The 55898-nt window shown below is 66.9% G+C and carries 54 protein-coding genes (1 of these 54 running past the window's edge); 30 read left to right on the top strand and 24 right to left on the bottom strand.

The features are described from left to right. Positions 1 to 374 precede the first annotated feature (374 nt). The 7 genes from ASC89_RS04145 (at position 375) to ASC89_RS04175 (ending at position 9629) form a co-directional block, all read left to right on the top strand. On the top strand, positions 375 to 1394 hold the full coding sequence (locus ASC89_RS04145) for a LacI family DNA-binding transcriptional regulator (protein WP_055994973.1): 1020 nt from the start codon (positions 375 to 377) through the stop codon (positions 1392 to 1394). A 105-nt stretch (positions 1395 to 1499) separates the two neighbouring features. Next, positions 1500 to 2747 (top strand): sugar ABC transporter substrate-binding protein, encoded by a 1248-nt coding sequence (locus ASC89_RS04150; RefSeq protein ID WP_055995204.1) that lies wholly within the window; start codon positions 1500 to 1502, stop codon positions 2745 to 2747. 106 nt (positions 2748 to 2853) lie between these two features. Beyond that, positions 2854 to 3786, top strand: a complete 933-nt coding sequence (locus ASC89_RS04155; protein WP_055994976.1) for a carbohydrate ABC transporter permease — start codon at positions 2854 to 2856, stop codon at positions 3784 to 3786. A 3-nt stretch (positions 3787 to 3789) separates the two neighbouring features. Then, positions 3790 to 4653, top strand: coding sequence for a carbohydrate ABC transporter permease (locus ASC89_RS04160; RefSeq protein WP_055994979.1), 864 nt, complete (start codon positions 3790 to 3792; stop codon positions 4651 to 4653). A gap of 14 nt (positions 4654 to 4667) precedes the next feature. Then, positions 4668 to 6632 (top strand): glycoside hydrolase family 127 protein, encoded by a 1965-nt coding sequence (locus ASC89_RS04165; protein ID WP_055994982.1) that lies wholly within the window; start codon positions 4668 to 4670, stop codon positions 6630 to 6632. Continuing rightward, entirely contained in the window at positions 6629 to 7717 is a 1089-nt protein-coding gene (locus tag ASC89_RS04170) for an ABC transporter ATP-binding protein (RefSeq protein ID WP_055994985.1), read from the top strand. The genes ASC89_RS04165 and ASC89_RS04170 overlap by 4 nt, the downstream gene beginning before the upstream one ends. A gap of 22 nt (positions 7718 to 7739) precedes the next feature. Next, positions 7740 to 9629: a beta-L-arabinofuranosidase domain-containing protein gene (locus ASC89_RS04175; protein ID WP_055994988.1), complete on the top strand. Its 1890-nt coding sequence runs from the start codon at positions 7740 to 7742 to the stop codon at positions 9627 to 9629. Positions 9630 to 9670: 41 nt separating this feature from the next. Here the strand turns inward: ASC89_RS04175 and ASC89_RS04180 are convergent, their stop codons facing one another. Together ASC89_RS04180 and ASC89_RS04185 are read right to left on the bottom strand one after the other, a co-directional pair. Further along, positions 9671 to 10723: a LacI family DNA-binding transcriptional regulator gene (locus ASC89_RS04180; RefSeq protein ID WP_055877436.1), complete on the bottom strand. Its 1053-nt coding sequence runs from the start codon at positions 10721 to 10723 to the stop codon at positions 9671 to 9673. Positions 10724 to 10865: 142 nt separating this feature from the next. Beyond that, on the bottom strand, positions 10866 to 12509 hold the full coding sequence (locus tag ASC89_RS04185) for a GMC oxidoreductase (protein WP_055877439.1): 1644 nt from the start codon (positions 12507 to 12509) through the stop codon (positions 10866 to 10868). Positions 12510 to 12977: 468 nt separating this feature from the next. Here ASC89_RS04185 and ASC89_RS04190 point away from each other — a divergent pair, with 468 nt between their 5' ends. From ASC89_RS04190 to ASC89_RS04210, 5 genes are all read left to right on the top strand, one after another. After that, the gene (locus ASC89_RS04190; protein ID WP_082533170.1) at positions 12978 to 14249 is read left to right on the top strand and encodes an extracellular solute-binding protein; all 1272 of its coding nucleotides are present in this window, start codon (positions 12978 to 12980) and stop codon (positions 14247 to 14249) included. A gap of 211 nt (positions 14250 to 14460) precedes the next feature. After that, a complete protein-coding gene (locus ASC89_RS04195; protein WP_055995206.1) occupies positions 14461 to 15348 on the top strand; it encodes a carbohydrate ABC transporter permease in 888 nt (295 codons plus the stop codon). Next, positions 15345 to 16175 carry a carbohydrate ABC transporter permease gene (locus ASC89_RS04200; RefSeq protein WP_055877446.1) on the top strand — a complete coding sequence of 277 codons (831 nt, stop codon included), beginning with the start codon at positions 15345 to 15347 and terminating at the stop codon, positions 16173 to 16175. Before ASC89_RS04195 ends, ASC89_RS04200 begins: the two co-directional genes overlap by 4 nt. Before the next feature lie 48 nt (positions 16176 to 16223). Next, positions 16224 to 17147 carry a sugar phosphate isomerase/epimerase gene (locus tag ASC89_RS04205; RefSeq protein ID WP_055994994.1) on the top strand — a complete coding sequence of 308 codons (924 nt, stop codon included), beginning with the start codon at positions 16224 to 16226 and terminating at the stop codon, positions 17145 to 17147. After that, a complete protein-coding gene (locus tag ASC89_RS04210; protein WP_055994997.1) occupies positions 17144 to 17938 on the top strand; it encodes a TIM barrel protein in 795 nt (264 codons plus the stop codon). The genes ASC89_RS04205 and ASC89_RS04210 overlap by 4 nt, the downstream gene beginning before the upstream one ends. 66 nt (positions 17939 to 18004) lie before the next feature. On the opposite strand, the gene ASC89_RS04215 is transcribed toward ASC89_RS04210, so the two are convergent. From ASC89_RS04215 to ASC89_RS04240, 6 genes are all read right to left on the bottom strand, one after another. Then, positions 18005 to 18709, bottom strand: coding sequence for a FadR/GntR family transcriptional regulator (locus ASC89_RS04215; protein WP_055884383.1), 705 nt, complete (start codon positions 18707 to 18709; stop codon positions 18005 to 18007). After that, positions 18706 to 19740, bottom strand: a complete 1035-nt coding sequence (locus tag ASC89_RS04220; protein WP_055995000.1) for a four-carbon acid sugar kinase family protein — start codon at positions 19738 to 19740, stop codon at positions 18706 to 18708. The genes ASC89_RS04215 and ASC89_RS04220 overlap by 4 nt, the downstream gene beginning before the upstream one ends. Continuing rightward, positions 19733 to 21352, bottom strand: a complete 1620-nt coding sequence (locus tag ASC89_RS04225) for an ABC transporter ATP-binding protein (RefSeq protein ID WP_055995003.1) — start codon at positions 21350 to 21352, stop codon at positions 19733 to 19735. The genes ASC89_RS04220 and ASC89_RS04225 overlap by 8 nt, the downstream gene beginning before the upstream one ends. Further along, positions 21345 to 22307 carry an ABC transporter permease gene (locus tag ASC89_RS04230; protein WP_055884373.1) on the bottom strand — a complete coding sequence of 321 codons (963 nt, stop codon included), beginning with the start codon at positions 22305 to 22307 and terminating at the stop codon, positions 21345 to 21347. Before ASC89_RS04230 ends, ASC89_RS04225 begins: the two co-directional genes overlap by 8 nt. Before the next feature lie 4 nt (positions 22308 to 22311). After that, positions 22312 to 23226 carry an ABC transporter permease gene (locus tag ASC89_RS04235; protein ID WP_055884370.1) on the bottom strand — a complete coding sequence of 305 codons (915 nt, stop codon included), beginning with the start codon at positions 23224 to 23226 and terminating at the stop codon, positions 22312 to 22314. Positions 23227 to 23303: 77 nt separating this feature from the next. Continuing rightward, on the bottom strand, positions 23304 to 24776 hold the full coding sequence (locus tag ASC89_RS04240; RefSeq protein ID WP_156384505.1) for an ABC transporter substrate-binding protein: 1473 nt from the start codon (positions 24774 to 24776) through the stop codon (positions 23304 to 23306). Between the two features lie 355 nt (positions 24777 to 25131). On the opposite strand from ASC89_RS04240, the gene ASC89_RS04245 reads away from it, so the two are divergent. Genes ASC89_RS04245 through ASC89_RS04265 form a run of 5 tightly spaced genes read left to right on the top strand, consistent with a single transcriptional unit; the run spans position 25132 to position 30235 of the window. Beyond that, positions 25132 to 26304 (top strand): exo-alpha-sialidase, encoded by a 1173-nt coding sequence (locus ASC89_RS04245; protein ID WP_055995006.1) that lies wholly within the window; start codon positions 25132 to 25134, stop codon positions 26302 to 26304. Next, entirely contained in the window at positions 26301 to 27251 is a 951-nt protein-coding gene (pdxA, locus tag ASC89_RS04250; protein WP_055884365.1) for a 4-hydroxythreonine-4-phosphate dehydrogenase PdxA, read from the top strand. The genes ASC89_RS04245 and pdxA overlap by 4 nt, the downstream gene beginning before the upstream one ends. Continuing rightward, a complete protein-coding gene (locus ASC89_RS04255; protein WP_055995009.1) occupies positions 27248 to 28177 on the top strand; it encodes a dihydrodipicolinate synthase family protein in 930 nt (309 codons plus the stop codon). The genes pdxA and ASC89_RS04255 overlap by 4 nt, the downstream gene beginning before the upstream one ends. After that, on the top strand, positions 28170 to 29306 hold the full coding sequence (locus tag ASC89_RS04260; RefSeq protein WP_055884357.1) for an iron-containing alcohol dehydrogenase: 1137 nt from the start codon (positions 28170 to 28172) through the stop codon (positions 29304 to 29306). The genes ASC89_RS04255 and ASC89_RS04260 overlap by 8 nt, the downstream gene beginning before the upstream one ends. Before the next feature lie 29 nt (positions 29307 to 29335). Continuing rightward, complete coding sequence (locus ASC89_RS04265; protein WP_055884354.1) at positions 29336 to 30235, top strand: alpha/beta hydrolase; 900 nt, start codon at positions 29336 to 29338, stop codon at positions 30233 to 30235. A gap of 63 nt (positions 30236 to 30298) precedes the next feature. On the opposite strand, the gene ASC89_RS04270 is transcribed toward ASC89_RS04265, so the two are convergent. From ASC89_RS04270 to ASC89_RS04280, 3 genes are read right to left on the bottom strand one after another with little or no spacing between them, the layout of a single operon-like run. Next, a complete protein-coding gene (locus ASC89_RS04270; protein WP_200940416.1) occupies positions 30299 to 30922 on the bottom strand; it encodes a TetR/AcrR family transcriptional regulator in 624 nt (207 codons plus the stop codon). A 2-nt stretch (positions 30923 to 30924) separates the two neighbouring features. Next, complete coding sequence (locus tag ASC89_RS04275) at positions 30925 to 31710, bottom strand: hypothetical protein (RefSeq protein ID WP_055995012.1); 786 nt, start codon at positions 31708 to 31710, stop codon at positions 30925 to 30927. Positions 31711 to 31723: 13 nt separating this feature from the next. Continuing rightward, on the bottom strand, positions 31724 to 32587 hold the full coding sequence (locus tag ASC89_RS04280; protein WP_055884349.1) for an alpha/beta fold hydrolase: 864 nt from the start codon (positions 32585 to 32587) through the stop codon (positions 31724 to 31726). A 15-nt stretch (positions 32588 to 32602) separates the two neighbouring features. On the opposite strand from ASC89_RS04280, the gene ASC89_RS28385 reads away from it, so the two are divergent. Further along, positions 32603 to 32785: a hypothetical protein gene (locus ASC89_RS28385; RefSeq protein ID WP_156384502.1), complete on the top strand. Its 183-nt coding sequence runs from the start codon at positions 32603 to 32605 to the stop codon at positions 32783 to 32785. Positions 32786 to 32917: 132 nt separating this feature from the next. On the opposite strand, the gene ASC89_RS04285 is transcribed toward ASC89_RS28385, so the two are convergent. From ASC89_RS04285 to ASC89_RS04315, 7 genes are all read right to left on the bottom strand, one after another. Next, positions 32918 to 34477 carry a polyamine aminopropyltransferase gene (locus ASC89_RS04285; protein ID WP_055995015.1) on the bottom strand — a complete coding sequence of 520 codons (1560 nt, stop codon included), beginning with the start codon at positions 34475 to 34477 and terminating at the stop codon, positions 32918 to 32920. After that, complete coding sequence (locus ASC89_RS04290) at positions 34474 to 34704, bottom strand: hypothetical protein (RefSeq protein ID WP_055995018.1); 231 nt, start codon at positions 34702 to 34704, stop codon at positions 34474 to 34476. Before ASC89_RS04290 ends, ASC89_RS04285 begins: the two co-directional genes overlap by 4 nt. After that, positions 34701 to 35351 (bottom strand): hypothetical protein, encoded by a 651-nt coding sequence (locus ASC89_RS04295; RefSeq protein ID WP_055995021.1) that lies wholly within the window; start codon positions 35349 to 35351, stop codon positions 34701 to 34703. Before ASC89_RS04295 ends, ASC89_RS04290 begins: the two co-directional genes overlap by 4 nt. Before the next feature lie 9 nt (positions 35352 to 35360). Further along, on the bottom strand, positions 35361 to 36212 hold the full coding sequence (locus ASC89_RS04300; protein WP_055995023.1) for a DUF350 domain-containing protein: 852 nt from the start codon (positions 36210 to 36212) through the stop codon (positions 35361 to 35363). A gap of 32 nt (positions 36213 to 36244) precedes the next feature. Continuing rightward, positions 36245 to 36640, bottom strand: a complete 396-nt coding sequence (gene speD / locus ASC89_RS04305) for an adenosylmethionine decarboxylase (protein WP_055884448.1) — start codon at positions 36638 to 36640, stop codon at positions 36245 to 36247. A 106-nt stretch (positions 36641 to 36746) separates the two neighbouring features. After that, on the bottom strand, positions 36747 to 37283 hold the full coding sequence (locus ASC89_RS04310; protein ID WP_055995026.1) for an AAA family ATPase: 537 nt from the start codon (positions 37281 to 37283) through the stop codon (positions 36747 to 36749). 7 nt (positions 37284 to 37290) lie between these two features. After that, positions 37291 to 39129: an ABC transporter ATP-binding protein gene (locus tag ASC89_RS04315; RefSeq protein WP_055995030.1), complete on the bottom strand. Its 1839-nt coding sequence runs from the start codon at positions 39127 to 39129 to the stop codon at positions 37291 to 37293. Positions 39130 to 39347: 218 nt separating this feature from the next. Between ASC89_RS04315 and ASC89_RS04320 the strand changes: the two genes are divergently transcribed. Then, positions 39348 to 40268, top strand: coding sequence for a cation diffusion facilitator family transporter (locus ASC89_RS04320; protein WP_055995033.1), 921 nt, complete (start codon positions 39348 to 39350; stop codon positions 40266 to 40268). A gap of 174 nt (positions 40269 to 40442) precedes the next feature. On the opposite strand, the gene ASC89_RS04325 is transcribed toward ASC89_RS04320, so the two are convergent. The 4 genes from ASC89_RS04325 to ASC89_RS04340 form a co-directional block, all read right to left on the bottom strand. After that, the gene (locus tag ASC89_RS04325) at positions 40443 to 40778 is read right to left on the bottom strand and encodes a hypothetical protein (RefSeq protein ID WP_055995036.1); all 336 of its coding nucleotides are present in this window, start codon (positions 40776 to 40778) and stop codon (positions 40443 to 40445) included. Positions 40779 to 40894: 116 nt separating this feature from the next. Then, positions 40895 to 42577, bottom strand: a complete 1683-nt coding sequence (locus ASC89_RS04330) for a caspase family protein (RefSeq protein WP_055995039.1) — start codon at positions 42575 to 42577, stop codon at positions 40895 to 40897. A 17-nt stretch (positions 42578 to 42594) separates the two neighbouring features. Beyond that, the gene (locus ASC89_RS04335; protein ID WP_055995041.1) at positions 42595 to 42936 is read right to left on the bottom strand and encodes a hypothetical protein; all 342 of its coding nucleotides are present in this window, start codon (positions 42934 to 42936) and stop codon (positions 42595 to 42597) included. 31 nt (positions 42937 to 42967) lie between these two features. Next, positions 42968 to 43555, bottom strand: coding sequence for a hypothetical protein (locus ASC89_RS04340; RefSeq protein ID WP_055995043.1), 588 nt, complete (start codon positions 43553 to 43555; stop codon positions 42968 to 42970). A gap of 175 nt (positions 43556 to 43730) precedes the next feature. Here ASC89_RS04340 and ASC89_RS04345 point away from each other — a divergent pair, with 175 nt between their 5' ends. Next, positions 43731 to 44294: a DUF4384 domain-containing protein gene (locus ASC89_RS04345; protein ID WP_055995046.1), complete on the top strand. Its 564-nt coding sequence runs from the start codon at positions 43731 to 43733 to the stop codon at positions 44292 to 44294. 218 nt (positions 44295 to 44512) lie between these two features. After that, on the top strand, positions 44513 to 45214 hold the full coding sequence (locus tag ASC89_RS04350; protein ID WP_055995049.1) for a tetratricopeptide repeat protein: 702 nt from the start codon (positions 44513 to 44515) through the stop codon (positions 45212 to 45214). Positions 45215 to 45565: 351 nt separating this feature from the next. Here the strand turns inward: ASC89_RS04350 and ASC89_RS04355 are convergent, their stop codons facing one another. Then, positions 45566 to 46459, bottom strand: a complete 894-nt coding sequence (locus tag ASC89_RS04355; RefSeq protein ID WP_055995052.1) for an AraC family transcriptional regulator — start codon at positions 46457 to 46459, stop codon at positions 45566 to 45568. Between the two features lie 165 nt (positions 46460 to 46624). On the opposite strand from ASC89_RS04355, the gene ASC89_RS04360 reads away from it, so the two are divergent. The 4 genes from ASC89_RS04360 (at position 46625) to ASC89_RS04375 (ending at position 49686) form a co-directional block, all read left to right on the top strand. After that, positions 46625 to 46927, top strand: a complete 303-nt coding sequence (locus tag ASC89_RS04360) for a putative quinol monooxygenase (RefSeq protein ID WP_055884324.1) — start codon at positions 46625 to 46627, stop codon at positions 46925 to 46927. Between the two features lie 73 nt (positions 46928 to 47000). Then, positions 47001 to 47948: an alpha/beta hydrolase gene (locus ASC89_RS04365; protein WP_055995056.1), complete on the top strand. Its 948-nt coding sequence runs from the start codon at positions 47001 to 47003 to the stop codon at positions 47946 to 47948. A gap of 11 nt (positions 47949 to 47959) precedes the next feature. Continuing rightward, the gene (locus ASC89_RS04370; protein WP_055995059.1) at positions 47960 to 48703 is read left to right on the top strand and encodes an SDR family oxidoreductase; all 744 of its coding nucleotides are present in this window, start codon (positions 47960 to 47962) and stop codon (positions 48701 to 48703) included. Between the two features lie 104 nt (positions 48704 to 48807). Next, positions 48808 to 49686: a hypothetical protein gene (locus ASC89_RS04375; protein WP_055995062.1), complete on the top strand. Its 879-nt coding sequence runs from the start codon at positions 48808 to 48810 to the stop codon at positions 49684 to 49686. Here the strand turns inward: ASC89_RS04375 and ASC89_RS04380 are convergent. Continuing rightward, positions 49646 to 50542: a 2-dehydro-3-deoxygalactonokinase gene (locus ASC89_RS04380; protein WP_055995065.1), complete on the bottom strand. Its 897-nt coding sequence runs from the start codon at positions 50540 to 50542 to the stop codon at positions 49646 to 49648. The two genes, ASC89_RS04375 and ASC89_RS04380, sit on opposite strands and share 41 nt — an antisense overlap. A 129-nt stretch (positions 50543 to 50671) precedes the next feature. Here ASC89_RS04380 and ASC89_RS04385 point away from each other — a divergent pair, with 129 nt between their 5' ends. From ASC89_RS04385 to ASC89_RS04405, 5 genes are all read left to right on the top strand, one after another. Next, entirely contained in the window at positions 50672 to 51598 is a 927-nt protein-coding gene (locus tag ASC89_RS04385) for a dihydrodipicolinate synthase family protein (RefSeq protein ID WP_055995068.1), read from the top strand. Further along, entirely contained in the window at positions 51598 to 52767 is a 1170-nt protein-coding gene (locus tag ASC89_RS04390; RefSeq protein ID WP_055995071.1) for a mandelate racemase/muconate lactonizing enzyme family protein, read from the top strand. Before ASC89_RS04385 ends, ASC89_RS04390 begins: the two co-directional genes overlap by 1 nt. Before the next feature lie 27 nt (positions 52768 to 52794). After that, positions 52795 to 54054: an ABC transporter substrate-binding protein gene (locus ASC89_RS04395; protein ID WP_055884304.1), complete on the top strand. Its 1260-nt coding sequence runs from the start codon at positions 52795 to 52797 to the stop codon at positions 54052 to 54054. A gap of 95 nt (positions 54055 to 54149) precedes the next feature. Beyond that, a complete protein-coding gene (locus ASC89_RS04400) occupies positions 54150 to 55079 on the top strand; it encodes a carbohydrate ABC transporter permease (protein WP_055884446.1) in 930 nt (309 codons plus the stop codon). Positions 55080 to 55092: 13 nt separating this feature from the next. Continuing rightward, positions 55093 to 55898 carry the 5' portion of a carbohydrate ABC transporter permease gene (locus ASC89_RS04405; protein WP_055995074.1) on the top strand. Its footprint extends 25 nt past the window's final position, so only the first 806 of its 831 coding nucleotides appear in the window; the start codon lies at positions 55093 to 55095; its stop codon lies off the right edge, out of view.

Consider the following 55898-nt stretch of genomic DNA (forward strand, 5'->3'; position numbering starts at 1 on the left):
ACTCTCAAGGTTCGGACCAGCTCGACCAGCCCCCAACACCGTGAAAACTGTCAGCGATGTATCCGGACAATAGTGTCAGCGATCTTCCCGCTTGCTCACCCACGCACTGACGGTTGGCGATGCCCCACGCATTGATAGTGAGCGGACGGGGCAGGGCCCGTGTCTGCGGCACCCCCCTCCCACCGGCCTGTCGGCCGGTCCCCTCGCGGTGAGGGCTCTTCGCCCTCATCCGCCCTCCCCCGTAAGCGGGAGAGGGCGCCCCGACTGCACGTTCCAGGCACCCCGACATCGCGTTCCCACTCGACTCCATTGACTCCACCAAACCCGATTGATAAAGCGTTTAAGCAGAGTGATGAAACCTTTCACCAGTGGCGATGCGCGATACCAAAGTGACGATCAGGGATGTCGCGGAAGCTGCGGGGGTCAGCATCGCAGCGGTGTCGAACGCGCTGAACGGCACCGGACGTTTGTCGGAGCAGACGCGCCTGGCGATCCAGGAAGTGGCGCTGCGGCTGAAGTTCCGGCCCAACCTGATGGCGCAGGCGCTGATCAAGAAGCGCACCCTGACCATCGGGCTCCTCACCGACGATACCTATGGTCGTTTCAGCTTCCCGGTGATGGCCGGCATCACCGACGCGCTGGTCGATCATGGCGTTTCGGTGCTGCTGGCTGCGGTCGACGAGGACCCCGAGCGGGCGCGGCTGCACGTCAACGCGCTGCTCGAGCGGCGGGTCGATGGGCTGATCGTTTCCGGCCGCCGCGCCGACCGGCATATCCCGCTCGACCTCAGTGATGCCGATGTCCCGGTGGTCTATGCGCTGACCGCCAGCCCGACCGGCTCGCCGACCATCACCGTCGACGACCAGGATGGGGCGCGGATGGGCGCCGACTGGCTGCTAAAGACCGGCCGCCGCGACATCGTGCACGTCACCGGCCCCGAGAGCCATCTTGCCGCCCGCCACCGCGCCGCGGGCTATCGCGAAGCCATCGGCAAGCCGGGGCGGGTCATGCACGGGCAGTGGGCCGAGCGCTGGGGACGGCAGGCGGTGGCCGAGCTCTGGTCGGGCGCCAGCCCGCCGCCGGACGGCATTACCTGCGGCAGCGACCAGATTGCCCGCGGCGTCATCGACGAGCTGCGCGAGCGCGGCATCGGGGTGCCCGAGCAAGTCGGCGTGGTCGGGTTCGACAACTGGCAGATCGTCGCCGATGCGACGCTGCCGCCGCTCACCACCATCGACATGAACCTCAGGATGCTCGGCCAGCAGGCCGGCCTGATGGTGCTGGCGATGTCGCGCGGCGAGCTCGATACCGCCGCCGAGCACAAGATTCCCTGCACCCTGGTCGTCCGCCAATCCTGCGGCGGCGGCCAGCGCGTGGAGGGTGAGGAGGTCTAGTCAACCGGCCCCGAGCTGCACATCCGGTACGTCCGGCAACGCGATGCAGCCTCGGCCACAACAGATCGCCCGCTTCATGCTGAAGGGGTGAGGATGGAGGAAACCATGAAACTTGCTCGCAACATTCTTGCGGTCAGCCTGGCCGGGCTCGTGCTCGGCACCAGCCTGCCGGTTTTCGCACAGACGACTTTGACCATGTGGTCGCGCCAGGGCAGCGCCCTGCCGGCGCTGGTCGAGGCGTTCAATGCCGGCCACGAAACCAAGGTCGACCTGCAGCTCGTGCCGTCCGACCAGATGGTGCAGAAATACGCGACGTCCGCCGCCGGCGGCTCGGCGCCCGACATTATCGGGCTCGACCTGATCTACACCCCGGCCTTCGCGGCGGCCGGCCAGCTCGAAGACCTCAGCAGTTTTGCCAAGGGGCTCACCTATTACGACCAGCTGTCCAAGGCCCATATCGAGGCCGGCGGCTATGACGGCAAGACCTATGGCCTGCCGCTGCTCGCCGAGGGTTCGGTGCTGTTGTGGAACAAGAAGCTGTTCGAGCAGGCGGGGCTCGCCCCCGATGCGCCGCTGACCAACTGGGCCGAGATCGAGGCGGCTGCCGCCAAGGTCGATGCGCTGGGTGGCGATATCAACGGCTTCTATTTCGCCGGCGCCTGCGGCGGCTGTAACGCCTTCACCTTCCTGCCGCTGGTCTGGGCCTCGGGTGGCGACATCTTCGCCGAAGGCGGCAAGAAGGCGACGCTCGATACGCCGCAGATGCACGATGCCATCAACTTCTACCGCACCATGGTGGAAAAGGGCTACGTGCCCGATGGCGCCGAAACCGACAATGGCAGCAACTGGCTCTCGACCTTTGCGGCCGGCAATATCGGCATTTCGCAGTCCGGCGCCTTCTCCATCGGCACCTTGACCAAGGAATATCCCGACGTCGATTTCGGCATCACCTTCATCCCCGGCAAGGATGGCAACCGCTCCTCGTTCGGCGGCGGCGACAATTTCGCCGTGTCGGCCGGACATGCCGACAAGCTGCCGGCGATCCAGGAATTCGTCGATTTCCTCTATTCGGTTGAGGGACAGACGATCCTTGCCAGCGGCGGCAGCCTGCCGACCCGCGCCGACGTCGCCGCCGAGGCGCTGAAGGATCAGGATCCGCGCTACGCCATTGCCGCCGAGGCGATGTCGATCGGCCGCACGCCGTCGACGCCGGTCTATAACGACCTGATCAACAGCCCGACCGGCCCCTGGGCCCAGATGCTGACCGAAGCCTTCTTCGGTGAGGATCCCGACGGCGCCATCGCCACCGCCCAGGAGACGATGCAGTCGATCATCGACAACTACGGCAAGTAAGCCCGACCGGCATGGCTCTCGCGCCATGCCCTGTCCGGAGCCCCGACCTCCCGGTGGGCTCCGGACACCCTTTGCCCGCCCCTTCTCAGCAAGTTCGATGACAGCAATGGCCACTGAGACCCTCACCACCGCCAGCAGCCCAAGGCCAACCCGAAATCCGCGTCGCAGACCAGGCCGCCGGCAGCTTGTCGGGCTGCTCTTTGTCGCCCCGGCGCTGCTGCTGGTTGTCGCTTTCTTCGTCATCCCCCTGGGGATGACCGCCTGGATGTCGCTGCACAACTGGCCGCTGCTCGGCAAATCGAGCTTCATCGGGCTCGGCAATTACGAGGCGCTGCTGGCCGACGGGCGCTTCTGGAGCGCCATGCGCTTCACGCTCTACTACACCGTCGTCGTCACCGTCGTGATCTTCGCCGTGGCCTTCCCGCTGGCGCTGTTCGTCGAACGCCAGCGTCCGCTGGCCGGGTTCTATCGCACCATCTATTTCCTGCCGGTGGTGGTGGGCTTCGGTTCGGCCAGCCTGCTCTGGGCCTGGCTGATGAATGTCGATGCGGGGCTGTTCGGTCCCGCCTTGCAGCAACTGGGCCTCACCGAAAAGCGCATCAACATCCTTTCCAGCTTCGATGCGACGTTCTGGTCGGTCATCGCCATGGTGGTCTGGAAGACCTCCGGCTTCACCATGATCATCCTGATGACCGGGCTGCAGGGCATCCCGACGGACCTGCGCGAGGCGGCCCGCATCGATGGCGCGTCGCGCCCGCAGCTCTTCACCCGCATCACCCTGCCGCTGATGCGCCGCACCATCGCGCTGGCGCTGATCCTTTCGGTCGCAGGCTCCATGCTGGCCTTCGACCAGTTCTACATCATCGCCCAGGGCGGCCCGCGCAACACGACGCTCACGGCGGTCTACTGGATCTTCAACTCGTCGTTCGTCTCCTTCCGCATGGGTTATGGCGCGGCGCTTTCCATGGTGCTGCTGGTGATCCTTTTAGCGATCAGTGTCGTCCAACTGCGGATCCTCCGCACGCATGAGGGGATCTGAGCCATGTCAGCCCGCCAGGCCGCCCGCCGCCGCAAGGCTCTCCTCAACGGCATCGCCCGCCATGGTTTCGGCATGGGCGTTGCCTTGCTCTTCCTCGCTCCCCTGGCCTGGAGCATCCTCGTCAGCTTCAAGCGGCCGATCGAGGCGCGAAAGCCGCCCATCCCACCCTGGCCGGTCGATGGCGCGACGCTCGACAACTATGCGGTGCTGAACGATTTCGGCGCCGGGATCTGGGCCCATGCCGGCAACAGCCTGACGGTGGCGCTGGGCACGGTGATCATCTCGGTGATCGTCAGCCTGCTGGCCGGCTATGGCTTCTCGCGCTTCAAGTTCCCGTTCAAGAACACCCTGTTCGTCCTGATCATCATGTCGATCATGGTGCCGTTCCAGTCGATCCTGACGCCGCTGTTCCTGATCCTGTCGGCGCTGAAACTGCAGAACTCGCTGTTCGGGCTGATCCTCGTCTACGTGACGCTGCAGCTGCCGTTCTCGGTGTTCATGATGCGCAATGCGTTCGACGCGGTGCCGCGCGAGATCGAGGAGGCGGCGCGGGTCGATGGCGCTTCGGTCTGGCTGGTGCTGGTCAAGGTCATGCTGCCGCTGGTGTTTCCGGGCGTGGTCACCGTCGCGATCTTTGCTTTCCTCAACTCGTGGAACGAGTTCCTTGCCGCGCTGATCTTCATGACCGACCAGGACAAGTACACCCTGCCGATCCTGATGACCGCGGTGGCCTCGGGCCAGTTCGGCACCATCAACTGGGGCGCCATCCAGTCCGGCGTCACCGTGATGATGCTGCCGTGCCTCGCGCTCTTCCTCCTCCTCCAACGCTACTACGTCCGTGGCCTCACCGCGGGCGCCGTCAAATGATCCGGGAACCTCAGATGACTGCCATTTCCGCCGAGCCGCCCGTCCAAGCCCCTTTGGCCTTCCGCCCGCTGCGCATCCCGCAGGTTGCGGTCAACGGGTTCTGGGGCCAGCACATCGACGCCGTGGCCAACAAGACCGTCGACATCCTCTATGAGCGGTGCCTCGCCGCCGGCATGTTCGACCAGATCGACCCGACCCGGCCGGTGCCCGAGATGCGCCTGCCGTTTCGCCGGAACCAGTACGGCGTGCTCGACACCATCACGGCCCAGATGTTCTGGGATTCCGACGTCGCCAAGGTGATCGAGGCCGCCGCCTACGCGCTCTATCGCCGCCCCAATCCGGCGCTCGAAGCGAAGATGGACCGGATCATCGAGATGTTCGCGGGCCTGCAGCAGGGGGATGGCTACCTAAACTCCTGGTACATCCGCATGCAGCCGGGCAAGCGCTGGACGAACCTCCGCGATTGTCACGAGCTCTACTGCGCCGGTCACCTGATGGAGGCGGCGGTCGCCTATCACCAGGCGACCGGCAAGCGAAAGCTGCTCGACGCCATGATGCGCTATGCCGACCACATCGAGCGCACCTTCGGCACCGGCCCGGGCCAGAAGCCCGGCTATTGCGGCCACGAAGAGATCGAGCTGGCGCTGGTGCGGCTGGCGCGCGAGACCGGCGAGCGGCGCTATCTCGAGCTCGCCAAATATTTCGTCGAGCAGCGCGGGCAACAGCCGCATTATTTCGACGTCGAGGCAGAGGCGCGCGGCGAGAACGCCAAGGGATCCTGGCCGGCATCGCTCCATGCCGATTTCCGCTACACCCAGTCGCATGTGCCAGTGCGCGAGCAGCAGAAGGTGGTCGGGCACGCGGTGCGCGCCATGTATCTCTATTCGGGGATGGCCGATATCGCCGCCGAATATGGCGACAGCTCGCTCACCGAGGCGCTGGAAATCCTCTGGAACGATCTGACGGGCAAGCAGATGTACGTCACCGGCGGCATCGGCCCATCGGCCTCCAATGAGGGGTTCACCGACTATTACGACCTGCCCAACGATACCGCCTATGCCGAGACCTGCGCCTCGGTGGGCCTGGTGTTCTGGGCCAGCCGGATGCTCGGCAGCGCGCCCGACCGGCGCTATGCCGATGTGCTGGAACAGGCCCTCTACAATGGCGCGCTGACCGGGCTGTCGCGCGATGGCTCGCGGTTCTTCTACGACAATCCGCTCGAAAGCCACGGCCAGCATCACCGCTGGGATTGGCACAAGTGCCCGTGTTGCCCGCCCAATATCGCGCGGCTGGTGGCCTCGATCGGCACCTATATTTACGGCGTCTCCGACACCGGCGTCGCGGTGCATCTCTATGCCGACAGTGTTTCGAAGCTTGAGGTGGCGGGCGCCGACCTGACCCTGACGCAGAGCACCGACTACCCGTGGGATGGCGCCGTTCGTCTCACTATCGGGCTCGACCGTCCGACGCGCTTCACCCTGTCGCTGCGCATCCCCTCCTGGTGCCGCAACGCCAGGGTGGCGATCGGCGGCCAGGACGTGCCGGTCGAGACCGGCAGCTCGGGCTATCTCACGATCGAGCGCGAGTGGCGCGATGGCGATGTGGTCGAGATGGCGCTGCCGATGGAGGCGCGCCCGGTGCGGGCCCACCCGAGGGTCCGGCAGGATACCGGCCGGGTCGCAGTGGCGCGAGGGCCCTTGGTCTACTGCCTCGAAGAGGCGGACAATGGTGGGCAGCTCAATTCGCTGCTCTTGCCGCGCAGCCTTGGCGGCATGGCCACCGCGCCGATCACCGAGTTCGGCGGCGCGGTCAGCCTGTCGCTGCCGGCGTTGCGCGAGGATGATGGCGCCTGGTCGGCAGAGCTCTACCGCTCGGATGTGCCCGGGCTGAGCGACACCACGGCGCGCTTCGTGCCCTATTACCTGTGGGACAACCGGGCCCCGGGCGAAATGCTGGTGTGGGTGAGGTCCGCGACATGAGCATGCAGTCGGAAACTCTGGTGAAGGCCGATATCGAGCTGCGCCATGTGCAGAAGAGCTTTGGCTCGGTCGATGTCATCCACGGCCTCGACCTCACCATCAATGGCGGCGAGTTCGTGGTGTTCGTCGGCCCGTCGGGCTGCGGCAAATCCACCTTGCTGCGGATGATCGCCGGGCTCGAGGAGGTCACCGATGGCGACATCCTGATCGGTGGCCGCGATGTCACCGATTCCGATCCGGCGCGGCGCGGCATCGCCATGGTGTTCCAGTCCTACGCGCTCTATCCGCATATGAGCGTCAAGGATAACCTCGCTTTCGGGCTGAAGATCGCCCATACGCCGCCGGCCGAGGTCGAAGCCCGGGTCGGCGCGGCGGCCGAGATCCTCAAGATCAATCATCTGCTCGAACGCCGCCCCGGCCAGCTGTCGGGCGGGCAGCGCCAGCGCGTCGCCATCGGCCGCGCCATTGTGCGGAAGCCGCTCGCCTTCCTGTTCGATGAGCCGCTGTCCAACCTCGACGCGGAGCTGCGCGTCTCGATGCGTATCGAGCTGGCGCGGCTGCATCGCGAGCTCGGCAACACCATGGTCTATGTCACCCACGACCAGATCGAGGCGATGACGCTGGCCGACAAGATCGTGGTGTTGCGCGACGGCCGGATCGAACAGGTCGGCACCCCGCGACAGGTCTACGAAGACCCCGACAACATGTTCGTCGCCGGCTTTATCGGCTCGCCGCGGATGAACTTCCTTGCGGCGCGCCTGCGCGACAGGCGCACTGTCGAAGTCGCCGGCGCCAGCCTGGCGCTCGCGGCCGAGCTTGGCGCGGCCCCCGGCGACATCCAGTTCGGCATCCGGCCCGAACACCTCCATCCCGGCGCCGAGCGCCCGGGCGCCATCGCGGCGCGGGTCGATTTCTCCGAGTATCTGGGCAACACGCGTTACCTCTACTGCGTCACCGGCAGCGGCGAGACCGTCGTCGCCGAGCAGCGCGACGGCGACGACTTCGAGCCCGGCCAGCCGGTCTGGCTCGGCTGCGAGCCCAGCCAGATGCGGCTCTTTGCCAAGACCGGCGAACGGCTGCGCTAGCCCCAACTTTTCAGGATCCGATATGACCGCCAGTTCCCCCGTCGCCAACCGTGCGCCGCTGCTCGAGACGCCGTTCATTCCCTTGCCGCTTGGCAGCGTCAGGGCAGGGGGGTGGCTCGCCAATCAGCTGAAGCTGCAGGCTACGGGGATGACCGGCCATGCCGAAACGATCCTGCCATCGCTGGGGCCGGACAGTGCCTGGCGCGGCGGCACGGGCGAAGACTGGGAGAAGGGGCCGTATTACCTCCGCGGGCTGATCAGCCTCGCCTTCCTCCACGACGATGCCGACCTCAAACAGAAGGTCCAAGCGTGGGTGGATGCGCTGCTCGACGGGCAGCAGCCGAACGGCCAGATCGGCCCCGCCTCCAATCTCGACTGGTGGCCGCGCATGGTGATCTGCTGGGCGCTGCGCGACTATCACGAAGCCACCGGCGACGCGCGCATCATTCCCGCCTTGCTGCGCTATGCCCGCTACCTCGGCGATACCATCGCCAGCCAGCCGCTGCACAACTGGGCCCGCGCCCGGGTGGCCGACCAGATCGACACGCTGTTCTGGCTCTACAACCGCACCGGCGAGAGTTTTCTGCTCGAGATCGCCGACGCCCTGCCGGCGCAGGGCAATGGCTGGCTGGAGTTCTTCAATACGCTGGAAGTGAAGGAGACCGACTTCGCGCCCAGCCACGCCGTCAACGTCTCGCAGGCGATGAAATACCCGGTGGTGCTCTACCAGCGCAGCGGCGAGGCGAGCCATCGCGACGCGTTCGGCATCGGCTACGAGAAGCTCCGCCAGGAGCACGGCCTCGCCTTCGGCATGTGGAGCGGTACCGAGGCGCTGGTCGGCCATTCCGACACGCAGGGCGTCGAACTCTGCTCGATGGCCGAACAGATCCTCAGCAACGCCATGGCGCTCAAGGTGCTGGCCGACCCAGCGATCGGCGACGAACAGGAGCGGATCGCCTTCAACCTCCTCGCGGCGGCCACCACCAAGGATTTCAAACAGCACCAGTATTACTCGCTGCCCAATATGCCGGTGGCGCGCACCAACCCGCGCGGGCTCATGCCGTTCCGCGACGACCATGGCGACGACCTGCTGGTCAGCCCGCATTCGGGCTTTCATTGCTGCTGCTACAACCTGCACATGGGCTGGCCCAAATATGTGCAATACGCCTGGATGGCGACGGCCGAAGGCGGCCTTGCTGCCGTCGCCCATGGTCCGACGACGGTCTCAACCGAGATCGATGGCGTCGCGGTCAGCATCACCCAGCAGACGGACTATCCGTTCGAGGATACCACCCGCTTTATCGTCGACACTGCCCAGCCGGTGTCGTTCCCGCTGCTGCTGCGCATCCCGCGATGGAGCAAGGCCACCCGGGCCGAGCTCAACGGTCAGCCGATCGACGCCGTGGTTGCCGGCAGCTTCCTGCGGGTGGAACGCCAGTGGCAGAGCGGCGACACCGTCACCTTGAGTTTCGACGCCCCGGTCAGCCTTGCTACCGGCCATAGCGGCAGCGTCAGCGTCTGGCGCGGTCCGCTGGTGTTTTCGCTCCGCATCGCCGAACAGCGCACCATCCTCAAGCCGTTGCCCGACGGCTTCGACGAGATGGAGTTCTCGGCGCGATCGCCGTGGAATTACGGGCTCGACCGCGATGCCAATGGCGGCGCGATCGACCTCGCGATCGAGCGTTCGCCGATGCCCGTCAACCCATGGCTGCCCGAGACGTCGCCGATCAGCCTGACCCTGGCCGGCATCCCGCTGCCGCAATGGACGCTGGCGCGCGACGACCACATTGCCGACGAAACGCCGCTGAGCCCGATCCGCGACACCACGCCAAACCAACCGATCCGCCTCGTCCCCTGCGGCGCCCAAACGCTCCGCATCACCGCCTTCCCATGGCGCGGCGGCGCGGGGTGAGGGAACGCCGCTCCGATCACCCACAATGCAGCGCATCAGGCTCAGCGGGCCCTGACACTGTCCCGCAGCACGATGGTGCAGGGCACCTCGAAGCGGTGCTGGTTGGAGCGGTGTTCGCCCAGCACAATGTCGGTGATGAGGTGGGCGGCGCGGCGGCCGAGTTCGGCGGTGTCCTGCTGCACCGTCGAGAGCGACGGGGTCATGAACGGGCCGACGGCGGCGCCGTCGAAGCCGATCACCGAGACATCGCCTGGCACCGCGAGGCCGGCATCGAGCACGGTCTTGATGAAACCGATGGCGGTATCGTCGTTGGCGCAGATCACCGCGGTGGGGCGGTCGGCGGGGTCGAGCCCGAGGAACTCGTGGCCGGCGGCGATGCCGCCCGAAAAGTTGAAATCGCCCTGGCTGAGGGTCAGCGCGCTCTCGGGCAGGCCGCTGGCCTCGAGCGCGTCGCGCACGCCGCGCAGCCGCTCGATCTCGTGGTAGTTGTCGAGCCGCCCGCGCACATAGAGGAAGCGCCGGTGGCCGAGCCCCACCAGTTGCGTTGCGGCATTGCCGATGGCCTCGTGGTCGTTGCTGACGACGCTGGGGATGTTCTTGCCGCTCAAATCAAAGTGCAGCGAAACCATCGGCAGGCCGAGGTCGCCGAGGCTGCGCCCGGCGACTTCGGGGATGTTGGTCGCCATCAGCAACACGCCCGACACCGTGCCGCCCAGCGCCACGGTGAGGATATGCTCGTCGGTATCGGCCTCGCGCGAGACGTTGGCGATGAGCAGCGAAAAGCCGCGCTCGCTGAGCCCGCTGCCGGTGGCCCGCAGCACTTCGGTGACGGTCTGCGAGGCGCCGGTATAGAGCTCCTCGGGGAGGACGATCATGATGGTCCGGGCGGTACCGATCCGGAGGTTCCGAGCCGTCTGGTTGCCACCGGTATAGCCGAGCTTTTTCGCCGCGGCCTCGACCTTGAGCCGGGTCGGCTCGGCGATGCGACCCGGCATAGTCAGGGCGCGGCTCACCGTCGATGTCGCGACGCCGGCTTCCCGCGCGACATCGGCAATCGAAGGTCCCGCCGTCCGAATCTCCGTCCGCTTCGCCATCGCTTGAGCCGGTTCTCCATGGGCGGGATTGTGACGTAACAGCAGAGGGTTGTGAGCGTCTAGGGGTGGGTGGGGGCACCGGCCGTGCCGCAATCCTCCCCCGCGGGGCGGGGGAGGATGAAGGAGAGTCCTGCGGCTCCCCCTAACCCCGCAACTCCCCCGCCAGCTGCCGGCACGCCCGGATCGTCATCGCCATGATGGTCAGCGTGGTGCCCGAGACGCCGCCGCCGGGGAAGGCGCTGGCGTCGGTGACCAGCAGGTTGGGCACGTCCCAACTGCGGTTGTAGCGGTCGAGCACCGAATCCGCCTGCGCCGCGCCCATGCGCGCGCCGCCCGCTTCGTGGATGGCGGCGCCCATCACCATGGTCTGTTTGAACAGGGTGCGGAAGGCCAGCCGGCTCAGCGGGTCGGCATCGGGGTAGGCGCCGCGGCCCATTTCCCTGAGGCCCAAAGGCGAGCCGATATACTCGAGCTCGCCGCCGGCGCCCTCGACGGTTTCGACCAGGGCGGCGAGTTCGCGCTCCAGCGTCTGCTTGTCCTCGGGGCCGATCTTGCAACGGATATGGGCGATCGGCATGCCCCAGGCGTCCTTGCGACGCGGGTTAAGGGTGACGCGGTTATCCGGGTCGGGCGCCATCACGCCATAGCCGAAAAAGCTGAGCCGGGCCGGGCGGTCGGGCGCAGTGCGGCTGCGGCCGATCGAGCCCTGGTAGGCGAAATCAGTGCTGGCCGTGCCGTCCGCGCCGACGAAGCGGGGCAGGTAGACGCCGCCCGAGGGGCCGTAGAACGGATCTGATGGAGCCGTGTCGGCGGTCGACCAACCCGTGGCGGCGGGGAAGGTGCCGGCGGCGACGGAGGGCAGCTGATCGACGAAATACCGCCCGAGCGTTCCGGAGCTGTTGGCGAGGCCGAGGGGGTGCCGGTCGGAGGCGGAGTTGAGCAGCAGCCTGATGCTCTCGACCGGCGAGGCGCAGAGCACCACGGCGCGGGCGCTGAGCACCTGGACCTTGCCGGTTACCGTATCGATCGCCTCGACACCGGTGGCACGGCTGCCGGTCGCGTCGGTCAGCACTTTTCGGGCGATGGTGTTGTAGCGGATGTCGAGCCGGCCCGAGGCGATGGCTTCGCGCAACGGGCGCAGCACGCGGGTCGGTTCGGGGCCGATATAGCGCCAGGTCACCACCTTGCGCTCGGGCCATTGCGCTTCGACGGCGGCCTTGAACTGCTGCTCGGGTCCGGTCAGTTCGGCGCGATGCGCATAGAGGCTGTCGGGCAGGGTGGGGACGTTGTCGGGCTGGCCATAGAGTTCGAGCGCGCGCTCGACTTCCTCGTAATACGGGGCGAGCTCGGCATAATCGATCGGCCAGTCGACGCCCCGGCCGGTGCGGCTTCGGACTTTGAAATCATCATCGGTCCAGCGCAGCAGCACCCGCCCGAAAGTGTGCGTCCGGCCGCCGGCCTGGCGGGCCCGTATCCAGACGAAGGGCGCGTCCTTCGGCGTCGAGTAGGGGTGCTTGATGTCGTTGACGAACAGATGCCGCATCCGGCCATCGAAGAACGCGGCGCGCGCCTGCACGCCCTGGCCGCTCAGCGTCGCCTTGGCCCGCTGCCAGAGGTTAATATCGGTCTGGCGCGGGCGGTCGGCGGCATCGAAATCGGCCGGCCCGATCTCGGGGCCCGCTTCGAGCTGCAACACCTTCAGCCCCTGCGCCGTGAGTTCCTGCGCCGCGAAGATCCCGGAAGCGCCGGAACCGACAATCAGCGCGTCGTAGGTGGCATCAGCCATGGTGAGAATTGCTCCGTTTGAAAAAGGTTGGGTCACCGGCGGTGCAGTCGTGATCCTCCCCCGCGGGGCGGGGGAGGGGGACCGCCCGAAGGGTGGTGGAGGGGGGAGCCAAAGCCGAGACTCTTGCCGCCCCCTCCACCAGCTTNAAGAGTCTCGGCTTTGGCTCCCCCCTCCACCACCCTTCGGGCGGTCCCCCTCCCCCGCCACGCGGGGGAGGATGATTGAGAGACCGGTGCGTGCATTCCCCCGACAACTAACCAATCAGCGCCAAGGGCTTAGCGCCCGGTCCGCTGTCGCTCTCAACTGCCCATCTCATGTGCACAAATCCCGCTTGCGTAGAAAATCAGCATATGCAACCAATAGCGTCATGGCAATCGATTGCCAAGCCTAACCGGTGTCTCGAGGGAAGACGTTTAGACGGCGCCCACGGACACCAGTGCCCACTCATCACCAGCTCGGGGAACAGGTATGAAGTCCACCAATCGTGTAGCTCGGAGGGCCGTCCTTATCGGCGCCTCCGCCTTGGCCGCGTCGCTCGGCCTCGCCGCCACTGCCCATGCCCAGACCATCGACGATGCTCCGGCGAGCGGGGTACTGCAGCTCTGGATCGGCGGCGCCGAGGGCGAGAAGCTGCCGAGCTTCCTTGCCGATTTCGAGAAGGCCAACCCTGAGCTGAAGGTGGAGATCACCCAGATCCCGTCCGACCAGTTCGACGCAAAACTGTTGACCGCCATTGCTGCCGGCACGGTGCCCGATCTGGTGCGGCTCTATTCGCAGAGCCAGGCCAGCCTGATGGCGACCGGGGCCTTTGCAGCGGTGCCTGAAGGGCTGGTCAAGGCCGAGGATTTCTTCCCCGGCGCCTATGCCACCAGCGTCAAGGGCGGCGTGGCCTACGGCGTGCCGATGGATGCCTATGCCACCATGTTCCAGTATCGCAAGGATCTGGCCGACAAGGCCGGGCTCGGCGCGCCCAAGACCTGGGACGAGATGAAGGCCTTCGCCAAGGCGATGCAGGGGCAGGGCGCCACCTGGGGGCTCGGCATGGATATCGGCTACGATATCTACAACGCCCAGGGCCTCAACGAATATGTGCACCAGAACGGCGGCGGCTTGCTCAGCGCCGACGGCACGCAATGGACCATCAATTCCGACGCCAATGTCGCGGCGCTCGACTATTGGGGCTCGTTCTTCTCCGAGGGGCTCGCCTCGCCCGACGGCCCGAAATTCCTCGATACCGTGCCGTGGTTCACGTCCAACGAGATCGCCGGCAAGGATATCGGCCCCTGGTTCGAGCAGTGGCTGGTCGATGCCAATGGGCGCGAGTGGGTGAATGCCAACCTCGCCACGGCCATCATGCCGGCCGGCCCCGCCGGCAGCGTCTCGGCGCTCGGCTCGGGCAGCCTCGCGGTGCTGAAGGACGGCAAGAACCCGACCGCCGCCTGGAAGCTGGTGCGCTACATGACCCAGCCTGAAACCCAGGTCGCCTGGTACAAGTATTTCGGCAGCCTCCCTGCCGTGAAGGCGGCCTGGGACGATCCGGCGATTGCCGCCAACGGGCTGCTCAATGCCCAGCGCGAGGCACTGCAGACCGCCGTCGACGTGCCGCAGGTTTCAACCTGGAACCAGGTCGGCACCTATCTCGGCCAGCAGATGGAACTGGTGGCCCGCGGCCAGGCAACGGCCAAGCAGGTACTCGACGACGTGCAGGCCTTCGCAGAGTCGGCGGGGGTGGGGAACTGAGGCAGGCGCTATAGGGCGCGGGATGGTTCGGTTCGCATAGAGCACCCCCCAACCTGTCCCTCCCCCGCAAGGGGGGAGGAGACCAAAACACTGGCGCCGGTGAGGGCGTCTCCCTCCCCCTTGCGGGGAGGGGGCAGGGGAGGGGGTACTCTTCCCGCACCGGCCCGGGAACTCGGCGGAAACATCGTCTCGGAGAATTCTGTTGGCCAATGTGGGCACAAGGCGGGGATCGTCGTGGCAGGCTGCCACGGCCTGGCTGTTCGTCGCGCCGTTCCTCGCGATCTTCCTGGTCTTCACCGCCATCCCGGCGCTGGTGGCGCTGGTCTATAGTTTCACCGATATGGGCGTTGCCGATATCCGGCACCCGCTCGAGGTGGATTTCACCTTCCTCGATACGTTTGCCCGCGTGCTCACCAATGCCGGGTTCCTCAAGTCGCTGTGGACCACCGGGATCTTCATCGTCATCAGCGTGCCCCTGACGATGACCATCGGGCTGATCCTCGCACTCGCCCTCAACAGCGGCATCAGGCGGCTCCGCGCCGTCTATCGCTCGGCCTTCTACCTGCCTGTCATCACCAACATCGTCGCCGCCGCGGTGATCTGGCAATACGCCTTCACATTGAAGGGGCCGGTCAACACCTTCCTCGGCTCGCTCGGCCTCCTCGGCCCCAACTGGCTGGGCGACCCGAACATGGCGATCGGCACGGTGATCCTCCTCACCACCTGGCGCAATGTCGGTACCTGCATGGTGCTGTTTCTCGCCGGGTTGCAGGCCATTCCCGAGGATGTCTACGAGGCGGCGGCGATCGACGGCGCCTCGGCCTGGCGGCGCTTCCTCTCCATGACCCTGCCGCTGCTGAAACCGGCGACCGTGCTGGTCAGCGTCCTGATGACAGTCTCCTACATGAACATTTTCGATGAGCCGTACCTCCTCACCAAGGGCGGGCCGCTCAGCGCAACCAAGTCGGTGGCGCTCTGGGTCTACGAGCAGTTCGGGCACGGCAATATCGCCGCGGCGATGGCCGGCTCCTACGTGATGCTGGCGATCGTGGTGCTGCTCGGCATCCTTCAGCTCAGGCTGCTGAGCGCCTGGCGATGAGCGGCAAGCACCCGTTGCGCACCGCGCTGCTCTACGCCGCACTGACCCTCGTGGCAGCCATCGTGCTCATGCCCTTCGTCTGGGTGCTGTTCGGCGCCTTCAAGACGCAGGGCGAGATCATGGCGGCGCCGGGCGCCTGGCTGCCGCAGGATTTCTCCAACCTCGCCAATTTCGCCGAGCTGTTCGAGCGCCGGCAGTTCGGCACCTATATGGGCAATTCGCTGATCGTTTCGGCGTTCACCGTCGCCTCGAACGTCTTGTTCAGTTCGCTCGCCGGCTATGCGCTGGCCAAGCTCCCGTTCAAGGGCAGCAAGCTGGTGTTCGGCTGCATTCTTGCAGCGATGATGATCCCCTATATCGCGCTGTTCGTGCCGCAGTTCTTCATCATCGTGCAGTTCGGCTTGGTCAATACGCTGGCCGGCATCGTGCTGCCGATCGCGGTGATGCCGATCGCGGTGTTCATCATGCGCCAGTTCGCGGATTCGGTGCCCGACGAGCTGCTCGAAGCCGCCCGGCTCGATGGCGCCGGCGAGTTCCGCATCTTTTTCGGCATCTTCCTGCCGCTGGTCGGGCCGGCGATCGCCACGGTCGCCATCATCACCTTCCTCAACTCGTGGAACTATTTCCTCTGGCCGCTGATCGTGGCGCAGGACCAGGGCACCTACACGCTGCCGGTCGGGCTCGCCGTCGCCAGCCAGGCGGCGCGCTCGATCGACTATGGCCTGCTGCTCGCCGGCGCCATCGTGGTGCTGCTGCCGGTGCTGATCCTGTTCCTGTTTTTACAGAAGTACTTCGTGCGCGGCGTTGCCGTTACCGGGCTGAAATAGCTCCCCGGCGCGCCCTTCCTCTCAATTTCATCCAGCGGAGATAGACCCATGGCCAGCCGGCTCGCGACCGACATCATCACCTTCTACCACCCCCGGTTCTGGGGCCTCGAGAGCGATGCGGAACTGGGGAGCTGGGCGGCGGCCAATCTCGACAAGTTCTGGGGCACGGTGCTCAACGCGCTCGCCGAAGCCGGCGTCAGCGGGCTCGAGCTGACCTTCGCGCCCGGCAGCATCGACAACGTGCTGAAGGCGTTCGGCAGCGCCAAGGCGTTCCGGGCCGAGCTCGAAAGCCGCGGCCTCGCGGTGGTCAGCGCCTTCATGGCCGATGCACCGGCCTGGAGCGGCAACGCCGATCTCGGCGCCATTGTCGCCGATGCGGAGCGGCGGGCGGCGTTCATCGCCGAAGCGGGTGGCGAGATCCTCGTCACCGGGTTGCCGATGCGGAAGACCCGCGGGGTGCGGCCGCCGATGTTCATCGATCAGGCGTTCATGGCCGAGATGGCCGGCATCGCCCATGCGGTGGGCGAGGCGATCGAGGGGGCCGGCATCAAGCTGGCGCTCCATACCGAATCCAACAGCGCGCTGTGGTACGAGCGCGATATCGCGCTGTTCATGGCCTATACCGACCCGCGCTATGTCTGGCTTTGCCCGGATTCCTGCCACATCACCTTGGGCGGCGGCGATCCGGTGCGGGTGGCGCTCCAGCACGACCAGCGCATCATCCTCGCGCACTGGAAGGATGCGGTGGGCAAGATCGAGACCGATCTCACGATCGACCACACCATCTACAGCCAGCAGCAGCGTTACATGGCCGATTTCGGCGCCGGCATTGTCGATTGGAATGCCTGGTCGGAAGCGATGCTCGCGACCCCGGGCGCCGACATCGTGCTGCTCGAACTCGATGCGGCGAGCGATCCGGTCGCGGCGCTGAAGGCGGGCCGGGCAGTGGTCGACGCGGTGCGGGGGAAGTGATCGACTTTTCCATCTCGATCGAGCTGGCCTTCGCCGAAGGCGATCGTCCGTTCCCCGACCGGGTGCGGGCGGCGGCCGCGGCCGGCTTTCCGGCGGTGGAAATCTGGGACTGGCGGGACAAGCCGCTCGCGGCGCTGGGCCTCGCTTTGCGCGACACCGGCACCAAGCTCGAAACGCTCTGCGTCGAGGATTGGCGCAACAAGTGCCAGTTGGCCGAGCCGGCCGAGCACGCCGAGTTCGTGCGGCGGGTGGCCGAGACGGCGGCGGTGGCGGTCGAGCTCGGCTGTCCGAAGCTGGTGGTGCTGGCCGGCGACATCAGTGCCGGCGTGGCGCTCGAAACGCAGCTCGCGGCCGCCGGCGAGGCGCTGGCCCGGGCGTCCGATGCGATTGCCGGCCTGCCGGTGGAGCTGCTGGTGGAAGTGGTGAACCGGCAGTTCGAGGGGCCGAACGCGCTGCTGCAGGATAGCGAAAGCGCGCTCGACCTGCTGCGCCGGCTGGGCCGGCCGAATGTACGGTTCCTCTATGACCGCTACCACGCCATCCTCAACGGCGAGGCGCTCGGCTGGGCGGTGGCGGGGAACATGCCGCTGGTGGGGCACGTCCAGGTGGCTGACATTCCCGGCCGGCACGAGTTCGGGGCAGGGGCGCATGACTGGGCAGCGGAATTCAACTGGCTGCTGCAGGCCGGCTATGCGGGGTTTGTCGGGATCGAGGCGATGCCGGTCGGGGCGAGCGACGGGCTTTACGAAGGCGCGCAGGCGGTGTTGCGGGGGGTGTCGGACGGCCACTGAACGTGCAGTCGGGATTCCCTCYCCCGCMWGCGGGRGAGGGTGCGCCGACTGATAGTCTGGGGCTACTCAACCCTTCGGGGCAAACAGCCGATCCCGCGAGCCTTGCAGATGCTCCCGCATGCGCGCGCGCGCCGTGTCGGGGTCGGCGGCGTTGATCGCTTCGAAGACGGCGGAGTGTTCGGTGAAGACGTGCTGCAGGCCGTCGCTGGTCGAGCGCAGCGAAATGCCGTGGAAGCGCATGCCGACGGCGATGTGTTCTTCCAGCGCCTGCATGGCGGTGGAGAAATACGGGTTAGCCGAGGCCTGGGCGATGCTGAGGTGGAACATGAAATCGGCGTCGGCGCGGTGCGCCTGGCGGTTGGTGGCATCGCGCAACAGGCTGAGGGCCGATTTGATCCGGGCCAGCGCTTCAGGGGTGCGGCGCTGCGCTGCCATCGCCGCGGCTTCGGGCTCGATGGTCAGGCGGAAATCGTAGCAGTGCTGTAGGTCGGAGAGGTTCTCCATCTGGCCGAAGCCAAGCGGCTCGCGCAGCCCTTGTTCGCGCACGAAGCTGCCGGCGCCCTGGCGCGAATAGATCAGCCCCTGATCACGCAGCCGCTGCAGCGCATCGCGCACCACCGGGCGAGACACCTGGAACTCGGCGGCGAGCGCATGCTCGGTCGGCAGCCGGGCATCCACCGCATAGGCCCCCGACTTGATGGCCCGCTGGATGCGGTCGAACACCGCGTCGGAGAGGCTCCGCCGAACGTTGAGACCTTCGCTCATGGTCATGCGAGGCGCTCCTCCTCTCTGTGGAACGGATGCAGCAGGTGTTGCAGCGTTTCAGGCCCGCCAAAGCCGCCCGATTTGGTGACAAAGGTCAAGCCGCCGCCTTGCGCCAGGGGCAGGCCGGGCAGGGCTTCGCCGACGAGGTCGAGCACTCGGACGCCCAGACGCTCGAGCACCGCCTGCGCGGTGGCGCCGCCCGAGAGGACCAGCAGTGCGCCCGGCGGTGGCGCGAGGCGCTGTAACGTGTCGGCGAGGGCATTGGCCACCGATTTGCCGTCGGCGGCGGTGGCGCCGGGAGTGGCCTGCAGTACGGTCAGCCGTGCCGGGGCGGGCAATGCGGCCGGACCGATGCCGTTCGGCGCGGCGATATAGGCGAGGCCAGGACCGGAGGCCCGCAGCTCAGCCAGTTGGGCGAGGGTGATCGGGTCGGTCGAACCGATCACCAGGTAGGCGTGGCGTTGGCGCAGGGCCACATCCGGCGCCGGGGCGTCGGGCGCCATGGCGCGGGCCATGGCTTCGGCGAGGCCGCGGGCGCCGATCGGCAGGTCGTGCGGGGTTGCCAGCGCCGCGGCGATATCGGCGTCGCTCTCGATATCGGGGATGCTGGCGCGGTCGGCATGGGCACCGAGGCGGGGGGCAATGGCGACGGGCGCCGCAACGCCGAAACCGCCGAGGGCCCCCTCTCGCACCCAGCGGCCGAAACCCGGGATGGCGGGGATGACGAGACTGCTCAAATGCGGGACGGCGTCGAGCTCGGCGGCGATCTGGCCCTTGAGGCGGGAGTCGACCTTCTTGAACAGCCGGGTGCCGGCGGGCAGGGCGGCCAGCGCAGCTGCAACCGCGGCGCGCGCCTCATTGGGTGGCAGCTCGCGGCTGTCGGTCGACACGCCGATGACGCGGGCGCCGCCGGCAATCGCCTCCCCGAGCGCGGCCGGGTTCAACGCCACGGCGGTCGAAATCGACCGCATGGCGAAGGGCGCCGCGGCGTCGAGCGCCCCGGTCAGGTCATCGGCAATGATCGCCAGTTCAGGCATTTTGCGCCGCAATGCTGGCGCGGCGGCTGGCCTGTACGTCCGGATCGGGGTCGAGATTGGCGGCCAGCAGCCGCTGCGTATAGGGGTGCTGCGGGTTGTCGAAGATCTGCGCGGTCGGGCCGCGTTCGACGATCTCACCGGCCTGCATGACGATCACCGTATCGGCGAAATCGCGCACCACGCCCAGGTCGTGGGCGATGAACAGGAAGGCGATGCCGAGCCGCCGGCGCAGGCTGTCGAGCAGCGCGATCACCTGGGCCTGGATCGAGACGTCGAGCGCCGATACCGCCTCGTCGCAGATGATCAGCTCGGGCTCGAGCGCCAAGGCCCGGGCGATGGCGATGCGCTGGCGCTGCCCGCCCGAGAACTGATGCGGATAGCGCTCGGCATGCTCGGGCGAGAGCCCGACCTGGTCGAGGAGTTCGGCGACCCGGGCCCGGCGCTGCGCCCGGTCGGGCATCAGCTTGTGGATGTCCCAGCCCTCAGCGATCAGCTGGTAGACCGACATGCGCGGGTTGAGCGACTGGGTCGGATCCTGGAACACCATCTGGATCTCGCGGCGCACCCCGAGCAGTTCGCGCGCCCCCATGCGGATCAGGTCGCGGCCCTTCCACAGCGCCTCGCCGCCATCGGCGACCTCGAGCCGCAACAGGGTGCGCGCCAGGGTCGATTTGCCCGAGCCGCTCTCCCCCACCACGGCAAGACTCTGGCCGCGCAGCAGGGTCAGCGAGGCGCCCTTGAGCGCGGTGAAGCCGCCATAGCTCTTCTTGAGGTTCTTGGTTTCGAGCAGCAGCGGCGCATCGGCTTCGAGCAGCTTTATCTCGCCCTTGCCGGGCGCGGCGCCGATCAGCTTTTTGGTATAGGCGTGCTGCGGCTGGTGGTAGACGTCGCGCACGCTGCCGGTCTCGACGATCTCGCCCTGGTTCATCACCACGACGCGGTCGGCGATCTCGGCGACGACGCCGAGATCGTGGGTGATGAGCACCAACCCCATGCCGGTCTCGGCCTGCAGTTCCTTGAGCAGCGCCAGCACTTCGGCCTGGATGGTGACATCGAGGGCGGTGGTCGGCTCGTCGGCGATCAGGATGTCGGGCTTCAGCATCAGCGCCATGGCGATCATCAGGCGCTGGCGCTGGCCGCCGGAGAACTGGTGCGGGTATTTCCGCATCGCCGCTTCGGGGTCGGCAATGCCGACGCGGGCGATCAGCTCGAGCGCCCGGGCCCGGGCCATGGCGGCGGGACGGCCATGGGCGGTCATCATCTCGACGATCTGCCAGCCCACCGTATAGACCGGGTTCAGGTGGCCGAGCGGATCCTGGAAGATCATGGCGATCTTCTTGCCGTTGAGCGCCCGGTGCTCCTCGTAGCTGACCTGCAAGAGATCCTTGCCGTCATAGAGGATTTCGCCGGAGACGATGCGGGCCGGCGGGGTATCGAGCAGGTTCATCACCGCATTGGCGGAGACCGATTTGCCCGAGCCGCTTTCGCCGAGAATGGCGAGGGTTTCGCCGCGGCCGACCGACCAGCTGACATCTTTCACCGCGTGCACCGTGCCGCGGGCGGTGTGAAAATCCACCGACAGGTTTTTGACCGTGAGCAAAGCCTCAGCCATGGGTGGGGCTCGCTGGTTTGGCGCTTACTGGCGCAGTGCTCCTGGCTTCGAGGCGCCAGCGCTGGTTGGGATCGAGCGCGATGCGCATCCAGCCCGAAAGCAGGTTCAGCGCCAGCGCGGTGATGACGATCAAGAGCCCCGGCCAGAAGGCCAGCCACCAGGCGGTGGTGAGGTAGGGGCGGCCCTGCGCCACCATCAGGCCCCAGGTGATATCAGGTGGCTGCACGCCGATGCCGAGAAAGCTCAGCGAGCTCTCGGCCAGCATGACGAAGGCGAAATCGAGCGTCGCGATGGTCAAGAGCGTCGGCGCCACCACCGGCAGGATGTGGCGGAAGATGATGCGCCGGTGCGAGGCGCCCATCACCACGGCGGCCTGGACGAACATCCGCTCGCGCACTTCCAGCACCTCGGCGCGGGTGGTGCGGAGGTAAATCGGGATGCGGGTGATGGCGAGCACCAGGATCATGTTGGGGATCGAGGGTCCGAGCACGTAGAGCACCACCACGGCGAGCAGCAGCGAGGGGAACGACATGATGACGTCGGCGAGCCGCATGATCACCTGCGAGGTGGTCTTGCCCATATAGCCGGCGACCAGCCCAGCGGCGGCGCCGACCAATGCCGCCGCGGCGACGGTGCCGGCGGCGATCAGGATGGTCGAGTGCGCGGCAACGATCAGCCGGGCCAGCATTGGCCGGCCCAGCGAGTCGCCGCCGAGGAAGAACTGCCAGCCGCGGGCGAGGCTGAACGGCGCAAAGTTGCGCCCCCTGAGGTTCTGGTCATTGGCCATTTCACCCAGCAAAGCCGGGCCGAGCAGCGCCGCGACGACGATCAGCAGCAGGATCACCGCCGAGGCGAAGGCGAGCTTGTCGCGCCACAGCATGGCGAGCAAAGGCGGCGCGGCGCGCGGGGCCGGAGCGGGGGTTTTGGCGAGCGACGTATCGGTCACGGGCGACATGTCCTTAGTGCCGGATGCGCGGATCGAGCAGCGAATAGGCGATGTCGATCAGGATGTTCATGAGGAAGATGGCGAGGGCGGTGACCATGATCGCCGCCAGCACCACGTTGAAATCGCGCTGCAGGATCGAGTCGATCATCAGCTTGCCGACGCCGGGAAAGCCGAAAATGGTTTCGACGATCACCGCGCCGTTGAGCATGGCCGCGGCCTGGTCGCCGATCACGGTGATGACCGGCAGCATGCCGTTGCGCAGCGTATGGACGAAGATCAGCGGCAGGTTCTTCACTCCCTTGGCGCGCGCCGTCTTCACATAGGGAGCGCTCAGCGCCCCTAGCATCGAGCCGCGCACCACCTGCACCACGAGGCCGAAGGGGCGGATGAACAGCACGGCGATCGGCAGCACCCAGTGGAGCGGCGTGCCGACGCCGGAAGTCGGCACCCAGCCGAGGCCGATCGAGAACACCACGATCGCGACAATGGCGATCCAGAAATCCGGGGCCGAGGCGCCGACCAGCGAGACGATCGAGACCAGCCGGTCGAAAAAGCCGCCGACCTTGAAGGCGGCGAGCGAGCCGAGTACGATGGCGGCGACGACGACGATCGCCATGGTGATGAGCGCCAGCGGCAGCGTCCAGGCATAGGCCTCGAGCACCACCTCGAGGGCAGGGCGGGCCTTGCGCAGGCTGTCGCCGAAATCGAGCTGCAGCAGATCGAGCAGGTAGCGCCAGAACTGCTCGATGATCGGGAGGTCGAGCCCGTGCAGCGCGCGGAACTCCTCTTTCATCTGCTCGGTGGCGTCGATCGGCAGGAACAGCACGGCCGGATCGCCGGTCAGGCGCGACAGGAAGAACACCAGCACCATCAGCCCGAACAGGGAGAGGAGGCTGGCGATCGCGCGTTGTCCGATCAGTTTGGTCATGGCGCTCGGGTGTCCTTATGGGCGGCGGCGCCGGACGCGGGGGTCCGGCGCCGCCAACAGTGTAGTCTGGAAGCGGCTTACTTGAAGCCGATCTCGCTCAGCTGCAGCTGCTGGTTGGTGGCGATGGTCGGGGTGAAGGCGAGCCGTTCGCTCACCCGGCTGTGGCCGACCATGTGGAACAGCAGGGCGTCGGCGACGATGTCCTTCTGCACATAGGCGAACAGTTCGGACCAGAGCGCGGCGCGCTCCTCGCCGGTCGCGGCGCTGGCCTTCTCGATCAGCGCATCGACCTTGGGGTCGTTGACGCCCGACTGGGTGCCCTGGCTGTGATACTTGAAGTACATCGAGAACACCGGATCGCCGCGCGAGTTATCGTGCTGGGCGACGACGAGCTGGGCCGGACGCCCCTCGGGATAGGGCTTTGAATAATACTGCTCGTGCTCGGCCACTTCGACCATGCGCAGGCTGGCGTTGAAGCCGGCTTCGTTGAGCATGTCGACCAGCGCTTCACCCACTTCGGTGACGTGCGGGAAGTTCTCGGTGCGGGCGATCACTTCGACCGGCGCCTTGACGTTGACGCCATCGGCGGCGGCAGCGGCGAGCAGCGCCTTGGCGCCTTCGAGGTCATAGGCCGGCGGGGTGAGGGTGGAGTTCCAGCCCAGCGTCGTCGGCGGCACCATGGCGACGGCGAGTTCGGTGCCGGCGGCGAGCACGGTGCCGATAAAGGCCTCGCGGTCGATGGCGGCATTGAGCGCCTGGCGGACGCGCAAGTCACCCATGGGCTCGACCGTCTGGTCGATGCGCAGGTACACGGTTTCCGAGTTCGGGTAGGTGAAATCGGTCTTGGGGTTGGTCGCTTCCACCTCGGTGATCTGCGGGGCGATATCGGCTTCGCCGGCTTCGACCATGGCGGCGCGCACGGCCGGCTCGGAGCGGAACAGGTAGGTCGCCTTGGTCACCGCGGGGGCGGCGCCCCAATAATCGTCGCGGCGGGTCAAAACGATCTGCTGGCCGGCGGTCCACTCGGTCATCTTGTAGGGGCCGGTGCCGATCGGATCGCGCACGAACTCGATCGGCGTCTCCGAGGGAACGATGGTGACCAGCGACATCAACAGCGGCAGGATCGGCTGCGCCGGCGTGGCCGTGACGTCGATGGTATTGGCGTCGACGATGTTGAAATCGAGCTTGGTGTCGGCGAAGTAGCGCTTGCTCTCGCAAGTGATCTGGTCGCTGAACACCCGGTCGAACGAGTGCTTGACGTCAGCGGCGTCGAAATCGCTGCCATCGGAGAATTTGACGCCCGGATGCAGCTTGAACTGCCAGGTGCCGTTGCCCTTGTCTTCCCAGCTGTCGGCGAGGCGCGGCATCAGCCCCTTGTCGCCGCGCACGTCGAGCTCGGTCAGCGTCTCGGAGATGTTTTCCATGATGACGCGGCCGATATTGGAGCGGGTCGCCATGCAAGGCTCGACGAGGTCGAGTTCTTCGCTGAGCACCACGGTGATGTCGGTATTGGACTGCGCCATGGCGGGGGCAACCAACCCCGTAGCCATGAGGGCGCCGGCCAGAACGTGCTTGATGATCAAGTCATCCTCCCAACGCAGCTTTCACGATTGGCGCGGGCCGAGCTGCGAACAACCCACGCGAAACTCCCGGCGCCGAATTGAAGGCGCCCGGCGCCGCTCAGGCGGTCACCGATCGGGCTGCACCTAACCCGAGTGCAGCGAAGGTTGTCAAATTAAAAGTGTATGAACGGGCCTTTCGGTTGCGCAGATGAAAGCTAATACATTGAAAATACGTAGATATATCTAACATCCGACCAACGTCTATGCCGCTGACAACGCTGATAATAACTTGACAACATGTGTTTCGGTGTGACTTTTGCGGCCAACAGCAAGTGGGGGAGAGATGACTCCGGACGAGATCGCCGCGCAGATGAATGGTCGGCTGGCCGGCACTGCCGATGGCCGCTACGAGGCGTTTCTCGCCTCGCCCATGGTGCAGAACCACGCTGCCTTCATCGAGCTCCTGGATGACGGCACGCTCGCCTGCCTGTGGTTCGGCGGCACGCTCGAGGGCAAGTCGGATATCTCGATCCACGGCACGGTGCTGGCGCCGGGCGCCGACGCGTTCGGCCCGACGGTGCAGCTCAGCCACGATGCCGAGCGCTCGGAGCAGAACCCGGTGCTGGCGCGCGACGCCGCGGGGAACTGGCAGCTGATCCACACCGCCCAGCCCGCCGGCAACCAGGATGAGTGCCTGTTGCGCAGCCGGCCGATCAGTCTCGAGGGCGATCGCCTGGTCGGCGGCGCGCCGCGCGACCTCGATCTGCCGCTCGGCACGTTCGTCCGCGCCCGCTTCGTCCGGCGCAAGGATGGCGCGACGCTGATGCCGGTGTTCCGCTGCATCTCGCGGCCGGGCCAGCGCTGGAACGGCAGCCACGATACCGCCGGCGTCGCGGTCAGCCGTGATGACGGCCAGAACTGGGTGCTCAGCGAAGTGCCTGGCTCGATCGGCTCGGTGCATATGACCATCGTGCCGCTCGACGGCGATCATCTCGTCGCCTTCTACCGCCGCCGGCAATCCGATTTCGTCCACCGCTCCGAAAGCCGCGATGGCGGTTTCACCTGGTCGGCGCCGGCGCCGACCGATGTGCCCAACAACAACTCGTCGATCAACGTCATCCGCCTCGCCGATGGGCGGCTCGCCATGGTGGGCAACCCGACCTCCGCCGCGACTTCGGCGGATCGCCGGGTGTCGCTTTATGACGAGATCGAGGCCGGCGACGACCGGCCCGACGCCAGCGGCGGCTGTGCCCCGGTCTGGGGCGTGCCGCGCGCCCCGTTGACGCTCAGCGTCTCGTCGGATGGCGGCGTCACCTGGCCGCTCCGCCGCATTATCGATGACAGCCCCGGCACCTGCCTCACCAACAATTCGGTGGATGGGCGGAACAAGGAGCTGTCCTACCCATACCTGCTGGAAGGACCGGACGGCGCACTGCATGTCGCCTACACCTACTTCCGGCGCGCCATCAAATATGTCCGTCTCCCCAAGGGATGGATCGACGGAGAAAACTCGTGAGCGACATTATCGGCATCACCATGGGCGACCCGGCCGGCGTCGGCCCGGAAATCTCGGTCAAGGCGGTGGCCGAGATGAGCGCCGAGGACCGCGCCCGCACCCGCATCTATGGCAACCGCGCGACGCTGGAGCAGGCGCTCCGCGCCACCGGGCTGACGCTCGATCTCGATGAGATCGTGATCGACCTGCCGGTCGAAGGCGGCCCGCTGCCCTGGGGCAAGCTCGATCCGCGCGCCGGCGATGCGGCGTTCCGCTTTATCGAGAAGGCAGTGCGCGACGCCGAGGCCGGCATTATCGGCTGCCTCGTCACTGCGCCGATCAACAAGGAAGCGCTGAACCGCGCCGGCCACCACTATGACGGCCATACCGGCATGCTGGCGGCGCTGACCGGGCAGAAATCGGCGTTCATGCTGCTGGGTTCGGAGCGGTTGAAGGTCATCCATGTGTCGACGCATGTGTCGCTCAAGACCGCCATCGACCGCGCCACGCCCGAGCGCATCCTCGCCACCATCCGGGCCGGCAACGAGCACCTGAAGCGCATCGGCTATGCCAGCCCGCGCATCGCGGTGGCCGGCATCAACCCGCATTGCGGCGAGAACGGGCTGTTCGGCAGCGAGGACGACCAGCAGGTGGTGCCCGCCGTCGCCATGGCGCGAGCCGAGGGCATCGCTGTCGAGGGGCCGATCTCGGCCGATACGGTCTATCACCGCGCCCATAACGGCGCCTTCGACCTGGTGATCGCCCAGTATCACGACCAGGGCCATATCCCGATCAAGCTCGTCGCTTTCGATACCGCGGTGAACGTGTCGCTGGGGCTGCCGATCGATCGCACCTCGGTTGATCACGGCACCGCCTTCGATATCGCCGGCACCGGCAAGGCCAACCACACCAACATGAATTCCGCCATTGCTTATGCGCGGCGTCTCGTTGCGGGGAACAAGCAATGAATCCTGCCACCACGTTCCCCGTCCACGGCGTGTTCAGCGCCGCGGCGACGCCGGTCCTCGCCGATGGCGCGCCGGATCACGAGAGTTTTGCGAGCCACGCCAGGGCGCTGCTGGCCGAAGGGTGCGACGGCATTGCGCTGCTCGGCACCACCGGGGAAGCCAACTCGTTCAGCCTCATGCAGCGCCGGCAGCTGCTCGAGCACGTCATCGCCGCGGGCGTCGAGCCCAAGCGGCTGTTGCCCGGCACCTCGCAGACCAATGTTGCCGATACGGTGGCGCTGACCCGCCATGCGCTCGATGCGGGCGTCGCCGCCAGCGTCGTGCTGCCGCCCTTTTACTACAAGGGGGTGAGCGACGAGGGGCTGTTCCGCTTTTATGCCGAGGTGATCGAGGGGGTGGCGAGCGATAGCTTACGCGTCGTCCTCTACCACATCCCGCCGATCGCCCAGGTCGGCATCTCGCTGGAACTGACCGCCCGGCTGCGCGAGGCGTTTCCGGGCATCATCATCGGGGTCAAGGACAGTTCGGGCAAGCTCGAGAGCATGGCGGCCTTCGCCTCGGCCTTCGAGAATTTCGCCGTGCTGGCCGGCGCCGACCCGCTGATGCTGCCGCTGCTCAGGGCCGGCGGCGCCGGGTGCATCACCTCGAGCTCCAACCTGATCGCCAGGCACCTGCGCGTAGTGTTCGACAACTGGTTCGATCCGCAGAAGGCCGCCGAAGTCGAGGCAGCGCAGGGGCGGATCAATGCCTGGCGCGACCTTTCCAACGCCTATGTGCAGTTGCCGACCATCAAGGCGATGCTGGCCAAGCGCCGTGGCCACGATGGCTGGACGCGGGTGCGGCCGCCGCTGGTCGAGCTGACGGCAGACGAGATCGCCACGGTCTGGGCTCGGATGGGCGAACTGGAGGCGGCGGACAATGTCTGACGCCGTGCTCTCCATGGCCCGCCCCATCACGTTGCTGCAGCCATCGCGGCTCGAGATCGGGGCAGGGGCGATTGCCCGGCTCGGCGCCTGGGCCGCCGGCTATCGGCGCATCTTCGTCGTCGCCATGCCGCCGACCGTCGGCTTTGTCGAGCGCATCGGGCTCAGCGGGGAGGTCGCGACCTATATCGATATTCCGCCCGAGCCCGATCTCCCCGCCGTGGAGGCGGTGCTGGCAGCCGCGCGGGCGTTCCGTCCCGACCTGGTGATCGGGCTCGGCGGCGGCTCGGTGATGGATGTGGCGAAGCTCGTTGCTGCGCTCTGGGACAGCGAGCAGGCAGTGCTCGATGTGGTGGGTGTCGACAAGCTCGCCGGCCGCCGCTCCGCCCTCGCCCAGGTGCCGACGACCTCGGGCACCGGCTCGGAAGCCGGCATCCGCTCGCTGGTCACCAACCCCGCGACGCTGGCGAAGCTGGCGGTCGAGAGCCGGCACATGCTGGCCGATATCGCGGTGCTCGACCCCGAACTCACCTATTCGGTGCCGGCGGCGGTTACCGCAGCCACCGGTATCGATGCGCTGGCGCATTGCGTCGAGGCTTTCACCAACCTCAAGGCGCACCCGCTGATTGACGGTTATGCGCGGTTGGGCATCGAACTCGTCGGTCGATATCTGCCGCGCGCCGTCGCTGATGGCGCCGATACCGAAGCGCGCGCCGGCATGATGCTGGCGTCCTACTATGGCGGTCTCTGCCTCGGTCCGGTGAATACGGCCGGCGGGCATGCGCTGGCCTATCCGCTGGGGACGCGCCTCAAGCTGCCGCATGGCCTCGCCAACGCCATCGTCTTTCCGCACGTGCTGGCGTTCAACACCACCGCGCGCCCCGACAAGACGACTGAGATCGTCACGGCACTCGGCCTCGGGCAGCTGGCCGATGCGCGGGAGGTGCTGGCCGGAAGCATGGCCTATTGCCGTGACCTCGGCATCGAGATGAGCCTTGCGCGCCATGGCGCGCAGGAAGCCGAATTGCCGGTCTGGGCCGAGGAGGCTTTCGCCATAAAGCGCCTGATCGACAACAACCCGCGCGCCCTGGGGGTTTCCGACATCCTGACGATCTACACCAGCGCGCTGTAGTCGCAGCAAACATTGTTGAGGAGGAGCAAATGCTCAAACCCGTCATTTTCGGGATCGCTATCGCATGCCTGGTCGCCGGCATGGCCCACGCCGAAACCAGGACAATCGACGCCGCCGGGATCAGCTTCAGCGGCACAGAGCTCTACTCCGACATCCAGTATTCGACGTCGGCGCTGGGGCTGATGCGCAACGAGCTCTATCTCGACCTGCTGCGACCCACCAGCGCCGCGCCGGCGCCGGTCATCGTCTTCGTCACCGGCAGCGGCTGGCGCGCAGTCGAGCGCGAGCGGCTGCTGCCGCAGCTGGTCCGCTTCGCCGAGGCGGGTTTCGCGGTCGCCTCGATCGATTATCGCGGCATCGGCGAGGCGAAATTCCCCGAGCCGCAGATGGACGTCAAGGCGGCGGTACGGTTCCTCCGCCACAATGCGGCGCTCTACAATCTCGACCCGGAGAGGATTGCGGTGTTCGGGCCCTCCGCCGGCGGGCATCTGTCGCTCATTGCCGGTCTCACCGGCAATGAGGAAGCCTTCGTCGACGACCGGCTACCGGGCGTGTCATCGGAAGTCGCCGCCATCGCGGCATTCTACCCGGCGGCGTATCTGGGGGAAGCGGGTGAGGCCGGCTACGACCTCGCCAGCCTCCATATGGGTCTGTCGGTGCATGACAAGGCCAATGCCGAAGCGGTCAATCTCGCAACACCGGCCAGTCACGTCACCGAGGCCAGCCCGCCGGTGCTGCTGATTCATGGCACCGAGGACAAGATTGTACCGATCGATCAAAGCCAGCGCCTCTACGACGTGCTGATCGGCAAGGGCGTCGATGCGACGTTCATCACTGTCGCGGGGGTGGGGCACGATTTCGAGCAGATGACCAGCGTGCCTGAGGTCACCGATGCGCTGATCGGCTTTTTCGAGCGGACCCTGAAATGACCTGCGGATCGCGCGGCAGCCGGCCGCGCGATCCGCTTCAGCACTTGCCTCGCCTTGCACCGGTCAGTGCGGCAGGATCACCCGCACGCGGCCGGCGATTTCCGCCATGATGTCGTCGACCGAGCCCGTGGCGTTGATGGTGGCCGCCATGCTGACGAACATGATCGTCGAGACGATCTGCGCCAGGGTGGCGGCGACGTCCGGTTCGATGCGCTCGTTCCGACACAGAACCGCGGCGACTGCCGCTTCGGTCTTGAAGGTGAGGGTCAGGGCATCGCGGTGGTGCGGTTCGTCGGGGTCGCCGAAGACCAGTTCGCGCAGGTACGCCCGCCCGTTCTCGACATTGACGCGGTTGCATTCGACGATCGGGCGGATGATGGCGAGCACCCCATCGAGCGCTCCGGACGTGGCTTCGGCGGCGGCCCGGCCTTGCTCGAGCGCCTCGACATAGCCCGAGTTCTGCACCAGCAGCAGCAACTCGCTTTTGCTTTTAGCATAAAGGAACAGCGTGCCGGTGCCGATGTCGGCCCGGTCGGCGATCTGTTGCGTGGTCACCGCATCGACGCCGTGAGCCTCGAAGAGCTGGCGCGCGGCGGCGACGATCCGGTCGAGCTTGTCCTGCTTGTTGCGCTCGCGACGTCCCACCGGTTTCGGTCCGGCCGGCGGCATGTCCTCCAAGGTCTTCACCGTTACTCCTGATAATGGGGAAGGATGACGCCATCCCGCACGAACGTCAGTGCCTCGGCGACCTGATAGGCGTGGGCGGCAGAGGCGATTTGGGCCAGCCCGATCGACAGACTAGCCAAACTGCGGCCCGCAAAGAAGGCCGCCTGCGTGGCCGTGTCGGGGAAGCCGAGCATCACCGAGGCGTGGAACTGCTGATCCCCGGGATTGTCGTGCGCGACATTGGGGGTGTTCCACAGGGCCTTGCTCCAGGGCAGGAAGGTTTCGGTTCTGAGCTCCTGCAACGCTCCCGTGCCGGCAAGGGCAGGCGCCAGCTGATCGTTGATGAACCTGCGAAAGGCGCGGCCGCCGACCCCATCCCGCCGCCGCAGATAGACCAGCACCCGGGAGGCAACCCGTTCGCCCGGCCGCGCAACGTCGTACCAGCGCGACCAGTTCGGCAGACCCAGATAGAGCAGGGTGCGCCGGAACACGTTGACCTCGTCCTTGAACGCCAGCTTGTTCTGCTCGCGCCCGGCCAGCACCGAGAACGCCGACTGGAACGCCACCTGGGCGACGCCGTCGATCCGGCGACCGGCGGGAATCTCGGTTTCGAAACCCGGGGTCGCCGGCCACAGCCCCGGGTTCGTCTCAGCGAGGTGAGTCTGGCGATACTCATGGAGGCCCGGGCTTGCCGAGATGATCTTCGAATGCGGCCCTTTCCAGTAGTTCATGCCGGTTTGGCGGGGCTGGTCGGAACGCATCCACAACAGGATCGAAGAGGAGAAGCGCCTGCTGAATGTCGTGCTCATTTTGCTCGTCCTTTCAGCGATCGAGGAATGCGACGGCGAGCGGGGCGAACCTGTCGTGGAACTGGAAGATGCCGCCATGGCCGGAGTCGGGATAGATGATCAACTCGGAACCCTTGATGCGCCGATTGAGATCCGTCGAGAGCACGGAAGGCACCATCCGGTCATTGTCGCCATTGGCGATCAGGGTGGGCTGGGTGAGCCTCGAGAGGTCCGCCGGAGCCGAGCGCCCCCACTTGCCGATCGCCTTCAGCTGCGTCCGGAACGCCTTGAGCGTCACCGGCACGTCGCGGTCGGCGGTCCGCTCCTTGAGCCGGTTGACGAAGGCCCGCGCCGCTGGCTTGCCGCTGGCGTTCCGGTTGAAGAACAGAAATTCCTTGGGGTCAGACCCGGTCAGGGTCGCACGGAGGATGTCGAAATAGGTGACACCCGCCACCTTATCGATGTCCTTGCCGCCGGCCGGGCCGGTGCCCGTCAGGATCAGCTTGCGGACCAGGCCGGGGTGCTTGTCGACCAGCGCCTGGGCGACGAAACCGCCGAGCGAAAACGAGAAGATATCGATCCTGTCGAAGCCGAGGGCCTTGATGAAGGTGAAGGCGTCGTCGGCCATCGCCTCGATGCTGTCGGGCACCTGGCCGCTCGAGCCGCCGACGCCGCGGTTGTCGAAGGTGATGACGTGGTGACCCCTGGCGATCGGGTCGATGAGGCGCGGGTCCCAGTTGTCGAGGTTGGCGGCGAGGTGGACGAAGAAGACGACGGGGATGCCGCCTTTCGGCCCCAGCTCGCGATAGGCGTAGGTGACGCCGCCGGCGGTGATCGTTCGCCCCGGTGCATCCTTATAGGCGGTGATGACAGTGTCGTTCGAGTGATGCGCGTTCATGTGGGTGCTCCCTGGATGAATGGCGGCAGCCAAAGTCGATCCGTCATTCTGATTGCACTCAAATATGAATGCATTCAGTTTTTGTCAATGGAGGCTGCTGGCACAACCGTATCCGGCACCCTGCATGCGGTCCTTCTCGAGCGCTTCCTCGTCCGCGTCGCCGCGCTGCGGCTCGGCGATCCGCTCGGCGACGGGTGATCTCGCCGGCAAGGGCGGATTTTCTGGTCTAGGAGCGTGCAGGCGGGAGAGGGTATGCCGACTGCGAGATCGCGCGCGGCGAGTCTCTGGGTTAGGCGGGGCCCGTTGCGGCCGGCGGGCTGCGGTTGGCCATCAGCGGTAGTACTGCCACCCGGCCAGGTAGTCGTCGAGGATGGTCGGCCTGTCCAGGGTGCTGACCCCGGCATTGGCGACGATGGTGTCCTTGTCGAACTGGAAGTGCTTGGGGATGTCGTCGGCTTCGAGGTAGCGCGTCGCAACGGCGAGCCGAGGCTTGTCGAGGTCGAGCGCCACGTCGCTGGCGAGGACGAAGCCCCATTCGCCGAACGAGGGCACGTTGAGGTGGTAGGGGTAGGTCCGCTCGAAGCCGCCGGCGCGGACCGTGGCCTCGATGCTCCAGAACGCCCGGGGCGAGAAATACGGGCTCGTCGCCTGCGTCACGAACAGTCCGCCCGGCGCGAGGCTCCGGTGCACCAGCTGGTAGAACTGCTTGGCATAGAGCCGCGCCAGCCCGCTATTGTTGGGGTCGGGCAGGTCGGCGATCACCAGGTCGAACGGCTCGCTGTTCTCCCGCAGGTATTCGAACGCATCGCCGATCACCACCTGCACCCGGGGTGAATCGAGACTGCCGCCATTGAGCTCGCGGATGCCGGCATTGCCGCGCGCCAGGGCGACGACTGCGGGGTCGAGGTCGACGAGCACGATCTCGGCAATCGCCTGGTGCTTCAGCAGTTCGCGCGCCGCAAGCCCGTCGCCGGCGCCCAGCAGCAGCGCGCGCCTCGGCGGCCGCGGGCTGAGCCCGAGCGGGATGTGCACCAGCGCCTCATGGTAGCGGTACTCGTCAACCGAGGAGAACTGCAGGTTGCCATCGAGATAGAGCCGCAGATCGTCGCGGTCGCGGGTCAGGACGATGCGCTGGTAGCGGGTCTGCTCGGCGTGGACGATCCGATCCTCGTAGAGGCTCTGGTCCCACTTGTCGAGGAAGGCATGCGACAGGGCGATCATGCCGCCGAGGAACACCGTGACCGCCACGCTGAGCGCCAGCATCGCGCGCGCCGGCTTGCCGATCTCCTCGCCGAAGACGCGCAGCATGACGAAGCCGATCGAGACGTTGGCAAAGCCGAACAGCAGCGACGACTGGTAGATGCCGAACACCGGCAAGAGGAAGAACGGGAAGGCGATAGTGGCGATCAGCGCGCCCAAATAGTCGAAGGACAGGATCGAGGCGATGTTGATCTTGAGCGGGTTGTAGCGGTCCATCAGCCGGGTGAGAAACGGGATCTCGAGCCCGATCAGCACGCCGATACCGACGGTCAGCACCAGGTAGGCGTGGAAAAACAGCTCGGTCCAGGCATAGGCAAAATAGAGGATCGGGATGCTGAGCCCGCCCAGCGCCGCCAGCGCCAGCTCGATGATGACGAAGCGGCCGAGCATGTGCCGTTCGATATAGCGCGACAGGAAGGTGCCCAGCCCCATCGCCGCCATGTAGATGCCGATGGTGAGCGAGAAGAACTTGATGCTGTCGCCGAGAAAATACGAAGCCGTGGTGGCGATGAGCAGCTCGTAGATGATCGAGCAGAGGCCCGATACGAAGGCCGAAAACACCAGGGCCAGCACCTGGCGGCGATTGCCGCCTGCGGCCTGGTCGGCCGCTTCGGTTCCATCAGTGGTCATTTGCCGCCTTCCGGCCCACCGCCGACAATGCCGAGGCCGCCGGCGCTGCCGGTGCGCGCGCTGCGATCGTGGTAGGTCTCCACGCCGCCACGGAACCATGGCCGGGAGCTGTAGCCACGGTAGCCGGCGTGGCCGAACCCGTCGCCGGCGACGTAGAAAAGCGCGATGTAAACCGCGCCCAGGCCAACCAGGGCGATCAGCACGGCGTTGCGGGTCGGCGAGTTCATCGGAACACCCCAAGGAGCTTCATGACCGTCCGGTTGGCGATCTCGTTCATCACCAGCCCGGCCAGCAGCGTCACGATGCCGAAGATCAGGTGCGGAATATTGCTGCCCCTGGTGCGGCGGATGTTCACCTCGATCCGTTCGGGCCGCAGTTCGCCCTGGGTCTTGAAGTTAAGGTAGAACTCGCCGGCCTCGGGGATGGTCAGGTTGAGATTGTAGTTGTTGTCCGTCTCGTCCCACGGGCCGTCGTCATAGCCGGTTTCGTGCCAGAGCTCGCTGCCGAAGCCCATCAGGTAGTTCTGCCGGGCATCGAGCAGTTCGCCCTCGATGAACACCCAGGAATTGACGGGTAGGTTGGCCTTGACCGACACCCAGATGCTCTGGCCCGGGCGAGCGATGGTGAAGGGCCCGACCATGGCGTAGTCGAGCGCCGCGAACTGCTCGCCCGGCTCGAGCGGGGTCGGATCCTCAAGCGCCGGAGCGTATTTCAGGCTGCCGCTGAAGATCTTGTCCAGGGGCACACCGAGAACGAGCGAGGTGAGCAGGCCGAGCAGCCCGAAGACGATGAACACCGCCCCCAGATAGCCGAGATGCACCCCGGCTTTGGCCGGAGCGGCGGGCGCCGGCCGCGACGATGCTGAAACCCGCATCGGCCGCCCCTAGATCAGCATCGCCGTCACGCCCGCAAAGCAGATCGCGGTCGTGGCTTCGAGCAGGGCGGCGGCGAGGTTGCCGTTGTCGCGGATTTCGCGCCCCAGCGAGCGACCAGGGATGACCATGCGGTCCATGATCAGCCGCAGGATCGGCAGGAAGACGAAGGCGATGAGGTCGGCGGCGAAGAAGGCCATCAGGTCGGCCGGCCAGTTGACGAAATCGCCGGCCGAAGCGTTCATGATGATGATGGCGAGGGCGATCAGGTGGCCGGCGAAGGCGACGCCGCTGGCGACGTTGCTGTCGACCAGCGTCTTGTGGATGCTGTAGGGCGAGAGCCGCTCATAGATCAGGCTGAACGCCAAGAGCGACAGCTGCCCCAGCACGAAGAACACCAGCATCGAGACGATGCCGCCGCCTTCGCCCGATACCGAGCCGGCAATCACCAGCCCGGTCGCGACATAGGCGCCGAAATGCACCGCGCCGACGCTGACATTCCGTCTGGCGACCAACTGGTGCGTGTCGTCGAACTTGCGCAGGATCGCCCAGTCGTTGAACCAGCGCGACAGGTTGAGCAGCACGATGCCGGCCAGCGAGTAGCCACCGACCGCCAGCAGGTCCTGCAGCAGCCCATGGGAGGGGCCATAGAGCGCCCCGACAAAGATCAGCGCCGTCGCCAGGTAGTAGCCCGACATGGCGAGGCCGATGGCGAGGTTGCCGCTTTCGCTCAACTGCTGGTTGATCTTGTAGGAGATCGCCAGCCCCTTGAACCATTTGGCGAGCAGCAGCAGCACCAGATACAGCACGAGGAAGATCGGCGCGCGCACGATGTCCTGGATGGGCAGCCCTGCGAAAGTCATCCACCACCCCCCGATGGTCGCCGCTGGCGGCGCTAGGCTGAAGCGTCCGGGGTCAGTGACCCGCGGGCAACGGCCGTGATTTTCAAGTTGCTCGGCTGAAACGCGGCCTGCAGCGGCGCAATGGCCTCCTCGGCGCGGCAATCGCCGCACATGAAGACGTCCAGTGCGACGTAACCCGTCTCGGGCCAAGTGTGGATGCTGATATGCGACTCGGCAAGCAGAGCAACGCCGGTAATCCCACTATTGGCGCCGAAATGGTGGAAACGCGTTTCGAGCACTGTGGCGTTGCAGGCTGCGGCCGCGCGGCGCATCGCCTGTTCTATGAAAGATTGATCATCGAGGCCGGTCGCACCCCAGAAATCGAGCAGAATATGAGTACCGGGCCGGTATTGTGGCCCGGTTTCTGCTCCAGATGCCGCTTCAGTCACTATCGCCTCCACGGCACCAGCAGACATAGCTGGCGTAACTCATCGTTAGCGCAGCGCGATTGCCGCCACAACCCGGGGGCGAGGACCCTGGCCACCGTCGGTCCGATCAGCCGCCGCTCTGCGGCTGGCATGCAGCGAGGATCGCGTCGACGACGTCGGCAAGCGGCGCGGTGGCGTCGATGCGGATGGCGTTGCCCGGGTCGTTGTCGCCGCTCGCATGGAGCCGCGTGTTGAACGCCCGCTCAACCGGCTTGCCGCCGAAGACATCGGCCGGCCGCGCCGCGAGCCGCCGGTTCAGGGTGGCGGCGTCGGCTTCGAGCACGAAGACCCTGTCGAACAGCGCGATGAAGTGATGGCGGTTGCGCGAGCCGCCGCAGAAGAAGCTGATGGGGTGGCCCCGGTCGGCAATCAGCGCCTTGACCCGTTCGACCGGCCAGATCCAATGCCGGTAACCCCACGCCACCTTGTCGTTCTCGCTGTCAAAAGCCGGCCAATCCAGCGGTGCGCCGGTCTCGGGATCGCCGTAATAGGCGAATTGCCGGTCGCCGTGGACAACATGGTGGCCGCGGCGCTGCAGCTCCTCGGCCACCGTAGTCTTGCCGGCGCCGGAGAGGCCCTCGATCAGGTAATTGCGCACGCCCATCCGGTCCTCACCCCGTCGCGCCGGCCCGGTGCATGGCGGCGTAGCGGCCGCCGGCGGCGATGAGTTCGGCATGGGTGCCGCGCTCGACCACGCCGCCATGCTCGATCATCACCACGCGGTCGGCGCGCTCGATCGCCGAGGTCCGGTGCGCCACCACCAGCACCGCCCGGTTGGCGGCAATCGCCGCGATGGCGTCGAGGATGCCTTCCTCGCGTTCGGCATCGAGATGCGAGGTGGCCTCGTCGAGGATGAGCAGCGGGCGATCGCGCAGCACGGCGCGGGCAATGGCGATGCGCTGCCGTTCGCCGCCGGAAAAACGCTTGCCGCGTTGCCCGACCATGGTGCCGAGCCCCTCGGGCAGCTGCCGCAGCAGCTGGCCGAGCCCGGCCTGGTGCAGCGCGTCGGTGAGCCGCTCGTCGGTCGCATCCTCGAGGCCGTAGCGCAGGTTGTCGCGCAGCGTCGCATCGCGCAGGTAGACATCCTGGCTGACCAGCGAGACTGAGCGCCAGATATCCTCTTCACTTAGCGCGACGGCATCGCGCCCCTCGATCCGGACCGCACCGCTCGATGGCCGGAGCGAGCCGCAGGCGAGGCTGATGATGGTCGATTTGCCCGAGCCGGAAGGCCCGGCGATCGCCAGGGTTTCGCCGCGCCGCACCGAGAAGGAGATGTCGGCGAGGATCCGGGCCGGCTGGTCCGCCGCGCCCGGGTCCGCCTGGTCCAGCCGGGTGAGCGACACCCCGGCGAGAAACCCGGTCATCCCGGCGCTGGCGTTGGCGACATCGGACAGCGTCCTGACCGCGAGGGCGTCGCGGCCGGGATAGGTGTAGCCGACGGCCTCGAACGCCAGGACCTCCGGGGCGGGCGCCGGCTGCGCCGGCGGGCGCGCCGCGGCCGCTACTGTCGGCAGGCCGGTATTAGCCGACTGCAGCACCGCCTCAACGCGATCGAGCCCCATGCCGGCGCGGATCAGCGGATAGCGCTGGCCCACCACTTCGCCCAGCGGCTGGCGCACCAGGCCGACGAAGAACAGGGCCGAGACGACATTGCCGATCGAGATCTGCCCGGCTGCGGCGAGCAGCACGCCGATGCCGATGAACAGCACCGTGATCAAATCGAAGCACAGCCGATAGGCGACGTTGATCACGGCGCGCCAATTGTCCATGCGCGCCGCCAGCGCCACGGATTTATCGGCCAGCGTGGCGAAGCGCTGTTCCTCGGCGCCGGTGGCGCGCGCCTGCCGGACGAGGCTCACCGCATCGCCGCTGGTGGTGCTCTCGATCTGCGCGGCGACGGCGGCGTTGATTTCGTAGGAATCCTTGATGGTGGCATTGATCTGCCCTTCGGCGAAGCGCACCGCGAACAGGGCGAGCGGCACCAGCGCGAAGGCGGCAAGGAACCAGGGGTTGATGAGGGCCAGCGCGATCGCGACGGCGGCGAGCCCGACCCAGCCATGCACGGTTGCCAGCGGCACGACGGTGAACAGCGGATCGACCATGCGCATGTCGTTGGTGAGACGGCTGTTCAGCACGCCGGGGTTGATGGTGGCATAGCTCAGCATCGGCATGCGTAGCACTTCGCCATAAAGCCGCCGCGCCAGCTGCCAGGAGAGGCCATAGCCGAGGCGCGCGCCCAGGGCATTGGCCAGCACCTCCGCCAGGGCAGCGGCGATCGCCAGGGCCGCGACGAGCCCCAGCAAGGGCAGCAGCTCCATGAGTCCCGCGCCGCGCAGCGCGCCATCGATGATGCGGCCGAGCAGCAGCGGCACGCCGACCGGCAGGGCGGCTGCCAGCACGGTCGCGGCGAGGATCGGCAGCACCCCGCAGCCAGTCGATCGCGAGGCCAAGCCGCAAAACTCTGCCGAACATGGTGCCGCCCCTCCCAAGGCCAGTCCTCGCCCCATGGGTGACATTGCCGCTCAGGCCGCGCAACCGGATTTCCCGCCGGTTGCAGAAGCCCTTGCAGCTATAGTGGCTAGAGGTTGTAGCGTCGGGCGGGTGTTACCGGAGATCGATCATGGCCGTGGGTTGCGCCGAACGTCTTGCCGTCGCGGGGAGGGGCTGAATGGGAGCTGGACACAGCCATGGGGCCACGCGCCCGGCGAGCGGTTCGGCCGGGGCGCGGCATCGCCGTAACCTCGTCATCGCGCTGGGGCTGACGACCGCGTACCTCGTCGCCGAAGTGGTCGGGGCGCTGATTTCGGGGAGCCTGGCGCTCCTCGCCGATGCCGCGCATATGCTCACCGATGTGGGCGGCATGGCGCTGGCGCTGCTCGCGATCTGGTTCGCGGCGCGGCCGCCGAACGCATCGAAGACCTATGGGTACCTGCGCACCGAGGTGCTGGCGGCGCTCGCCAATGCGGTGGTGCTGCTCGTTCTCGCCATCTACATCCTCTACGAGGCCTATGAGCGCCTGCTGGCGCCGCCCGAGGTGCTGTCGACGCCGATGCTGATCGTCGCGGTGATCGGCCTCGTGGTGAACCTCGTCAGCATGCGGCTGCTGGCTGCCGGCTCGAAGGAAAGCCTCAACCTCAAGGGCGCCTATTTCGAGGTGCTGGCCGATATGCTGGGCTCGATCGGCGTCATCGTTTCGGCGCTGCTCATCATGTTCACCGGCTGGACTCTGGCCGATCCGCTCATCGGCGCGGCGATCGGGCTGTTCATCGTGCCGCGCACCTGGGCGCTGCTGAAGCACGCGGTGAATATCCTGCTCGAAGGCACGCCGGCCGGCTTCGATCTCGGCGGGCTAGAGGGCGCCCTGCGGGCGCTGCCCGATGTCACCGACGTGCACGACCTGCATGTGTGGACCATCACTTCGGGCGTCGATGCGATGAGCGGGCACCTCGTGATCGGCGATGGCGCCGACCAGCAGGCGCTGCTGGTCGCGGCCCGCGAGCTGCTGCACGAGCAGTTCGACATTTCGCACTCGACCATCCAGATCGAAACGACAGCCAGCCGTGCCGGGGAGGCGGAGATGCCGGTTTAGGGGGTAGGGAGACGATGCCGGCAGTCGGGTCTCCCTCCCCTTGATGGGGAGGGATTAAGGGTGGGGTGGGGCAGCCCGCACCGCCCGTGGGTGTGGCCCACCCCCACCCAGCTCCGCTACGGGCCAACTGGCCCGAGCTGCGCTACCCTCCCCACAAGGGGGAGGGAAAGCCCCTCACATCGGCGTAATCGAAGCGCTCTTCTTGCCGCTGGCGAACTGCTCGAAGGTGTAGCGCAGGCGGATGGTGGTGATCTGGCCGGCGTTGGAGACGCGCAGCGAGATGGCGCAGACCAGTTTGTTGCTGCTCGAATGCACGGTCCTGGCGCCGGCGATGCCTTCGATGAAGACGCCGTAGGAAACCAGCGAGCGACCATCTTCGACGGAGTTGCGGAGGCCATTTTCCATCGCCTTGATGGTCTCAGGATGGTCGCAGGCAATACCGGACAAGCCACCGGCAGTGGCGGGGGTGGCGATGAGGCCGAGCAGCAGGGCGGCGGCGGTGAACTTCATGGTGATCTCTCCCGTCAATGAAGCGCCCGATCGCGCTTCGGTAAGGAGACAAGAGCAGCTCGCCCGCCGGCTTTCGACGACAGCCCGGTGGCTGGCCTCCAAGCCGATTGGAGGGGTTAGCTGCACCCCTTGGCGAGCAGCTCGAGGATCACCGCGTGGTCGCCCTGGCTGGTTGCGACACCCGCCGTCTGCATGCGCGCGCTGGCCTTATCGAGCACCGGCATGGCATCCTTGCAGCGCCCGGCGTCGATCAGCAGGCGGGCATAGTTGATGGCGATGCCGCCATCATCGACCGAGGGCGAGGAGCCGGCGCCATACATCATGGTCACGGCGCTTTCGGCATAGCTGAGGGCGCGGTCGAACTCGCCCGAGGCGGCGAGAAACTGCGAATAGCCCTCGAGCCCATGGGCGTAATAGAGGCTGTCCGGGCCAGTGGGGTTGAGCTTTTCGTAGCCGGCGAGCAGTTGCTCGAAAATCTCGGCGGCCTCCTTGCGCTTGCCGGTGGCGTTGAGCCGCGCCGCGAGATTGCCCTGTTCGACGAGGACACGCAGATCGCCGGGGCCGACGAGGCGGGTATAGATCTCGATCGCTGCCCGCGAGGCGGCCATGGCCGCCTCGATCTCGCCGATGCCGCTGAGCGCGCCGACCATGTGGTTGCTGGCCTGGGCGTATTCTATGCTGTCGGCGCCGAACTGCTTTGCGGCGAGCTCGCGCGCCGTGCTCATCGCGCGGAAATAGGCGGCGTTGTCGCCGGCATTGGCCATGCGCCTGCCTTCGTCCCACAACGTCTCGAGCTGTTGCCGAGCCTCGAAGGCGCCGAGCAGGGTTTCGGTCTCGGTCGGAGCTGGCGCCGCGGCTTCGGCCGGTGCCGCCGCCCGCGCGGCGCGCGCCAGGTCGGCAAACACCCCTTCGGGGTAGTTCTTCAGGAACGCGTCCCACGCCGCTGCAGTGCCGAGGTCCCGGGCGCGGTCGAAGGCTGCCGCCTCGATCGTACCCTCGGCCGGGGCGGGGGCCGGCGGCGGGTCGGCGTTGACGACGAAATCGCTGTTGAGTTCGTCGTAATAGGCCGGCGATTGCTCGTGCCCGACGCTGAGCGCCAGCGCCGCGACATCGACACGGACGCCGCGAGCGATCTCGCTGATCGAGATGCCGGGCTGGCCGAGCCGCTCGAGCAGCACGCGGGTATAGACCGAGGTGGGGCTCGCGTCCCCGGGGCCGAGCCGATCGAGCGCGGTCTGCCGGAAGCCGGCCGAATAGAGCACGAAGCTGCCGGTGGGCGGCGCGCTCATCGCCAGCCCGCCGTCCTCGCCGAGGCCGCGCACGCCCTTGTTGGCGAAGGGGTTGTTGCGACAGGCATCGACGACGAAAATGCGCACCGCCGCGCCGCTCTCGGCGACGCGCCGCATCAGATCATTGAGGTCGATCGCCTCGGCCATGAGGAAGTCCTCGTCGCCGCTGGTGGGGATCGGCACGTCGCGCGGCAGCAGCAGGTTGCGGCCATCGACTTCGACGCCATGGCCGGAATAGTGGACGAAGGCTGCGTCGCCCGGCTGCAAGGCGCGGCGGAAGGCGGTGATCGCCTGGTTGAAATCGCGCCGGCCCGGGTTGATCACCGTGGTGACCTCGTAGCCGAGCGTTTCGAGCCGGGCCGACATGGCTTCGGCATCGCCCACCGCTTTGTTGAGCGGCGGCAGCGTGTCATAGGCGTCGATGCCGATGACCAGCGCCAGCCGCGCCGCCGCGGCGGGAAGGGGAGCAAGGCCGGCGAGGAGGACGAGACAGGCGAGCAGCAGGCGCATCGTGGTCTCCGTTGTGGCTATTTCTGCGGCTTGGTGCCGCCGGCCGCGGTGCGGATCAGCTGCAGCAGGTCGGCCGAGGCCTCGGGCGAACTGCGCCAGACCTGCAGCAGAGCCGGGTTCTGACCGAGCAGCTTGACGTCGGCGGCGTCGAGATCATCGAGCCCGCCGCGTGACGTCGAGGGGTTGGCGAGCGCCGTGGCGATCTGGTCGAGCGCCTCGCGCAGCGCCTCGGGGGCGCCGGCGGCGAGCTCGGTGAGGGCAGGGTTCTGCTCGACCAGTTGTTGCTCGGCCGGGGTGAGGGCGCCGGCGGCGACCACCACCATTTCGGCGCGGGCCGGGGCGGTCGCGAGGCCTGCCATTGTGCCAAGCATTGCGGCGATAGCGGTTGCCCTAATGAGCTGCTGCAGCACGGCGCGCCTCCCTGATTACTGTCCCGTAAATGGCCTCGATGGTGCCGAGCGAAACGATCAGCACGGCGCCGAACGGCGAGCGGGTGCGCTCGACGAAGCCGGATTTTTCCGCCGCCAGCAGCAGTTTTCGGCAGGTCTCGGTCGACATCACCGTGACGAGGAACCGCGCCAGGTCGGATTGGTCGATCGAGGGTGCTGGCCCGGCGAAATTGGCGAGGAGTTTTCGCAAGTTATCGCCGGTGAACAGGGCGGAATCGATGCGCTCGGGGGTGAGGCCGTAGCGGCGCATGCGCTCGCGATCGTCACGGATGCTGAGCAGGTAGCGATTATGCAGGTCGGCGAAGCGATCGAGCTTATCGGGCGAGTCGATGCCGTAAGTTTTCATCGCGAACAGAAACTCCGCCAGCTGAAAAAACGATTCCTGCCTCAGGCTCAACAAGACATCGGGGTCGGTCGATTGCGACGCGGCAAGAAGTTCGGACTGAAAACGCGCCTTCATCCGCCGGATCGTTTCGATGAACGCCAGGTCGAGCGCTAGTTCAGCAGTATCTGTGTCCCCAGTCAGCACGGTTTACTCCACGGCGGGCAATCGAAATGAGAGGAAGCATGCCCACGCGGTTGGTAGCAAGGGCGCAAGCGGCTTGCCGGGCCCCAAGCCGATTGGACCCGACCCATTCGGCTGTTGTGGCGGGGAGGGGCGAGACGCGTCTAGCTCAGCGGATTGGCCACGGGAGCATTGAGAGATGAACTGGGCAGCCGCTGCCGCCGTCGCCAGCCTGTCGATGGTCTCGCCTGGATTTGGCGCGCCGCCGCTCGAGCTGGCCCTCAACAAAGCGCAACTGCTGCTGCAGGCCGTGGCGCCGCAGCCGGCGGCGGGCTTTCTCGTCGAAGCCTGGGCCGACAGCCCCGATGGCGCCTACAGCATCGGCGAGGAGGTGCGGCTGTTCATCCGCGGCAGCCGCGATGCCTATTACACGGTGCTGACCATCGGCCCCTCGGGCGAGGTGCTGCAGCTTTATCCGCCGCTGGACGAGCCGCCGACCCTGGTGCGTTCGGGCGAGGTGCTGAGCATCCCCGGCCATGATGACGGGACAAGCATCCGCGCTGCCTATCCGGCAGGGCGCGAGCTGATCCGCATCGTTGCGTCGCTGGCGCCGCTCAGCATTCTCTCCGGCGCGCGCGGTGCGGCCGACCTCGCGGCGGCCCAGCTGCAGGCAGCGATGCTGCGGCTGCCGGATGGGCTGGCGATGACCGACGTCTATCTCACGACGCTTGCTGACGCGCCTTGCCGGTGTGTTGGGCGGTAGGGGTATGTGGCTGCGCTGCGAAGCGGGCAGTCGGGATTCCCTCCCCCGCAAGCGGGAGAGGGACGCCGACTGCATGCGTGGTGCCAGCCCCGCCACCCCCCTCCAATCGGTTTGGAGCGCGGCTACCGACCTGTACTCGCGGCGCTCTCCGGCACGGGGTTAGCTCCTCCCATCAGACCGGGCCGCAGCCTGCGGCGGTCACACCAGGGAGAACCGACATGAACACCTTCGCCAAATCCACCCTCGCCGCACTGGCCCTCAGCCTTGCCCTCAGCGCCTCGACCGCCATCGCCGCAACTGCCGAAACCGCCGTCGATGCCGTCAAGTGCGTGCAGCGCGAACTGACGGCGCTCGGCTTTGAAACCGGCCTCGCCGATGGCCTTGTCGGGGTGAAGACCTTCCTCGCCAGCGAAGCCTATATCCGCTACATGCGGGCCAATGGCGAAAAGGGCTGGGCGCAGCCTGGGCTCAATGTCGATACCGCCCGGCTCTGGTGCGAAAAGGTGGCCGACGCCCACCCCAAGGTGGCGCCGTTCTGGCGGGCTTTTGCCGAAGCCGAGATGCCCACCGACCCCAAGGCGATCTTCGAATTCGCCTATCGCTACGATATCGGCATCGGCGGCAAGAAGAACGAGGCGCTGGCGGTGCGCTGGTATTTGAGGGCCGCCGAGCTCGGCTATGCCCCGGCGCAGCGCAACCTCGCCGGCATGTTCGGCTCGGGCCGCGGCATCGCCCGCAACGATGACACCGCCCGCTACTGGTTCCTCGCTGCCGCCAACCAGGGCGATGCGCAGGCCCAGTATGTGCTCGGCAAACACTACAGCGCCAACCGCGAGATGAGCCTCGGCTGGCTGTTCAAGGCGGCCCAGCAGGGCCACCAGGCCGCCATCCTGGAGCTCGAAAGCCTGCTCGAAATCTGACGGCGAGTACGGGAGGCGCCCCTCCACCGGTTACGGGGGAGGGGGGCCTTCGGCTCCAGCTGGTTCTCTCCCACCCACCAGCTGTCATCCCAGCGAAAGCTGGGACCCAACTATCCGCTGATGCCAGCTGTGAAATGGGTCCCAGCTTTCGCTGGGATGACACCGAGTTTGGGGTGATTGCCGGCCACCGGCACTCGCAGGCGGTGCCCTAAGCGCTGATGGTGGGCGGCTGGGGCTTGGCTCGGTGTTTGCGGCACCTCCCACCAGCCTGTCGGCTGGTCCCCCAACGGTGAGCGCCTATGGCGCTCATCCGTAACCCCGCAGGCGGGAGAGGGACGCCGACTGCACCATCTACACCAGCGACGCCATCCTCACCTCGCCACGCAAACGTTGGGCGTCCTGGCTGGGTGGGGCGCCGAACTGGCGGCGGTATTCGCGGCTGAACTGCGAGGGGCTGTCATAGCCGACGCGGAAGCCGATGCCGGCGACGTCGTCGGGGGAAGCGGCGAGCTGCAGCCGGGCCTGCTGCAGCCGGATCTGCTTCTGGAACTGGATCGGGCTCATCGCCGTCACCGCCTGGAAATTGCGATAGAACGCTGAGGGGCTCATGCCGCAGATTTCCGCCACGTCCTCGACCCGGAAGGCGCTGGCATGGTGCTCGCGGATCCAGCGCACGGCGCGGGCGATGTGGCTGAGATGGCTGTCGGCGAGGCCGAGCTGGCGTACCGTCGCCCCCTGTTCGCCGACGATCAGCCACCAGAGGATTTCGCGCTTGATTGATGGCGCCAGCACGGCGAGGTCGCGCGGCCGGTCGAACAGCCGCAGCAGCCGCAACACCGCATCGAGCAACTCGCTCGGGGCATCGGAGACGATCAGGCCGGAGGGTACGCCGCTAGGCCGGCCGAGGCTCTCCGAGCCGGCCTCGAGCAGCAGCTCGGCGATGCTGGGCGGATGCAGCACCATGCCGAAGCCGCGGGCCGGGTGCTCGGGGCTGGCGCCGACGAACTGGCCGCTGATCGGCAGGTCAACCGAAGCAACAAGATATTGGCCGGCGCCGTAGCGATAGAGCCGGTCGCCCAGCGCCAGGTGCTTTTCGCCCTGGGCGATCAGCGCCAGCACCGTGCCGGTGGTCGAGTGTTCCTCGATCGAGGCGTTGTGCTCGGCGAGCAGCACGCCCTCGACCGGCGTCGAGGCATCGGGCCGGGCGTGGCGGGCGATCAGGGCGTTGAGTTCATCGATCTGCATGGAGCTTGAGTAACAGCGGAGAAGGCTGAGTTCAAACGATTCTCTCGATGATGGTAGGATCGTGCAAGTCGTCGGGAGCCCTGTGATACCGCTGCGGGGGCTGGAAATGGTTTGGTGTCGTTGCCGCCGAGCACTGGGCGTGCCGGCAACGAAAGGACACTCGAAATGACCAGCAAGCACGGTTTCCACGCCGCAATGACCGCCCAGCCGGGGAAGGGCGACGAACTCGTCGCACTGCTCGAACGGGCTCCCTCGCTCGAGCATGACGACTGCCTCGTCTTCCTGATCGGCCGCTCGGCCAGCAACCCGGACCTGGTGTTCGTCACCGAAGGCTGGAGCAGCGCGGAAGCGCATGGCCGCTTCTTCGGCAGCGACGTAGCGAAGGCCTATACCGCCGAGTTCGGTCCGCTGGTCGCCGACAGCGCCTACACCGACGAAGTGCCGCTGGGCGGCAAAGCCGTCCTCTAGCTCCCCTATTCACCGCGACGCCCGCACACGCCCATCGGCGTCGTGGCATCGCCTTGCCCAAAGGAACCCTCCCATGACCACGTCCCGCCCTGCACTGGACCCCGAACTGGCCCGGCTATTGGCAGAGTTGCCGGCGGCGCCGGCGCTCGATGCCGAAAGCCTGCCGCTGCTGCGCCAATACAAGCTGCCGGCCGAAGCCTTCCTCGAGGGCCGCTCGATCGAACGGCGCGAGTTGAGCATCACCGCTGCCGATGGCGCCGAACTGCCGCTGTCGATGTTCCGCCCGGCCGGGCTCGAGGCGGCGGCGCCGTGCATCTACTGGCTGCATGGCGGCGGCATGGTGATGGGCGACCGCTTCGCCAACCTCGATATTCCGCTCGACTGGCTCGAGCGCTTCGGCGCCGTGGTGGTGACGCTGGACTATCGGCTGGCGCCGGAGGCCAAGGGCGCGACCCCGGTCGAGGATTGCTACGCCGGCCTCGTCTGGGTCGCCGCGCACGCCACTGAGCTCGGCATCGACCCCAGGCGGCTGATCGTTGCCGGGGCCAGCGCCGGTGGCGGCCTGACCGCCGGCATGACGCTGCTGGCGCGTGACCGGGGCGGCCCGGCGATTGCCGCGCAGGTGCTGATCTGCCCGATGCTCGACCATCGCAATGACAGCGTCTCGAGCCGGCAATATGCCGAGGGGCCCGCCACCTGGACGCGAGCCGCCAACACCTTTGGCTGGCAGGCGCTGCTCGGCGCCGCCACCGAAGTGCCGGCCTATGTGTCGCCTGCGCTGGCGGCCGATCTCGGCGGGCTGCCGCCGAGCTTCATCGATACTGGCTCGGCCGAACTGTTTCGCGACGAGGACACAGCCTTCGCGAGCCGGATCTGGGCGGCCGGCGGCGAAGCCGAGCTGCATGTCTGGCCCGGCGGCTTTCACGGTTTCGACGCGCTGTTCCCCACGGCGCGGCTGTCGCTCATCGCCCGGCAGACGCGCAGCGCCTGGCTCGGCCGCATTCTCAACTCCAGCAACTGAAGGAGAGTTTCATGAACACCATTCTCATCACCGGCGCCTCTTCGGGCTATGGCCGCGAGACCGCCCGCCACTTTCACGCCGCGGGCTGGAACGTCATCGCCACCATGCGGAAGCCCGAGCCGGGCATCCTGCCCGCCTCCGAGCGGATGCGGCTGTTGCCGCTCGAGGTCACCGACGCCGCCAGCATTGCCGCCTGCATCGCCGCGGCCGGGCCGATCGACGTCCTGGTCAACAATGCCGGGGTGGGCCTCGGCGGCGCCTTCGAGATCGCGCCGCTCAGCGATATCCGCCGCATCTTCGAGACCAACACTTTTGGGGTGATGGCGATGACCCAGGCAGTGCTGCCGGGCATGCGCGAGCGCGGCAGCGGTACGGTGGTCAACGTCACCTCCTCGGCAACGCTCGGCGCTTTCCCGTTCTCGGCGCCCTACACCGCGAGCAAGATGGCGATCGAGGGGTTTTCGCAGGCCCTGGTGCCCGAACTCGCGCCGTTCGGCCTGCGGGTGAAGCTGGTGGAGCCCGGTCTCGGGGTCAGCACGCGCTTCGCGCAGAACTCGGCCTTCGACTTCGCTGCGCAGGTTCCGCCGGCCTACGCGGCCCACGCCACGGCAGTGTTCAGCGCCCGCCCTGAAGTGACCACCAGCGAAAGCGATGTCGCGGAAGGGGTGTGGCGCGCCGTGCACGATACCACCGGGCAGTTGCGCTTTCCGGCCGGCGCCGACGCGCTTGCGCTCTGGGAGCGGCGGTCCTGGTGAGAGCAGGGCCCCCGGGGTTCATCGCAATCTGCCACTTGGCTTGTCAGCCGTTACGCCTTCAATTGTGGGCGCGAGAAACCAGGAATCAGGCGGGGTAACCTTCGGTGGGATCGATCGAGCTCGAGGCTGGTGAGCTGACCGCCGGCATCTCTGCTGTTGGGGCGGAGCTCACATCCCTCAGGCATCACCAGGTCGGGGAGTTCATCTGGCAGGCGCAATCGGAGGCGTGGCGGCGCAGCGCGCCGGTGCTGTTCCCGGTGGTGTCGCATTATCCGCGCGGCCTGGTGCTGCTCGGTGATACCCCGATGGAGCTGCCACCGCATGGTTTTGCGCCGGGCAGCGGATTTGACGTGCTGGAGGCGGCGCGAGACGCCTGCCGGTTGCGCTTGCGATCGTCGCCGGAGACCCTGGCGACGTTCCCCTACGCCTTCGAGCTGAGCGTCGATTTCGCGCTCGACGCCGAGGGACTGACGCAGGTGATGCGGGTGCACAACCCGGATGCCGAGGCCGAACTGCCCTACATGCTGGGGGCCCACCCGGGCTTCAACTGGCCGCTGCCGGGGGCGGGGCGGCGCGAGGCGCATCGGCTGCATTTCGACGCGGTGGAGGCCGGAGAGACGCAGCCGCTCGGCGCCGCGCCGGTCCCTCGCTACAGCTTTGACGGGCGCGTCGCCGTGCCATCCGACATCGACTTTTCGACCGCCCATGGCATGCCCGATATCGCCAGCCGTTCGGTGCGGTTCGGCACCGAGGTGACGCATATGACGCTCGATTTCGACGGCTTCGCACAGTTTGCGCTGTGGAGCCGGGGCGTGGCGCCGTTCCTCTGTCTCGAGCCGTGGAGCGATATGCCGATCGCCATTACCGAGCCCCGGCAGTTCGCCACCCTGCCAGGGGTTTCGCGGTTGCCGCCGGGCGCCAGCCGCAGCTACCGGCTGCGCTTCACCCCGGGAGGAGCGCAGGTGCGGGAAGGGCGGCGATAAGGCCGCCGATATCGATCCGCGCCGATGCGGCGGCGATGCCGCGCCGGCGGAGGGCCGTCAGGTAGCGGACGGCATCGGGGCTGCTGCCGGCGACCAGAACGGGCACTGATCCCAGCGACCACTCCGCCTCGGCTTCGAGGATTTCGGCGCCGGTGACGAGGCCGGCGATGTAGCCGGCAATATCCTCGCGCGGCAGGCGCTCGAACAGCACCAGGCTGCGGGCGGAAAACAGCCGGCGCAACAGGCCGCCGGCAATGTCGCTGCTCCAGGCCGTCGCGAGGCCCAGCTCGAAACCGGCGTCGGTGATCTCCGGCCCCTCGGGGATCAAACGGCTGATCAGCGAGTCGCGGCGCAGCAGCGCGGCGGTCTCGCCGCCCATATAGGTGGCGAGACGCGTGATGCGGCCGGCTTCGACGGCGACATATTTGGTGTGGGCGCCCGGCAGGATGACGGTGGCGGCCGGGTGCGCTCCGGCTGCGGCGATGGCCTTGAGCTCCTCGCCACGCATCACATCGGGCAGCGGATCGTCGACACTGACGCCGCTGAGAAACAGCAGCGGCAGGCCGTCGACAACAAGCCGTTTCCCTTGCGCGACGATCTCCGCCAACCCCGCGGGAGCCGGCGCGAAGCTGGTCTCGAGCCAGCCGCCCCGTCCGGTGATCATTCCCGCGAGATAGGCGTGCGTGGCGCGATGACGCCAGTCGGCCGGGATCAGCTCGCGGAAGCGGGCCTCGAAGGCTCCGTCCTTCACCTGGTTGACGCCGAGCGGCTGACGGATCTCGGCCACCACCGCCCCGGCCGCGTCGATCAGGTCGGCGGCGAAGCTCGCTGATGTCCACTCCACATAAATCTGCATCGGATCCCCGTTCTGCTGGTCGGCGCGATCAGCAACTTCGTCACGCGCCCTTGACCGCTAGCACGGCTCGTGGCATCAGTTCCATATTAAAGAAAGTAGTTCCAACATATGGAACTAAGGGAGTTGAGGATGCTTGAGGGAGTGCTGCCGGTCCTGCCGACGCCGTTCGACGCGTCGGGGCAGATCGATGAGGCCGGCATGGCGCGGGTGACCGAGTTCGCCCTCGATGCGGGTGCGGATGGCGTGGTGTTTCCGGGCGTTGCCAGCGAGTTCGACCACCTGAGCGCCGCCGAGCGCGAGACGCTGGTGCGGATCGTCGGCCGTACGCTCGCCGGCCGCCGTCCGCTCATCGTCGGGGCCAGCGCCGCAACTCCCGAGGAAGTCATCGCCTTCTGCCGCATCGGCAAGGCGGCGGGCGCGACAGCCGCCATGGTCATGGCCCCGGCATCGGTCGGCGCCGATCCCGCTCGCCTCGTTGCCTTTTTCGGCACTGTCGCGGCCGAGGCCGGTATCGACATCATCCTCCAGAACGCACCGGCGCCGGTGGGCAGCGGCCTGCCGGTCGCGGCCATCGCCGAGGTGGTTCGCGCCGTCCCGGCCATCCGCTACGTCAAGGAAGAGACGCTCCCGTCGGGCCCCCGCATCACCGCCTTGCTCGAAGCGGTCGGCGACCGGCTCGACGGCGTAATGGGCGGGGGCGGCGCGCGCTATGTCTATGACGAGCTGGAGCGGGGCGCAGTGGCGCTGATGCCGGCAGCCGAGATCACCGATCTCCACGCCGCGCTGTTCCGGGCCTATCGCCGCGGCGATCTCGGTGGGGCGCGTGAGCTCTATATCCGCTCGCTGCCGCTGCTGCTGGTGCAGATGATCTACCGGATGTCGCTGACCAAGGAAGTGCTGATGCGCCGCGGCATCTTCACCAGCTCCGGCGTGCGGGCTCCGCTGCCCAAGTTCGACGCTCACGGCCTCGCCGAGATCGACATGATGATTGCCGAGATCGCCGACCTGCTGCCGGTCGGCGCCGCGCCGAAACTGCCTGCCCTGGGAGATGCATGATGACGAGCCGCATCAAATCGGTCGAGAGTTTCACCATCCAGATCGACCGGCAGGACGAGCCCTATCTGGGCGGCCCCAAGAACGGCGAGTCCGCCAACGAGGCCGGCTATTTCGTCCGGGCCGAAAACCGGACGGTGTACCCGACCAAGGACCGCACGGTGCTCTGCCGCATCGAGACGGTCGATGGCACGGTGGGCTGGGGCGAGACCTATGGCATCGTCGCCCCGGGCGCAGTGCGGGCTATCATCGATGACCTCTTGTCGACCTTCCTCGTCGGTCGCGACCCATTCGATGTCGCGGTGATCTACGAAGACCTTTACGACCTGCAACGCGTCCGCGGCCAGCACAGCGGCTATACCCATGATGCGTTGGCGGCGGTGGATATCGCGCTGTGGGATATCTGCGGCAAGCTCCGCAACGCCCCGATCGCCAAGCTGCTGGGCGGGGCGCGCCGCAGCGAGGTGCCGGCCTATGTGTCGGGCCTGCCGGGCGAGACGCTGGCTGACCGGGCGAAGTTCGCCGTCAGCTGGCTCGAGCGCGGCTTCACCCAGTTCAAGTTCGCCTCGCCGCATGCCGAGAGCGGCGTGGTCGAGGAGTTCCGGGTGCTGCGCGAGGCGCTCGGCCCCAAGCCGATGATCGCGGCGGACCTGCACTGGACCTTGACCGACGTCGAGACGGTGGCGCTGGCGCATAAGTGCCTGCCTTACGATCCCTGGTTCCTCGAAGCGGTGTGCAAACCCGAGGATATCGAGGGCATCGGCCGGGCGGCCGAGCATTCGCCGGTGCCGATCGCGGCGGGCGAGGAATGGCGCAACGTCTTTGATCTGCGCGCCCGGCTCGAAGCCGGGCCGCTGGCCATCGTGCAGCCGGAGATGGGGCACACCGGGATCACGGCGTTCCACCGCATGGGCCTCTTGGCCCAGGCGCATCACCGCCAGATCATCCCGCATGCCACCATCGGCACGGGCATCTTTCTCGCCGCCAGCCTGCAGGTCAGCGCGACCCTGCAGAACCTGCGCGGCCACGAATTCCAGCACTCGGTGATGGCGCGCAACGCGCCCTATGTCGAGACGGCGCTCGAGGTGCGGGAGGGCAAATACCTGGTGCCCGACAAGCCCGGCCACGGCGCCGAGCCATCGGCCCGGGCGCTGGCCACGATGGTCAAATAACACGTCACATTTGGGAGGATATTGACGATGAAGCTTTCGAAAACACTTGCCGCGCTGCTCTTGGCCGGCATCGTCGCGCTACCGGGGCTCGCCGCTGCCGAAACGCGGCTGAACTTCGTGTCCTGGCAGAAGGGCGAGAAGGGCTATGGCGACTGGTGGCAGGCCGTCATCGACGAGTTCGAGACGACCCATCCGGACGTCAAGATCGACTTCACGCTGATGCCGCGCGACGGCTATTCGGACGCGATGATCACCCAGTTCGCCGCCGGCTCGGCGCCCGACATCGTGCATCTCACCTCGTTCGAATATGTCACCTTCGCCGAGAACGGCTGGCTCGAGGACCTGGGCCCGTGGATCGAGAAATCGGGCATGGATCTCAACGGCTGGGCGGGCCAGAGCGTCTGCGAATGGGACGGCAAGACCCAGTGCATCATGATGCTCTATTTCGGGTACATCATGGCCTATAACGAGCAGATCCTCGCCGAGGCCGGCATCACCGAGCCGCCCAAGACCTGGGAAGAGTTCCTCGCGGCGGCCCGCGCCACCACCATCGACCGCGATGGCGACGGCATCAAGGATGTCTACGGCACCGGCGTGCACATGGTCTCGGCCAATTCCGGCTGGACCAACGACATGCTGATCTACGTGCTGTCGGCCGGCGGCCGCTGGACCAACAATGAAGGCAAGGTCACCATCAACACCCCCGAGACCATCGAGGGGATCAACCGCTGGCGCACCCTGGTGGACGAGGGTCTGGTGCCTCCGGGTGGGGCCGAGCTCGACCAGCTGTTCATCGAAGGCAAGGTCGCCATGCGCCTCAACGGCCCGTGGATCAACGCCTTCCTGCAAAAGGCCGATCCGGCGATCCAGCCGCACCTGAAATATGCGGCCTCGCCGATGCAGCCACCGCTGGGTGGGGCGTCCAACGTGCTGACGCTGGCGGCCGAGACGCCGCAGGAAAAGAAGGAATTGGCCTGGGAGTTCATCCAGCTCGCCACCAGCCAGAAGTTCCAGGAGCTCTATTCCGAGCTCGGCGCCTCGCCGGCGCCGCGCCCGGGCGCCGTCGGCCCCGCCTCGTTCGAGAAGGTGCCGCACATGCAGCTGTTGATCGACGCGACCAACGCCGCTTCGGCCGCCGGTGTCGACCGCATGCCCAAGGGGCTCGAAGCGCAGAACAACGAGTTCACCAAGCTCGCGGCTGAGCAGTTCCAGCGCATGATCATCGAGAAGCTGCCGACCGAAGCCGTCGCCGCGACCGTGCAGGCCGAAGCCGAAGCGCTGCAGTAGCGACAGGCGGGCCGCGCACTGGCAGGTGCGCGGCCCGCTTCCAGTCATCTTGAGGAGGAGAGGCTGATATGACCGACCTGACCCAGCCGCGCCCGGTGACGGCGCCGGTGCGCCGCAGTTCCGGCTTGTTCGGCATTGACCTCGCGAGCCCGCGCCACGCCAGAAAGCTCGGCTACCTGCTGCTGCTGCCGGCGGTGCTGCTGATCCTCGGCATCCTCGTCTACCCGATGCTGCTCGCCATCGAGATCAGCTTTCACGACGTGAAGTTCGCGACGCTCAGCTTCGGCGCCAGCGAATACACGCTCAAGAACTACGTCAAACTGTTCGCTTCGAGCGATTTCTGGAACGCTATCGGCGTCAGCGCCAAACTGCTGGTGGTGGTGACCAGCATCTCGATGCTGGTGGGGCTCGGCGCGGCCTTGCTGGTCAACCAGCAGTTCCGCGGCCGCGGCGTCGCCCGCATGCTGATCGCGCTGCCCTGGGCCATTCCCGAAGTGGTGGCGGTGATCACCTGGCTGTGGATCCTCGATGCCTCGTTCGGCGTGCTCAACTGGATGCTGCTCAAGCTCGGGGTGATCGGCCTGCCGATCTCCTGGCTCAACCAGCCGCTGCCGGCCTTTTCGGCGGTCACCATGGTGATGGTGTGGAAGGGCTTCCCTTTCATTTCCATCATGATCCTCGCGGGCCTGCAGTCGATCCCCGAGGAATATTACCAGGCGGCCCGCGTCGACGGCGCCAATGTGTGGAAGCGCTTCATCTGGATCACGCTGCCCTGCCTGATGCCGGTGCTCGGGGTGTCGCTGGTGCTGACCGTGCTCTGGGTATTCCGCGACTTCTCGATCATCAACGTCTTGACCGGCGGTGGTCCGGTGGGCGCCACCGAGACGCTCGCCATCATGACCTATGAGGAAGCCTTCTCGTTCTTCCGCATGGGCTACGCCTCGGCGCTCGGCGTCGTGACGCTGGTCATCTGCGCGCTGATCAGCGCCTTCCTGGTCAAAAAGACCAGCCACGCCGTGTTCTGAGGGAGGGGGCTCGATGAAACGCAAGCTCTGGCAATCCATCCTGCTCTACGCGACGGTGATCGTCGCCTGCGCCGTGGTGCTGTTCCCGGTCTACTGGATGGTGGTGACCTCGCTGCAGCCGCCCGGGTCGCTCCGCGCCTACCCGCCGCATTTCCTGCCGCCCGACCCGCAGTGGCAGACCTATATCAGGCTGTTCATCGAGACCGACATCCTGCGCTGGATGGCCAACTCGGCCATCGTCGCCGTCGCCGCCACCGGCATCTCGATGGTGGCCGCGGTGCTGGCCGGCTACAGCCTGTCGCGCTACCAGACCAAGAGCAGCGAGAATGTCGGCCTGTTCATCCTGATGAGCAAGATGCTGCCGGCCACCATGCTGATCATCCCGCTGTTCGGCATCATGCGTTCGCTGGGCCTGATGGGTTCGCTCTGGTCGCTGATCTTCGCGCATGCGACGGCGATCGTGCCGTTCGCCACCTGGATGCTGAAGGGCTATTTCGACTCCATTCCCAACGAGCTCGAGCAGGCGGCGCAGGTCGATGGCTGCACGCCCTGGGGGGCGCTGTTCCGGGTCATCCTGCCGGTGGCAGCGCCGGGGCTCGCTGCCACCTCGCTCTATGGGTTCGTCCTGAGCTGGGCCGATTATCTGTTCGCCCGCACGTTCCTTGCCAACAATGCCGACAGCTGGACGGTTAACCTCGGCATCGCCACCTTCAAGGGCGAGTACCAGACCGACTGGAACCTGGTGATGGCGGCCTCGCTGCTGGCCGCGCTGCCGATCATGATCGCCTACCTCTTCCTGCAACGCTTTCTCGTCGGCGG

Source organism: Devosia sp. Root413D1 (assembly GCF_001425235.1).
In the GTDB taxonomy this organism is placed as follows: Bacteria; Pseudomonadota; Alphaproteobacteria; order Rhizobiales; family Devosiaceae; genus Devosia_A.

Coding starts and splice junctions, on each gene's coding strand:
- ASC89_RS04145 (WP_055994973.1), top strand. CDS start 375: ATGCGCGATACCAAAGTGACGATCAGGGATGTCGCGGAAGCTGCGGGG.
- ASC89_RS04240 (WP_156384505.1), bottom strand. CDS start 24,776: ATGGCTACGGGGTTGGTTGCCCCCGCCATGGCGCAGTCCAATACCGAC.
- ASC89_RS04320 (WP_055995033.1), top strand. CDS start 39,348: ATGGGAGCTGGACACAGCCATGGGGCCACGCGCCCGGCGAGCGGTTCG.
- ASC89_RS04385 (WP_055995068.1), top strand. CDS start 50,672: ATGCTTGAGGGAGTGCTGCCGGTCCTGCCGACGCCGTTCGACGCGTCG.
- ASC89_RS04275 (WP_055995012.1), bottom strand. CDS start 31,710: ATGAGCACGACATTCAGCAGGCGCTTCTCCTCTTCGATCCTGTTGTGG.
- ASC89_RS04225 (WP_055995003.1), bottom strand. CDS start 21,352: ATGGCTGAGGCTTTGCTCACGGTCAAAAACCTGTCGGTGGATTTTCAC.
- ASC89_RS04205 (WP_055994994.1), top strand. CDS start 16,224: ATGGCCAGCCGGCTCGCGACCGACATCATCACCTTCTACCACCCCCGG.
- ASC89_RS04260 (WP_055884357.1), top strand. CDS start 28,170: ATGTCTGACGCCGTGCTCTCCATGGCCCGCCCCATCACGTTGCTGCAG.
- ASC89_RS04150 (WP_055995204.1), top strand. CDS start 1,500: ATGAAACTTGCTCGCAACATTCTTGCGGTCAGCCTGGCCGGGCTCGTG.
- ASC89_RS04345 (WP_055995046.1), top strand. CDS start 43,731: ATGAACTGGGCAGCCGCTGCCGCCGTCGCCAGCCTGTCGATGGTCTCG.
- ASC89_RS04200 (WP_055877446.1), top strand. CDS start 15,345: ATGAGCGGCAAGCACCCGTTGCGCACCGCGCTGCTCTACGCCGCACTG.
- ASC89_RS04160 (WP_055994979.1), top strand. CDS start 3,790: ATGTCAGCCCGCCAGGCCGCCCGCCGCCGCAAGGCTCTCCTCAACGGC.
- ASC89_RS04290 (WP_055995018.1), bottom strand. CDS start 34,704: ATGAACTCGCCGACCCGCAACGCCGTGCTGATCGCCCTGGTTGGCCTG.
- ASC89_RS04325 (WP_055995036.1), bottom strand. CDS start 40,778: ATGAAGTTCACCGCCGCCGCCCTGCTGCTCGGCCTCATCGCCACCCCC.
- ASC89_RS04175 (WP_055994988.1), top strand. CDS start 7,740: ATGACCGCCAGTTCCCCCGTCGCCAACCGTGCGCCGCTGCTCGAGACG.
- ASC89_RS04155 (WP_055994976.1), top strand. CDS start 2,854: ATGGCCACTGAGACCCTCACCACCGCCAGCAGCCCAAGGCCAACCCGA.
- ASC89_RS04165 (WP_055994982.1), top strand. CDS start 4,668: ATGACTGCCATTTCCGCCGAGCCGCCCGTCCAAGCCCCTTTGGCCTTC.
- ASC89_RS28385 (WP_156384502.1), top strand. CDS start 32,603: ATGAATGGCGGCAGCCAAAGTCGATCCGTCATTCTGATTGCACTCAAA.
- ASC89_RS04185 (WP_055877439.1), bottom strand. CDS start 12,509: ATGGCTGATGCCACCTACGACGCGCTGATTGTCGGTTCCGGCGCTTCC.
- ASC89_RS04230 (WP_055884373.1), bottom strand. CDS start 22,307: ATGTCGCCCGTGACCGATACGTCGCTCGCCAAAACCCCCGCTCCGGCC.
- ASC89_RS04370 (WP_055995059.1), top strand. CDS start 47,960: ATGAACACCATTCTCATCACCGGCGCCTCTTCGGGCTATGGCCGCGAG.
- ASC89_RS04330 (WP_055995039.1), bottom strand. CDS start 42,577: ATGCGCCTGCTGCTCGCCTGTCTCGTCCTCCTCGCCGGCCTTGCTCCC.
- ASC89_RS04395 (WP_055884304.1), top strand. CDS start 52,795: ATGAAGCTTTCGAAAACACTTGCCGCGCTGCTCTTGGCCGGCATCGTC.
- ASC89_RS04380 (WP_055995065.1), bottom strand. CDS start 50,542: ATGCAGATTTATGTGGAGTGGACATCAGCGAGCTTCGCCGCCGACCTG.
- ASC89_RS04335 (WP_055995041.1), bottom strand. CDS start 42,936: ATGGCAGGCCTCGCGACCGCCCCGGCCCGCGCCGAAATGGTGGTGGTC.
- ASC89_RS04245 (WP_055995006.1), top strand. CDS start 25,132: ATGACTCCGGACGAGATCGCCGCGCAGATGAATGGTCGGCTGGCCGGC.
- ASC89_RS04355 (WP_055995052.1), bottom strand. CDS start 46,459: ATGCAGATCGATGAACTCAACGCCCTGATCGCCCGCCACGCCCGGCCC.
- ASC89_RS04365 (WP_055995056.1), top strand. CDS start 47,001: ATGACCACGTCCCGCCCTGCACTGGACCCCGAACTGGCCCGGCTATTG.
- ASC89_RS04190 (WP_082533170.1), top strand. CDS start 12,978: ATGAAGTCCACCAATCGTGTAGCTCGGAGGGCCGTCCTTATCGGCGCC.
- ASC89_RS04295 (WP_055995021.1), bottom strand. CDS start 35,351: ATGCGGGTTTCAGCATCGTCGCGGCCGGCGCCCGCCGCTCCGGCCAAA.
- ASC89_RS04300 (WP_055995023.1), bottom strand. CDS start 36,212: ATGACTTTCGCAGGGCTGCCCATCCAGGACATCGTGCGCGCGCCGATC.
- ASC89_RS04180 (WP_055877436.1), bottom strand. CDS start 10,723: ATGGCGAAGCGGACGGAGATTCGGACGGCGGGACCTTCGATTGCCGAT.
- ASC89_RS04390 (WP_055995071.1), top strand. CDS start 51,598: ATGACGAGCCGCATCAAATCGGTCGAGAGTTTCACCATCCAGATCGAC.
- ASC89_RS04310 (WP_055995026.1), bottom strand. CDS start 37,283: ATGGGCGTGCGCAATTACCTGATCGAGGGCCTCTCCGGCGCCGGCAAG.
- ASC89_RS04235 (WP_055884370.1), bottom strand. CDS start 23,226: ATGACCAAACTGATCGGACAACGCGCGATCGCCAGCCTCCTCTCCCTG.
- ASC89_RS04255 (WP_055995009.1), top strand. CDS start 27,248: ATGAATCCTGCCACCACGTTCCCCGTCCACGGCGTGTTCAGCGCCGCG.
- ASC89_RS04220 (WP_055995000.1), bottom strand. CDS start 19,740: ATGCCTGAACTGGCGATCATTGCCGATGACCTGACCGGGGCGCTCGAC.
- ASC89_RS04285 (WP_055995015.1), bottom strand. CDS start 34,477: ATGACCACTGATGGAACCGAAGCGGCCGACCAGGCCGCAGGCGGCAAT.
- ASC89_RS04215 (WP_055884383.1), bottom strand. CDS start 18,709: ATGACCATGAGCGAAGGTCTCAACGTTCGGCGGAGCCTCTCCGACGCG.
- ASC89_RS04170 (WP_055994985.1), top strand. CDS start 6,629: ATGAGCATGCAGTCGGAAACTCTGGTGAAGGCCGATATCGAGCTGCGC.
- ASC89_RS04265 (WP_055884354.1), top strand. CDS start 29,336: ATGCTCAAACCCGTCATTTTCGGGATCGCTATCGCATGCCTGGTCGCC.
- ASC89_RS04350 (WP_055995049.1), top strand. CDS start 44,513: ATGAACACCTTCGCCAAATCCACCCTCGCCGCACTGGCCCTCAGCCTT.
- ASC89_RS04280 (WP_055884349.1), bottom strand. CDS start 32,587: ATGAACGCGCATCACTCGAACGACACTGTCATCACCGCCTATAAGGAT.
- ASC89_RS04360 (WP_055884324.1), top strand. CDS start 46,625: ATGACCAGCAAGCACGGTTTCCACGCCGCAATGACCGCCCAGCCGGGG.